Origin of the sequence: Streptomyces sp. Wb2n-11 (assembly GCF_001049855.1) — a bacterium.
GTDB lineage: Bacteria > Actinomycetota > Actinomycetes > Streptomycetales > Streptomycetaceae > Streptomyces > Streptomyces altiplanensis.
On the sequence record NZ_CVPB01000004.1, the window covers coordinates 115,343 to 170,930 of the forward strand.

General features: G+C 67.5%; 53 protein-coding genes and 15 pseudogenes. 42 read left to right on the top strand and 26 right to left on the bottom strand.

The genetic code is table 11. The features are described 5' to 3' along the window. Positions 1 to 693 precede the first annotated feature (693 nt). The 4 genes and pseudogenes from BN1555_RS36020 to ltrA form a co-directional block, all read right to left on the bottom strand. The gene (locus BN1555_RS36020; RefSeq protein ID WP_093804155.1) at positions 694 to 1,035 is read right to left on the bottom strand and encodes a hypothetical protein; all 342 of its coding nucleotides are present in this window, start codon (positions 1,033 to 1,035) and stop codon (positions 694 to 696) included. A gap of 407 nt (positions 1,036 to 1,442) precedes the next feature. Next, positions 1,443 to 2,075: an SMI1/KNR4 family protein gene (locus BN1555_RS36025; protein ID WP_176710358.1), complete on the bottom strand. Its 633-nt coding sequence runs from the start codon at positions 2,073 to 2,075 to the stop codon at positions 1,443 to 1,445. Between the two features lie 65 nt (positions 2,076 to 2,140). After that, positions 2,141 to 2,389, bottom strand: a pseudogene (locus BN1555_RS36030) (ATP-binding protein); the annotation flags it as partial. A gap of 115 nt (positions 2,390 to 2,504) precedes the next feature. Further along, positions 2,505 to 4,031 (bottom strand): group II intron reverse transcriptase/maturase, encoded by a 1,527-nt coding sequence (ltrA, locus tag BN1555_RS36035; protein WP_255306538.1) that lies wholly within the window; start codon positions 4,029 to 4,031, stop codon positions 2,505 to 2,507. A gap of 486 nt (positions 4,032 to 4,517) precedes the next feature. On the opposite strand from ltrA, the gene BN1555_RS36040 reads away from it, so the two are divergent. Further along, entirely contained in the window at positions 4,518 to 4,808 is a 291-nt protein-coding gene (locus BN1555_RS36040; protein WP_176710359.1) for a transposase, read from the top strand. On the opposite strand, the gene BN1555_RS36045 is transcribed toward BN1555_RS36040, so the two are convergent. Further along, on the bottom strand, positions 4,797 to 5,957 hold the full coding sequence (locus BN1555_RS36045) for an IS30 family transposase (protein WP_093804159.1): 1,161 nt from the start codon (positions 5,955 to 5,957) through the stop codon (positions 4,797 to 4,799). The two genes, BN1555_RS36040 and BN1555_RS36045, sit on opposite strands and share 12 nt — an antisense overlap. Positions 5,958 to 6,049: 92 nt before the next feature. On the opposite strand from BN1555_RS36045, the gene BN1555_RS36050 reads away from it, so the two are divergent. After that, the gene (locus BN1555_RS36050) at positions 6,050 to 6,916 is read left to right on the top strand and encodes an IS3 family transposase (protein WP_218058269.1); all 867 of its coding nucleotides are present in this window, start codon (positions 6,050 to 6,052) and stop codon (positions 6,914 to 6,916) included. Positions 6,917 to 6,937: 21 nt separating this feature from the next. On the opposite strand, the gene BN1555_RS36055 is transcribed toward BN1555_RS36050, so the two are convergent. Both BN1555_RS36055 and BN1555_RS36060 read right to left on the bottom strand, forming a co-directional pair. Then, positions 6,938 to 7,132 carry a cold shock domain-containing protein gene (locus tag BN1555_RS36055; protein ID WP_093804161.1) on the bottom strand — a complete coding sequence of 65 codons (195 nt, stop codon included), beginning with the start codon at positions 7,130 to 7,132 and terminating at the stop codon, positions 6,938 to 6,940. Positions 7,133 to 7,401: 269 nt separating this feature from the next. Beyond that, positions 7,402 to 8,256: pseudogene (locus tag BN1555_RS36060) on the bottom strand (helicase associated domain-containing protein); the annotation flags it as partial. 5 nt (positions 8,257 to 8,261) lie between these two features. Between BN1555_RS36060 and BN1555_RS41150 the strand changes: the two are divergent. The 18 genes and pseudogenes from BN1555_RS41150 (at position 8,262) to BN1555_RS36140 (ending at position 21,641) form a co-directional block, all read left to right on the top strand. Then, a pseudogene (locus BN1555_RS41150) lies at positions 8,262 to 8,485 on the top strand (hypothetical protein). A gap of 914 nt (positions 8,486 to 9,399) precedes the next feature. Beyond that, positions 9,400 to 10,932 carry an alpha/beta fold hydrolase gene (locus BN1555_RS36070; protein ID WP_218058270.1) on the top strand — a complete coding sequence of 511 codons (1,533 nt, stop codon included), beginning with the start codon at positions 9,400 to 9,402 and terminating at the stop codon, positions 10,930 to 10,932. A gap of 181 nt (positions 10,933 to 11,113) precedes the next feature. Beyond that, positions 11,114 to 11,698 carry an isochorismatase family protein gene (locus BN1555_RS36075; RefSeq protein WP_093804199.1) on the top strand — a complete coding sequence of 195 codons (585 nt, stop codon included), beginning with the start codon at positions 11,114 to 11,116 and terminating at the stop codon, positions 11,696 to 11,698. 455 nt (positions 11,699 to 12,153) lie between these two features. Next, entirely contained in the window at positions 12,154 to 12,330 is a 177-nt protein-coding gene (locus BN1555_RS39460; protein WP_176710360.1) for a hypothetical protein, read from the top strand. A 194-nt stretch (positions 12,331 to 12,524) separates the two neighbouring features. Beyond that, a pseudogene (locus BN1555_RS36085) lies at positions 12,525 to 13,190 on the top strand (hypothetical protein); the annotation flags it as partial. 481 nt (positions 13,191 to 13,671) lie between these two features. After that, entirely contained in the window at positions 13,672 to 14,541 is an 870-nt protein-coding gene (locus BN1555_RS36095; protein WP_141662974.1) for a prenyltransferase/squalene oxidase repeat-containing protein, read from the top strand. Between the two features lie 83 nt (positions 14,542 to 14,624). Then, positions 14,625 to 14,780 carry a hypothetical protein gene (locus BN1555_RS39470; protein ID WP_176710361.1) on the top strand — a complete coding sequence of 52 codons (156 nt, stop codon included), beginning with the start codon at positions 14,625 to 14,627 and terminating at the stop codon, positions 14,778 to 14,780. A gap of 301 nt (positions 14,781 to 15,081) precedes the next feature. Then, on the top strand, positions 15,082 to 15,987 hold the full coding sequence (locus tag BN1555_RS36100) for an SDR family oxidoreductase (RefSeq protein WP_255306539.1): 906 nt from the start codon (positions 15,082 to 15,084) through the stop codon (positions 15,985 to 15,987). After that, positions 15,984 to 16,706, top strand: coding sequence for a 3-oxoacyl-ACP synthase III family protein (locus BN1555_RS36105; protein WP_093804166.1), 723 nt, complete (start codon positions 15,984 to 15,986; stop codon positions 16,704 to 16,706). The genes BN1555_RS36100 and BN1555_RS36105 overlap by 4 nt, the downstream gene beginning before the upstream one ends. A gap of 198 nt (positions 16,707 to 16,904) precedes the next feature. Next, a pseudogene (locus BN1555_RS41155) lies at positions 16,905 to 17,015 on the top strand (transposase); the annotation flags it as partial. A gap of 45 nt (positions 17,016 to 17,060) precedes the next feature. Continuing rightward, positions 17,061 to 17,749: pseudogene (locus BN1555_RS36115) on the top strand (IS3 family transposase); the annotation flags it as partial. Between the two features lie 49 nt (positions 17,750 to 17,798). Continuing rightward, positions 17,799 to 19,004, top strand: a pseudogene (locus BN1555_RS36120) (IS30 family transposase); the annotation flags it as partial. Positions 19,005 to 19,254: 250 nt separating this feature from the next. Further along, the gene (locus tag BN1555_RS39750; protein WP_218058272.1) at positions 19,255 to 19,464 is read left to right on the top strand and encodes an IS110 family transposase; all 210 of its coding nucleotides are present in this window, start codon (positions 19,255 to 19,257) and stop codon (positions 19,462 to 19,464) included. Beyond that, positions 19,439 to 19,888: an IS110 family transposase gene (locus BN1555_RS39755; RefSeq protein ID WP_218058273.1), complete on the top strand. Its 450-nt coding sequence runs from the start codon at positions 19,439 to 19,441 to the stop codon at positions 19,886 to 19,888. Before BN1555_RS39750 ends, BN1555_RS39755 begins: the two co-directional genes overlap by 26 nt. A 42-nt stretch (positions 19,889 to 19,930) precedes the next feature. Next, complete coding sequence (locus BN1555_RS39760; protein ID WP_218058274.1) at positions 19,931 to 20,314, top strand: transposase; 384 nt, start codon at positions 19,931 to 19,933, stop codon at positions 20,312 to 20,314. A gap of 12 nt (positions 20,315 to 20,326) precedes the next feature. Beyond that, positions 20,327 to 20,515: pseudogene (locus BN1555_RS36130) on the top strand (transposase); the annotation flags it as partial. 10 nt (positions 20,516 to 20,525) lie between these two features. Beyond that, positions 20,526 to 20,816, top strand: a pseudogene (locus BN1555_RS36135) (integrase core domain-containing protein); the annotation flags it as partial. A gap of 36 nt (positions 20,817 to 20,852) precedes the next feature. Next, positions 20,853 to 21,641: a MerR family transcriptional regulator gene (locus tag BN1555_RS36140; RefSeq protein WP_255306540.1), complete on the top strand. Its 789-nt coding sequence runs from the start codon at positions 20,853 to 20,855 to the stop codon at positions 21,639 to 21,641. 244 nt (positions 21,642 to 21,885) lie between these two features. Here BN1555_RS36140 and BN1555_RS38660 read toward each other — a convergent pair whose 3' ends face one another. After that, positions 21,886 to 22,098: a hypothetical protein gene (locus tag BN1555_RS38660; RefSeq protein WP_141662975.1), complete on the bottom strand. Its 213-nt coding sequence runs from the start codon at positions 22,096 to 22,098 to the stop codon at positions 21,886 to 21,888. A gap of 745 nt (positions 22,099 to 22,843) precedes the next feature. Here BN1555_RS38660 and BN1555_RS41160 point away from each other — a divergent pair. The 3 genes from BN1555_RS41160 (at position 22,844) to BN1555_RS38305 (ending at position 24,312) form a co-directional block, all read left to right on the top strand. Continuing rightward, a complete protein-coding gene (locus tag BN1555_RS41160; RefSeq protein WP_255306541.1) occupies positions 22,844 to 22,984 on the top strand; it encodes a hypothetical protein in 141 nt (46 codons plus the stop codon). Between the two features lie 200 nt (positions 22,985 to 23,184). Then, positions 23,185 to 23,898: a hypothetical protein gene (locus BN1555_RS36150; RefSeq protein ID WP_093804170.1), complete on the top strand. Its 714-nt coding sequence runs from the start codon at positions 23,185 to 23,187 to the stop codon at positions 23,896 to 23,898. 210 nt (positions 23,899 to 24,108) lie between these two features. Beyond that, complete coding sequence (locus BN1555_RS38305) at positions 24,109 to 24,312, top strand: hypothetical protein (protein ID WP_218058275.1); 204 nt, start codon at positions 24,109 to 24,111, stop codon at positions 24,310 to 24,312. A 36-nt stretch (positions 24,313 to 24,348) separates the two neighbouring features. Here the strand turns inward: BN1555_RS38305 and BN1555_RS41165 are convergent. The 5 genes and pseudogenes from BN1555_RS41165 to BN1555_RS36170 all read right to left on the bottom strand — a co-directional run. After that, a pseudogene (locus tag BN1555_RS41165) lies at positions 24,349 to 24,558 on the bottom strand (IS5/IS1182 family transposase); the annotation flags it as partial. A gap of 123 nt (positions 24,559 to 24,681) precedes the next feature. Then, positions 24,682 to 24,978, bottom strand: a complete 297-nt coding sequence (locus BN1555_RS36155; protein ID WP_141662976.1) for an IS3 family transposase — start codon at positions 24,976 to 24,978, stop codon at positions 24,682 to 24,684. A 15-nt stretch (positions 24,979 to 24,993) separates the two neighbouring features. Continuing rightward, positions 24,994 to 25,557 (bottom strand): annotated as a pseudogene (locus BN1555_RS39475) (IS3 family transposase); the annotation flags it as partial. Continuing rightward, positions 25,458 to 25,796: a hypothetical protein gene (locus tag BN1555_RS41170; protein WP_141662978.1), complete on the bottom strand. Its 339-nt coding sequence runs from the start codon at positions 25,794 to 25,796 to the stop codon at positions 25,458 to 25,460. The gene BN1555_RS41170 and the pseudogene BN1555_RS39475, both read right to left, overlap by 100 nt. A gap of 28 nt (positions 25,797 to 25,824) precedes the next feature. Then, positions 25,825 to 27,117 (bottom strand): IS256 family transposase, encoded by a 1,293-nt coding sequence (locus tag BN1555_RS36170; protein ID WP_093804123.1) that lies wholly within the window; start codon positions 27,115 to 27,117, stop codon positions 25,825 to 25,827. Between the two features lie 97 nt (positions 27,118 to 27,214). Here BN1555_RS36170 and BN1555_RS36175 point away from each other — a divergent pair, with 97 nt between their 5' ends. From BN1555_RS36175 to BN1555_RS36185, 3 genes are all read left to right on the top strand, one after another. Continuing rightward, positions 27,215 to 28,657 (top strand): NF041680 family putative transposase, encoded by a 1,443-nt coding sequence (locus BN1555_RS36175; protein WP_304364563.1) that lies wholly within the window; start codon positions 27,215 to 27,217, stop codon positions 28,655 to 28,657. A 308-nt stretch (positions 28,658 to 28,965) separates the two neighbouring features. After that, complete coding sequence (locus BN1555_RS36180; protein WP_255306542.1) at positions 28,966 to 29,394, top strand: YceI family protein; 429 nt, start codon at positions 28,966 to 28,968, stop codon at positions 29,392 to 29,394. Positions 29,395 to 29,739: 345 nt separating this feature from the next. Beyond that, positions 29,740 to 30,536 (top strand): IS5 family transposase gene (locus tag BN1555_RS36185; protein ID WP_176710368.1). Its coding sequence is split into 2 segments (ribosomal slippage): positions 29,740 to 30,073 and positions 30,073 to 30,536, totalling 798 coding nucleotides; the frame shifts between segments, so codons are not numbered across the junction. Here the strand turns inward: BN1555_RS36185 and BN1555_RS36190 are convergent. Then, positions 30,515 to 31,764 (bottom strand): IS3 family transposase gene (locus tag BN1555_RS36190; protein WP_255306543.1). Its coding sequence is split into 2 segments (ribosomal slippage): positions 30,515 to 31,446 and positions 31,446 to 31,764, totalling 1,251 coding nucleotides; the frame shifts between segments, so codons are not numbered across the junction. The two genes, BN1555_RS36185 and BN1555_RS36190, sit on opposite strands and share 22 nt — an antisense overlap. Positions 31,765 to 31,836: 72 nt before the next feature. Between BN1555_RS36190 and BN1555_RS36195 the strand changes: the two are divergent. Together BN1555_RS36195 and BN1555_RS36200 are read left to right on the top strand one after the other, a co-directional pair. Next, positions 31,837 to 32,106: pseudogene (locus BN1555_RS36195) on the top strand (IS5/IS1182 family transposase); the annotation flags it as partial. Positions 32,107 to 32,119: 13 nt separating this feature from the next. Further along, entirely contained in the window at positions 32,120 to 32,518 is a 399-nt protein-coding gene (locus BN1555_RS36200) for a hypothetical protein (protein WP_141662979.1), read from the top strand. A 79-nt stretch (positions 32,519 to 32,597) separates the two neighbouring features. Here the strand turns inward: BN1555_RS36200 and BN1555_RS36205 are convergent, their stop codons facing one another. The 4 genes and pseudogenes from BN1555_RS36205 to BN1555_RS36220 all read right to left on the bottom strand — a co-directional run. Next, positions 32,598 to 33,617, bottom strand: a complete 1,020-nt coding sequence (locus BN1555_RS36205) for a protein kinase family protein (protein ID WP_093804179.1) — start codon at positions 33,615 to 33,617, stop codon at positions 32,598 to 32,600. Between the two features lie 392 nt (positions 33,618 to 34,009). Next, positions 34,010 to 34,441 (bottom strand): Imm21 family immunity protein, encoded by a 432-nt coding sequence (locus BN1555_RS36210; RefSeq protein WP_369689050.1) that lies wholly within the window; start codon positions 34,439 to 34,441, stop codon positions 34,010 to 34,012. Between the two features lie 103 nt (positions 34,442 to 34,544). Next, complete coding sequence (locus BN1555_RS36215) at positions 34,545 to 35,777, bottom strand: hypothetical protein (protein WP_093804180.1); 1,233 nt, start codon at positions 35,775 to 35,777, stop codon at positions 34,545 to 34,547. A gap of 173 nt (positions 35,778 to 35,950) precedes the next feature. Next, positions 35,951 to 36,217 (bottom strand): annotated as a pseudogene (locus BN1555_RS36220) (transposase family protein); the annotation flags it as partial. Positions 36,218 to 36,245: 28 nt separating this feature from the next. Here BN1555_RS36220 and BN1555_RS36225 point away from each other — a divergent pair. The 3 genes from BN1555_RS36225 to BN1555_RS36235 all read left to right on the top strand — a co-directional run bounded on the left by BN1555_RS36225 (position 36,246) and on the right by BN1555_RS36235 (position 38,282). Beyond that, on the top strand, positions 36,246 to 37,013 hold the full coding sequence (locus tag BN1555_RS36225) for a transposase (RefSeq protein ID WP_093796984.1): 768 nt from the start codon (positions 36,246 to 36,248) through the stop codon (positions 37,011 to 37,013). Between the two features lie 144 nt (positions 37,014 to 37,157). Next, positions 37,158 to 37,514 (top strand): helix-turn-helix domain-containing protein, encoded by a 357-nt coding sequence (locus tag BN1555_RS41175; RefSeq protein ID WP_255306544.1) that lies wholly within the window; start codon positions 37,158 to 37,160, stop codon positions 37,512 to 37,514. Positions 37,515 to 37,754: 240 nt separating this feature from the next. Then, the gene (locus BN1555_RS36235; RefSeq protein ID WP_093804202.1) at positions 37,755 to 38,282 is read left to right on the top strand and encodes a transposase; all 528 of its coding nucleotides are present in this window, start codon (positions 37,755 to 37,757) and stop codon (positions 38,280 to 38,282) included. Positions 38,283 to 38,428: 146 nt separating this feature from the next. Here the strand turns inward: BN1555_RS36235 and BN1555_RS36240 are convergent, their stop codons facing one another. Continuing rightward, positions 38,429 to 39,052 carry a hypothetical protein gene (locus BN1555_RS36240; protein ID WP_141662980.1) on the bottom strand — a complete coding sequence of 208 codons (624 nt, stop codon included), beginning with the start codon at positions 39,050 to 39,052 and terminating at the stop codon, positions 38,429 to 38,431. 187 nt (positions 39,053 to 39,239) lie between these two features. Between BN1555_RS36240 and BN1555_RS39480 the strand changes: the two genes are divergently transcribed. Then, positions 39,240 to 40,436 carry a hypothetical protein gene (locus BN1555_RS39480; protein ID WP_176710350.1) on the top strand — a complete coding sequence of 399 codons (1,197 nt, stop codon included), beginning with the start codon at positions 39,240 to 39,242 and terminating at the stop codon, positions 40,434 to 40,436. Between the two features lie 147 nt (positions 40,437 to 40,583). Here the strand turns inward: BN1555_RS39480 and BN1555_RS36245 are convergent. Further along, positions 40,584 to 41,303, bottom strand: a pseudogene (locus BN1555_RS36245) (IS6 family transposase); the annotation flags it as partial. Positions 41,304 to 41,450: 147 nt separating this feature from the next. Here BN1555_RS36245 and BN1555_RS36250 point away from each other — a divergent pair. Genes BN1555_RS36250 through BN1555_RS36260 form a run of 3 tightly spaced genes read left to right on the top strand, consistent with a single transcriptional unit; the run spans position 41,451 to position 42,374 of the window. Beyond that, positions 41,451 to 41,648: a type II toxin-antitoxin system prevent-host-death family antitoxin gene (locus tag BN1555_RS36250; protein WP_093804182.1), complete on the top strand. Its 198-nt coding sequence runs from the start codon at positions 41,451 to 41,453 to the stop codon at positions 41,646 to 41,648. Positions 41,649 to 41,685: 37 nt separating this feature from the next. Beyond that, complete coding sequence (locus BN1555_RS36255; protein ID WP_093804183.1) at positions 41,686 to 42,054, top strand: DUF6247 family protein; 369 nt, start codon at positions 41,686 to 41,688, stop codon at positions 42,052 to 42,054. Continuing rightward, complete coding sequence (locus BN1555_RS36260; protein ID WP_255306545.1) at positions 42,051 to 42,374, top strand: hypothetical protein; 324 nt, start codon at positions 42,051 to 42,053, stop codon at positions 42,372 to 42,374. Before BN1555_RS36255 ends, BN1555_RS36260 begins: the two co-directional genes overlap by 4 nt. 137 nt (positions 42,375 to 42,511) lie before the next feature. Here the strand turns inward: BN1555_RS36260 and BN1555_RS36265 are convergent, their stop codons facing one another. Beyond that, positions 42,512 to 44,206 carry an ISAzo13 family transposase gene (locus BN1555_RS36265; RefSeq protein ID WP_093804185.1) on the bottom strand — a complete coding sequence of 565 codons (1,695 nt, stop codon included), beginning with the start codon at positions 44,204 to 44,206 and terminating at the stop codon, positions 42,512 to 42,514. A 220-nt stretch (positions 44,207 to 44,426) separates the two neighbouring features. On the opposite strand from BN1555_RS36265, the gene BN1555_RS36270 reads away from it, so the two are divergent. Together BN1555_RS36270 and BN1555_RS36275 are read left to right on the top strand one after the other, a co-directional pair. After that, positions 44,427 to 44,960 carry a transposase domain-containing protein gene (locus tag BN1555_RS36270; protein WP_176710363.1) on the top strand — a complete coding sequence of 178 codons (534 nt, stop codon included), beginning with the start codon at positions 44,427 to 44,429 and terminating at the stop codon, positions 44,958 to 44,960. Continuing rightward, entirely contained in the window at positions 44,935 to 45,255 is a 321-nt protein-coding gene (locus BN1555_RS36275) for a hypothetical protein (protein ID WP_093804187.1), read from the top strand. Before BN1555_RS36270 ends, BN1555_RS36275 begins: the two co-directional genes overlap by 26 nt. A gap of 32 nt (positions 45,256 to 45,287) precedes the next feature. Here BN1555_RS36275 and BN1555_RS41180 read toward each other — a convergent pair whose 3' ends face one another. Next, positions 45,288 to 45,644 (bottom strand): arylamine N-acetyltransferase family protein, encoded by a 357-nt coding sequence (locus BN1555_RS41180; protein WP_255306552.1) that lies wholly within the window; start codon positions 45,642 to 45,644, stop codon positions 45,288 to 45,290. A 98-nt stretch (positions 45,645 to 45,742) separates the two neighbouring features. Next, positions 45,743 to 46,117: pseudogene (locus BN1555_RS41185) on the bottom strand (arylamine N-acetyltransferase); the annotation flags it as partial. Between the two features lie 195 nt (positions 46,118 to 46,312). Here BN1555_RS41185 and BN1555_RS36285 point away from each other — a divergent pair. Together BN1555_RS36285 and BN1555_RS36290 are read left to right on the top strand one after the other, a co-directional pair. Beyond that, positions 46,313 to 46,717: an SgcJ/EcaC family oxidoreductase gene (locus tag BN1555_RS36285; RefSeq protein WP_093804203.1), complete on the top strand. Its 405-nt coding sequence runs from the start codon at positions 46,313 to 46,315 to the stop codon at positions 46,715 to 46,717. A 54-nt stretch (positions 46,718 to 46,771) separates the two neighbouring features. Then, positions 46,772 to 47,686, top strand: a complete 915-nt coding sequence (locus BN1555_RS36290; protein WP_093804188.1) for an IS982 family transposase — start codon at positions 46,772 to 46,774, stop codon at positions 47,684 to 47,686. 336 nt (positions 47,687 to 48,022) lie between these two features. Here the strand turns inward: BN1555_RS36290 and BN1555_RS39485 are convergent, their stop codons facing one another. From BN1555_RS39485 to BN1555_RS36305, 3 genes are all read right to left on the bottom strand, one after another. Beyond that, the gene (locus tag BN1555_RS39485; protein WP_176710364.1) at positions 48,023 to 48,421 is read right to left on the bottom strand and encodes a hypothetical protein; all 399 of its coding nucleotides are present in this window, start codon (positions 48,419 to 48,421) and stop codon (positions 48,023 to 48,025) included. Positions 48,422 to 48,691: 270 nt separating this feature from the next. Next, on the bottom strand, positions 48,692 to 50,155 hold the full coding sequence (locus BN1555_RS36300; RefSeq protein ID WP_141662981.1) for a hypothetical protein: 1,464 nt from the start codon (positions 50,153 to 50,155) through the stop codon (positions 48,692 to 48,694). A gap of 5 nt (positions 50,156 to 50,160) precedes the next feature. Further along, the gene (locus BN1555_RS36305) at positions 50,161 to 50,598 is read right to left on the bottom strand and encodes a hypothetical protein (RefSeq protein WP_093804190.1); all 438 of its coding nucleotides are present in this window, start codon (positions 50,596 to 50,598) and stop codon (positions 50,161 to 50,163) included. Positions 50,599 to 50,682: 84 nt separating this feature from the next. Between BN1555_RS36305 and BN1555_RS41845 the strand changes: the two genes are divergently transcribed. From BN1555_RS41845 to BN1555_RS36320, 3 genes are all read left to right on the top strand, one after another. Beyond that, positions 50,683 to 50,895, top strand: a complete 213-nt coding sequence (locus tag BN1555_RS41845; protein ID WP_176710365.1) for a hypothetical protein — start codon at positions 50,683 to 50,685, stop codon at positions 50,893 to 50,895. A gap of 790 nt (positions 50,896 to 51,685) precedes the next feature. Then, positions 51,686 to 53,740 carry a cellulase family glycosylhydrolase gene (locus BN1555_RS41195; RefSeq protein WP_255306546.1) on the top strand — a complete coding sequence of 685 codons (2,055 nt, stop codon included), beginning with the start codon at positions 51,686 to 51,688 and terminating at the stop codon, positions 53,738 to 53,740. Between the two features lie 90 nt (positions 53,741 to 53,830). Next, the gene (locus BN1555_RS36320; protein ID WP_255306547.1) at positions 53,831 to 55,219 is read left to right on the top strand and encodes a cellulase family glycosylhydrolase; all 1,389 of its coding nucleotides are present in this window, start codon (positions 53,831 to 53,833) and stop codon (positions 55,217 to 55,219) included. The last annotated feature ends 369 nt before the right edge of the window (positions 55,220 to 55,588 follow it).

The window sequence follows — 55,588 nt, forward strand, 5'->3', positions numbered from 1 at the left end:
CCAGCAGGGTACTCCTCCGCCTGGACGGCTCTTTAAGGAGGAACTCGGTACTCAGGTCGGAGGCCGGATTGTCCTTTCCCTTGGCACCGGGTTTTCCGTTCTTGCCCCGGCCAGCAGGCCCGCCCGGACCCCCGGCCCCGCCGCTCGCCTTCTGGATACCGGCAACGGCCGCCTCACCGATGTTGATGTAGAAGACGTCGTCGTCGTACACCCCCACCTCGCAGGCGATGTAGGCGCCGCCGCCGCCGCCTCCGCCACTACCGCCGCCGGCGGCGCCGCCGCCTCCGGCGCCGTAGCCGCCCACCCTGTCGAACCAGCCACTCCCGCCCCCGCCGCCGGCGCCGCCGGCGCCGCCGGTCCCGCCCGGGCCCCACAGGTGCACGGTGACGAAATCAACCCCCTGCGGGGGGTACCACTCCCCGCTTTGATCGATGATCTCGGTTACCTGCCTGGGCGCCGCCAAGGCCCCGGGCGCCTGTGGAAGCGCCGCCAGCGGTGTCAGCACGGCCGCCGCCACGATCCAGGCCCCCCGCTCCCACAGGGGTTTGCGGATGTTTTGCACTGCGTTTTCTGCCTTTCGTCTGCTTTTCCGGCCCCGGCCGGTGCCCCCTGCAGGGGTGACGAACAGGGAGCACCGGCCCGACTGCCACCGGCCGCCCCTAGCTCCCGCGCTGCGGCGACGAGCTGGCGGGGCTACTTCAGCGCCGCGTCCGCCACGCTGGACGCCCCGGCGGTGGCCGACTGGACGGTGGAGTTCGCGGTGTCCTTCAGCGCGGTCACCGGGCCGGGCTCTGGCGGCTGGGGAGTCGGCGGCGTGCTGCTGCTCTGCTGAGACGAGGACCCGTCCTGGCTGTAGGTGTACGTGTCGGTGATCTTCCGTTCCTTGGTGATCGTCCCCGGGGCCGGGGACACGATCAGCGCCGGGTTGCCCTGCCCCGGCCCGTCCTCTGCCTGTCCCACGGCCGCGCCGGGCCCCCCAAGCATCGCGGCCGCAACAGCCGCGACCAGGACCATCCTGCGCATCATGGTGCCCATAGCTCTCCTTCTAACTGAGCGTCTCGATCAATCAGGCGACCTAACGCCGTACACCACGCGCAGGACACGGAAGATCGAAAGGAAGATCGTCCGACGAACAACCGCACCACCCGGCTCCACCCGTCCTGAACTGCGCAGTCAAGCGGCCGCCCGACCTCGTACGAAGCCCGTCCGCAGGCGTTCCATCACCCGGTCGGACGACAGCACCGCCCTCACGCCCTGACGGCGCGGTGCGCCCGGTGCAGTGGTCACACGAGCGGCCGGCTGGCTGCGTAGGCCACGAGCAAGAACGTTTGTCGACGCGTTGTGAGAACGACCGTGGGTCAGAGACCTCGGAAATGTTGGTGAGAAGTAGGAGCGGTCGGGTGGTTCGCGTCGACTCGGCGGCGGTCTGCGTTGGCTGGTGGTTAGGGCAGACCGATCGGTGCGGACCTCAGCGGGTGACCGTTCAGCTCGCCGCAGCCCTCTTCGTCCCACCACATCCCACCTTGCACGGTGAGGTAGGGGTGTAGTCCGAGGACGTCTCCACCTTCATGAAGTGCTTGCGCGACCGCGTGGAGAAGGCTCGCCAGATCAGGCCAGGAATCGGTGAAGTCACCGCCACCGCTGTGGCCCGCCCAGCCGAGACGCCCCGTGTCAGGACCAGGACGTTGGTCGATGACCTGCGCCGCGCCATCGGCGCTCTCAGCCCAGGGAACCCAGAGGCGGTGCCACCAAGGCTCCTCTTCCCAGGCCCGAGGGGTCAGGCCCCCGTTCTCCGCCGCGACGTCCATGCAGGTCTGCCAATGGTCCACGATGCCGCTCACTGTGAGCGGGGACTGCTCCGGCAGGATGGTTGTCCAGGCGCTCACGCCGTTGTGGCATTGCAGAGATTCAGCGAGATCATCGGGCAGTCGGGCGCCGAGGATCCGTTCCGCGTTTCGGATCTCGTCCGGTGTCGCCGGCGGATTGAGGAGTGCGAAATCGGAGGCCACGTGAGTGGCCAGCCAGGCGTCGATCAGGCGCCAGGACTCCGACGGGGGCAAGATCTGCTGTGGCATGGCGTCATCCTGCCTCACACGTCTGACAAGGCGAATCGAGGGCCCTGCCGACCGATGAAGCGAGGTCAGCCAGCGGCTTGCTGTCCGGCTCGGGCACGAGTGGTGGCGAGACGGTAGGAGTCGGTTCCGGTCTCGATGATGTTGCCGCCGAAGGTGAGGCGGTCGACGATGGCCGCGCAAAGGCGCGGGTCGGTGAACGTCTTTGTCCATCCAGAGAAGGATTCGTTCGAGGCGATCGCCACGCTGTTTTTCTCCTCCCGCTCGGTCAAAACCTGGAAGAGGAGTTCGGCGCCGTGGCGGTCGAGTTCCATGTGTTGGGTCGGGGACGAGACGCCGTACACTGTTTCCGGTGTCGGTTTTCCCGTCCCCGCCCGCCGAACCGGACGTGCCCGTTGGCCGAGCATCCGGCTCTCCACGTGATCCGCTGGATCAGGCGAGGTATTCGCTGACCTGGCCGACGAAGGCCACATCGTCATGGTTTGTCCGCCGGAAACGTGCTCCGTCGGGATCGGCCTCGTCGATGTTGTAAGGCGTGCTGATCTGCGCTCCACGAAACGTGTAGCGCTGGACCCGCATCTTCGCCGGGTTGTAGAGGACGACTCCGCCCTCCGCGATGCGGTCTGCCCCGTAATAGCGGCGCCGCAACTGTTTCCAGGTCAGGTGGGGGTGCTTGTAGCGAATCCAGAGAAGCAGTCTCCACCACGCGTACCAACCGAGGTAGGAGAACGTTCTCTTCGACGCGCCGTAGCGGAAATAGGCAGCCCAGCCCCGAAGGACCGGGTTGACTGACCGCAGCACCTCCTCCAACGAGAGCGACGTCGTACTTCGCCCCGTCAGTTTCTTGACCTTGTGCATCACCGACGCCAACGCCTGCTTGGACGGAATGGTGAGCACGACGCGACGGCCGTCGCACCAGGGCCTCCGCTGGATGTGAAAGCCCAGGAAGACGAAGCCGTCGTCGATATGGGTGATGTGGGTCTTCTCGTCCAAGAGGATCATCTTCAGTATGCGAGCCAGCAGTTCACCGATCTCCGCCTTGAGCGTTTCAGCCTCGGACTCGGTGCCGTGCACCAGCACGACAAAGTCATCGGCGTATCGCACCAGACGATAGTTCGGCAGCCCCTTGCGGCGTCGGGCCTGCCGACGCGCTCCGGGGTTCATCTCGGTGTTCCAGATCCGCGAGAAATGCCGGTCCAGAACAGAGAGATAGACGTTGGCCGGCAGAGGAGAAGCGACTCCTCCTTGCGGAGTTCCCGTGAGGGTCTCCGCGAACCCACCGTGCAACTCGACAACTCCGGCCCGCAGAAACGCGCTGACCAGCCGCAGGGCCTTGCGGTCCTTGACGCGCTCGGCCACCAGGTCCATCAGGACATGGTGGCCGACGTTGTCGAAGCAAGCCTTGATGTCGCCCTCGATGACCCAGTCGTAGGTCGACGGCTTGCGGGTGAAGCGGTGGATTTCGGCGATGGCATCCTGAGCCCGACGTCCCGGCCGATACCCGTAACTGGACGGGTAGAAATCGGCCTCGAAAATCGGCTCCAGGACCAGCTTGAGCGCCATCTGCGCGACGCGATCCCGCAGGGTGGGAATGCCCAAGTAACGGACCTTGCCGTTCTTCTTGGGAATCACCGCCTGCTTGACCGGCAGCGCAGTGAAGGACCCGTCCTTGAGCGAGGAGCGAAGCTCCTCAAGGAACGGAATCACTCCATGACGTTCTTCGATGTGAAAACGCGTGACCGCATCCACCCCTGCTGTCCTGGCACCCCGGTTGCCAGACACCCGCTCCCAAGCCACTACCAGAGTGGCCCGGTCGCAGATCAAGTTGAATACATCATCGAACCGGCGATCCGGTTCGCTCCTTGCCCATCGGTGCAGCTTGATCTGATGATCGAGTACCCGTCGCCCAGCCGTCATACTGCCCGGCCAGGTTGTTTCCGACGGCGCGTCGTTATTCAACAACGTTCCTCCCCGACAGCAGCCTTGCTGCTATCACGCTGTCGCCCTTCCCCATGTGCCCGGCTTTCCCGGCCTCCGAGTACTACGGCGACTCCGCCACGATCTGGCTTCATCAGCGGGCATTGCGCCTGCCCGCCCGGCCGGCTGCCGGACGGGAAGGGCGATGCCAGATCGCTTCCCACGTTCACTGAGGATCTCTGTGACGGCTTCGGTGCCCAGCTATACCCCGGCAGCATCGCCACGGACCGCACATCGCAGTCTTGGTCCGGGCCTCCCGACATCCATAGGCTAAAGACGCCGGAAGAGGAGAGGCCATCGGATAGAGCACTCTCCAGCACTGCAAAGCGGCCCATCCACCAGATTCGGCAGGCCGCTGACGACTCACGGGACGTCAACCACTGGTTCAGTTTCCTTTGGGCTTGATCCGCTGTGACGGACATCCGAGATCAGGGGTTCAGCCCCGGGAGGATGTCCATCATGGGGAGCATGGGGAAGAAGAAGCCTCGCCCTCGTCGCTCGTTCAGGCCGGAGTTCAAGGCGGAGACCGTCGAGCTGTGCCGACGTGGTGACCGCTCGGTCGGTCAGATCGCCAAGGACTTCGATCTGACCGAGACCGCGGTGCGTGACCGGGTGAAGCAAGCCGAGGTCGATGCGGGCGAGCGGGACGGCCTGACCAGCAGCGAACGCGAGGAAGTGGCCGCACTGCGGCGGGAGAACCGCCGTCTGCGTGAGGACGTCGGCATCCTCAAGCGGGCCACGGCGGAGTCAACCGGTTGATGCAACAGCTGCCGCGAGCCTATCAGCGGGAGTTTCGAACCCGAGGGTCTGCCGGGGGCGGGTGTTCAGCTTGAGGGCGACGGCATCCAATTCGACCTGGGTATATCCGGACAGGTCGGTTCCCTTGGGAAAGTACTGGCGGAGGAGTCCGTTGGTGTTCTCATTCGATCCCCGCTGCCAGGGGCTTTTCGGATCGGCGAAGTAGACCTTGACGTCGGTGGCCATTGTGAACCGCTTGTGGTCGGCCAGCTCAGTACCCCGGTCCCAGGTCAGTGAAGTCATCAACCCGTCGGGCAGGTAGCGGACTTGATGACTCAGTGCGGAGATCACACTGGTGGTGTCCTTGCCTGCGACCCGGACGAGCATGACGTAGCGGGAGTGCCGTTCGACCAGTGTCGCAATATGACTGTTCTTCGCACCGGTGATCAGGTCGCCTTCCCAGTGGCCGGGAACAGCCCGGTCCTCGGCCTCGGCCGGACGCTCGCGGATGGAGACCGCGTCACGGATGCAGCCTCGCTGCTGACCTGCGGTGGAGGCGTTCTTCGAGCGGCGCATCGTGCGCCGGCGGCGCAGATGGGAGACGAGCTCCTTCTTCAGTACGCCTCGGGCCTGGATGAACAAGCTCTTGTAGATCGTCTCGTGAGACACGTACATACCGTCCTCGGGCGCGAAGGCGCGGGCGGGCCAGCCTGCGATCTGACGCGGCGACCAGTCTTCCTTCAGCTTGCCCGCGACCGTGTCCCGCAGGGCCGGACTCTGTTGCAGCAAACAGGACTTCGGGCGCCGGGCATTGCCCCAGGCCCCCTCGTCCGCGTGAGCGGCCCGGTACTTCTCACGCCCGCCGTGACGCCCCACCTCGCGGCTGACCGTGGACGGTGCCCGCCCCATCCGGCCCGCGATCGCCCGGAAGGAGTCGCCAGCGGCCAGACCCCGGGAGATCTCCTCCCGCTCCGCCAGCGACAGCACTCCGGCCGATCGGGCCCTGGCCGCCGGGACGAATCCGCCGTTCGCCGCGACCACTCCGTGGATTGACCCGGGCACCTTGCCCAGCGCACGCCCGATCTCGCTCAGCGACTGCCCGTCCCGCCATCGTCGCCACACTTCACGCTTTTGCTCGTCCGACAGCCCCGGACGCCCGATTCTCGCCACCCAGCAACACCTCCAGCAGCCGTTCTACCCGGGATGTTGCACCGACCCATTGACCTCACCACGGCTTTCTTCGCAAAGGAGACCCGGTGACGGTGCACCCGTTCATCGAGGCGGAGAAGCGCGCAGGTCACAGCCTCAAACGAGCGTGTGAGCTGCTGAAGGTCTCCCGGACCGCCTTCTACGCCCGCCGCGCTGCCAAGCCTGGTCCCCGCGCGGTCCGTGACGCCGAGCTGGCGGAACAGATCGCCGACGTCCACACAAGATTGCGGGGAACCTACGGCGCCCCGCGCGTCCATGCCGTGCTCAAGCGAGCAGGCGCCGGATGTGGCCGCCGACGTGTCGCGCGGCTGATGCGGGCTGCCGGCCTGCAGGGCCGACACCGCAGACGACGGCACCTGACGACGATCCCCGATCCACGAGCTGCCCTGCGGCCCGATCTCGTCGTCCGGGACTTCCAGCCCGACCCCGCCGGCCTGGATGCCCGCTGGTGCGGCGACATCACCTACATCGCCACGGAGGAGGGCTGGCTCTATCTGGCCACCGTCATCGACATCGCCTCCCGTCGCGTGGTCGGCTGGGCCACCGCCGACCACCTGCGGACCGATCTGGTCGCCGATGCCCTCACCGCCGCCTGTCGGAAGCGCCGTCCCACTCGGCCGGTGATCTTTCACTCGGATCGTGGCTGTCAGTACACCAGCCAGCAATTTGCCGCACTGGCAGACCAGTTGGAGGTGCGCCTGTCGGTCGGCCGCACCGGACAGTGCTGGGACAACACACTCGCCGAGTCGTTCTTCGCCACCATCAAGAGGGAGTTGCTCGACGCCATTTCCTGGCCCAGCCGGGCTGCCGCCCGCACCGCGATCTTCGATTTCATCGAGGGCTGGTACAACTTGCACCGTCTGCACAGCAGCCTCGGCTATCGCAGTCCCGCCGAATACGAGACCGCACTCGCAGCCTGACCACCACACCGATGGTGTCCGTCAAAGCGGAACAAGCTCACCTTGGCCTTGCACCGCGACGAAGGTCACCTTCTGGCCTTCCTTGAGCGTCTTGAAACCGTTCCCTTGGATGGCCCTGAAGTGCACGAAGAGGTCCGGACCGCTTTCGGGGGTAATGAAGCCGAACCCCTTCTCGTCGTTGAACCACTTCACGACGCCGGACTGCCGCTCCGCCATATCCACTCCCTCTGGTCACGTGCTACGGCTGGACGTGCAGGACGCTCAACGAGGCCGATCATTCCTGATGACGGGGACGATCCTGAGCATCCTCGGCCTTGTCGCAAAAAATCACCGGCCAAAAGGGCAAGCTCACCTGATGAACGGAAGAGGCCGCTGTCAGACGTCACCTTCTGTACGCTCTGGTCCCGACGCGCGGGCGCCCGGGACGATGGAGTCGTGGGCGAGTGGGACGAGGACCAGGAGCGCGTTGCGACACAGGAAGGCGATCAGAGGCTGTCCGGGGTGGCCTGGGGGATCGGCACCGGCTTCGCCAAGTCCATGCCCAGCTCCGCGAGCGCGGCGAGCTGGGCGGCACCCAGCCGACCCCTCCTCGCTTCGTGTTCGAGATCCATACGCCCAGTTTCACGGTCACCGGCTCGGTCTCGCCGTCGCCCGCGATCTGTTCGCTGTGGATGCGCGGTACCGGACGGTCCGCGCCTTCCCGTTCGACCCACTGGGTGAGGGCCGTCAGGCCCCGCTGAAACGCCGCCTGCGCCTTGTTCGGGTCCTTTGTCGCCCGCGTGGCTGCCGGGCGGGGGCCGACGCCTGGGCGGGTTGTACGCCCAGTTTCGACAGCCGTTCCCGCTGCTCGGGGAGAAGCTGCGCCCAGGTGCCCGGCTTGCGCTGCTGCTGGAGCCACCGCCCGATGTCATCGCCCTCGAACAGCACCCCAGGCTGGATCTCGGGCAGGTGGCCGTCGGCGTCGACCAGGTCCGCGAGGACGCGGTAGTGCCTCTGCCAGCCCAGCGGCCACGGGCAGTCCCAGTCCTCATCGACCGCAGCCAGCTGCGCCGCGCGCTCCGCCGCCCGTTCCGCGTCCTTACCCAGACCGTCCTTGCGGCGCAGGTTCGCCATGTGCTGCCCGACCGGCACCATCGCCTTGCCCTCGCCCCACACCGCGTCCTGACACGGAGCGAGGTGCCCCATGCCCGCCGGTAGGACCGCAGCGCGGCGAGTTTGTTCTCCCAGGCTTCCTCGCCCGGCTCCCAGACCATCCCGGCCTCCGGGGCGTCCAGCAGCGTCTTGCGCCGCTCCTCCAGCTCACCCGCCCGCAGCGCCTTCCGCTGCTGATGCACCCATCGCCGCAGTGACCAGCGCACCGATCGTCGTGCACCGGCCCTCCCTCTCAGGCGGCCGGAGAGTCACCGTGCACAGCAACGGCAGGAACGAGGTCCTCGGCACCGCCTACAGCGACCACGACCTGGTCGTGCTCCTCGAGGGCGTCGGCGTCACCGAACCCGAGGCCATCCTGGACGGCCCGCAGTGGGTGGAATGGCGCAGCGGCCCGCCCACCAGTTCAGCGCCGCCTGACGACCGAGCGGCGGCAGCGGCCGGGCAGCATTCCCCGGGTAGGTTTGGGGTGAGGCTGCGTTGCTCTTTCGTTCCCTGCCAGGAACTGCCCGCTGCCGGCACGACCGGATCACAGAGCCGGTCGTGGCCTGACCGAGTTCATCGTGGGAAGTCGTGGTTGTCTTCGCTGAGCGGCGGGATGTGCTGGATGTCGATGTCCGTGTGAACACGGTGAGCGCTGGGCAGGGGCGGGGCCCCTGTCCAGCGTGGTCACGAGCGACGGCAACTTTCCAGGACGGCACTCAACGACGTACGGCGCGTTCCGTTGCCCTCCTGAAATCTCATGAGGGCTGTCGCAACGCTCTCCCGCTGCCTTCGCTCGCGCGGTCGCACCTGCGGTCACGGGGTCGGCGAGGACGTTGTGGGCGGTAGCCGCGCTTCCTGCGGGGCGCGCGTGGCGTTCAGGGGGAGCTCGGGTCGCAATGAGTGGCGGCCGTGTTTCTGCACACCTTGCGCCTTTTGCCTTCGGTGAAGGAGCGGACCGACAGGATCTGGGAAGGGCCGGGCCTCCGGCAGACGGCATGTGCCGGCGGTGCCTGACGGTCCGGTCGGCGACAGTGAGGAGACGGGCATCGTGAGCCACCCGCACAACAACGACGGCGTGAGTATCGCAGCACAGTTGGACCGGATCGCCCGGCACGGCATCTACACCTCGCCCACGTCACTGGACCCGGCCGCTGCCCCACGTCGCAGAGGCGCTGATCGCCACCCTGGACGGCACGGCTGAGCAGCCGGTACTGCCCCCCGATCTCCAGAGGCTGACGGAGCAGGTACAGCAGCAGGCGACCATCGGCTTTCCCCGCATCACTGCCGAGGACGGCGTACGGCTGTCGGCACACACGATCAAGCTCAGGACCGACGAATCCGCTCCCGTGGTGATCGTGCCGGCTGGGTGGACGCCTTTCGGCTGGGCGCTGTTCGAGTACACGTACCTCCAGCTGGCGCTGCGCGGCTACCACGTGCTGGCCTACACCCCGCGTGGGATCGGTCTCACGATGCCCGTGCCCGGTAAGGGCTACGTCGATGGGCCGTTCACCTCCGGGGGCACCATCGACGTGGCCGGACCTCTCGACTGGGCCGATGGCTTGACCGTCATCGACTACGCGGAGAAGCACTTCAAGCCCAGCCGGATTGCCTTTTTGGGCGAGTCCTACGGTTCGGGTATCAGCCAGCTGGTTGCGGCGCACGACCCGAAAGAGCGCGTGGCCGCGGTCGTGGCCCTGAGTACCTGGGGCGACCTGGCCGCCAGTCTTCTCCAGAACGACACCCGGCACCTGGCGGCGGTGACCGCCCTGATCAACTTCACCGGCGGTCCGGCCGATCGGAAGTTCGACGCGGCCACCCGGCAGATCCTGGCGGACTTCCAAGCCGGCCAGAACCTCGACACCGTAGAGAAGTGGAGCAAGAAACGATCTCCCTCCTCGTACGCCGACAAGACCAACGCCCGCGCCATCCCCACCTTCTTCTCCAACACCTGGCGCGAGACGTTTTTCCCAGCCAACCAGGTCCTCGAGCACTTCAACGGCCTGACCGTGCCCAAGCACCTGAACCTGTGGATCGGCGACCACGCCGCACCCGAGGGCGCCGGTCTGACCATCCCGTTCAGCGGACCCAACGAGCCGGTCGAGGAGGCATTCGCCTGGCTGGACCACCACGTGCGCGGGATCGGCAACGCCGTACCCACCTGGCCCGCAGTTACCAGCCAGATCATGTTCACCTACAAGACCCGGACCGACCCGCAGACCGGAAGCACCGAGATCGTCACACCGGCTACCCGTGAGTCCAGTCCGTCCTGGGAGGACGTCACCACCTCCACCGAGCGGTGGTACCTGACGGCCAGCGCGTCGGACGACCGTGACGGCGGCCTGGCAACCGAACCGGAAACGGGCTGGGAGCGGGAGTCCACCGCCGGGCAGACGACCGAGGCCATCGCGGCGGACACCGTCATCACGAGCGGCCAGGCCGAGTGGAACGGCAACTCGAAGAGCTACGTCACGGAGAAGTTCGACCGGCAGAACCTCGCGGTCTGGACAAGCGATCCGATCGCGGCGGACGGCCACGAGGGCGCGGCACGCAAGATCCGGGGTATCTGCGAACTCACACTGACCGTGCGCAGCACGGTCCCTTCCACGACCCTGGTGGCCTGCCTCTTCGCCCTCGGCCCCGACAGTATGGCCCGCATCATCACCCACGAACCCCTCACCCTCACCGCCCTGACCCCCGACCGGGACCACAGCGCCACCTGGAAACTGCAGGCCGCCGGCTACGACCTGCCCCAGCACCACCGGCTGATGCTGGTCGTCACCAGCAAGGACCCGCTCTACTCGGATGCCAGCTCCGACGGCAGCACCACAACGATCAGCTCCCCCGACGGCAAGGCCGCATGCCTGACACTGCCCCTGGGCTGATCCGGCACCGCGGGGGTGGGGCACTCCTGGCACGCTGACCGTTGCCCGGAGCCGTCCTGCCGGGCGCGGGCTGCCAGATGACCGAGGCCGGCCGCAAAGAGGAAGGGACTGCTGGGGAAGCGCTCCCGCATGCGGGAGCGGAAAGATCGTGTACTTGAGAACGGAAATGGAGAGCAGCAGCATGAAGCGTGCGCTGATCGTGGTGGATGTACAGAACGATTTCTGTGAGGGCGGCAGTGTCGCCGTGGCCGGCGGAGCCGAGATCGCCACAAAGGTGTGCGATCTGGTCTCACAGGCAGCCGAGGCCGGGTACGCGCATGTGGTGGCGACGCGGGACCATCACATCGACCCTGGTGACCACTTCTCCGACACCCCTGATTTCAGGACCTCCTGGCCGGTGCACTGCGTAGCCGGTACGCCCGGCTCCGGCTTCCACCCGAACTTCGCTCCCGCAGCGGAAGCCGGAGCGGTCGACGCCGTCTTCTACAAGGGTGCCTACAGCGGCTTCGAAGGGGCCGACGAGGACGGGCGGGGCATGACGGCGTGGCTGCGGGATCACGGTGTCACCGCGGTGGACGTGGTCGGCATCGCCACCGATCACTGCGTGAAGGCCACCGCCCTGGACGCGGCCGAGGCCGGCTTCGCCACCCGAGTACTGCTGGACCTGACCGCCGGCGTCAGCCACAGCACCATCACTCAGGCCTGCGAAGAACTCCGGCAGGCCGGCGTGGACCTGTCGGGCGCCCCGGTGGTCGCCAGCGCGTAGAAACCCGCCCCTCGGTTGCCCCCGGAGCAGTAACCGCTCAAAGGCCATTCGCTGCCGGCCTGGCCGCCGCCAGGGGCCCGCACCGCACGTGATCGGCGTCGAGCGGTCGGGTCGTTTCTCAGCCGATCGATCGCTTCGGCGACGGCGCCCTGTTGGTCGGCTTGCGCCATGGCGGCCGTGAACGACGCGGGATCGGCAGGCAGGCGGCACCGGCCCCCGGGACTGCGGCCTGTACGGCAGCGCAGCAGGCTGGGTCCGTGGCGCCGAGGGCGACGCGGTACCGGCCGGCCGCGAGATGGGCCACCCGAACGAGATTCGGCTTGGTGGCAAGGAGGCAGGTCTGGCCACCACTTCGGTGGGCCAGGCGCCACCACGGGCAGGCAGGGCTCATCCGTACGGGTTAATCCGGGTTGTGGCCCTGCCTCTGGGGGATGGGTGGAGTCACCGTAAGGGGCATGGAAGATGCGCAGTCGCTTTCGGTGTCGGTCGGTCCCGGGGCGGTGCTGCGGTGGGCGCAGGCGATGGGGCTGGTGGCAGACGAGGGCGAGGAGCGGCGACTTGCCGCAATGAAGCTCGACATGCCCCCGAAGGGTCCCTGCCTCGAAGGTCCGGCCGGCGGAACGTGGCGCTGACGGCCCAGTGGGCGGTGTTCATCTGCTGTGTGGACGACCTGGTCGATCGTGGTGGCCTGGGACTGGTTCCGGGCGAGGTGGAGGAGTTCACTGCTCCGCTGCGTGAGGTTCTTGCCGGCGGCGGCGGGCCGCCGCCGGCAAGGCGGCCCGCATATGCACGGGTGTTGAAGCAGTTGTAGGAGCACACGTCCGCAGGGATGCTCGCGCAGTGGAAGGAGCGTTTCACCGCGGACTACACCGACTTCCTGGATGCGACCGAGGAAGAAGTGGCCCTGCGCCGTGACGCCGTCCGGTTGACCGTCGCCCAGTACGTGCAGTTGCGACGCCGCACGATCACGCTGCTTCCCCTGCTTGATGTGCTGGAACGCACCGGTGACGCCCCGATGGTGGAGTGTGAGCAGGTCGGTGACCGGTTGGGTGAACTGCGTCGGGCGGTTGCCGATGTCGCGGGATGGGTGAACGACCTGGCCTCGGCGGCCGATGACACGACCGCCGGCCAGGACAACCTGGTGACCGCCCTGGCCCGGCAGGAGAACTGTTGCCTGGCAGAGGCCCGCCAGCGGGCGGCTGCCATGATCGCCGAACGCCGCAGTACCTTCCACACCATCGCAACCACCCTGCGTACCGGCCGGGAAGTGCCACCGCCGTTGCGCCAGGACATGCGTCGCTACGTAGACCTAACCCAGACGTTCCTGACGGCCACGCTGCGCTGGCTGCCCGCCACCGGGCGCTTCGCCCCCAACTCCGGGCCGGCCCCTGTCGACGCCTCGGGGCCACGACCCCGCCCCCTCGGATGCTGCCCCAGGGACGCAGCCAGCCGCAACGCGCATACCACCACGCACGCCAAGAGGCCCCGGTGAGAGTTGCTGCCTCGGCCGCGAGCCTGCCCCCTTGGCCCCGAGCCGCACTGCCCGCCGGCCTGGAACCGGCCATCGCGCTGCTGCGCTCCCGTCTGCTGCACCGGATGCAACCGGATGGAACCGTACCCAGCCCGTGCCACAGCCGCGTCCTGAAATCCGCACTGCTGCTGGCCCTCCTGGACCGCACTGGTCTCCACCCCGGCTCCCGCAGTCGTCTGGCCGCCTACCTGTCCTTGCACTGCGACGCTCCCGACCCCCTGGACCGGCTCCTCGCCCGGGCCGCCCTGCATCACCCGACGGACCCGGCCCACCCGGTGAATGTGGAGGACTTCCTCGCCCGATCCCCCCATTTCACCGGCCCCCGCAAACGCGCCCTTTTGTCCGCGGTCCTGCTGCTCCTGAACGCCTCGCCAGCCGAAGAGCTCTCCGAAGAGATCCCGCCGAGGCGTTCAGCCTGCACGGCCTGCACGCCTGGGCGCGCGTGCAGGTCACCGCGGGCAAAACGATTTTCGCCCACGCCCGCGGGCATCATCCGCCTGACGGCGACCTGGAACTGCTGGCCTCGACACAGCGCCCCGGGGTCGTCTGGGAGGCCAACCTCCTTATCCACCTGTCGGTCCTGCATGCTCTGCTCCCCGTGCCCGGGCATTCCGCCCTGCTCACCCAGGGAGTACGGACCGCATTGCAGCACCAGCGGCCCGACGGCGGGATCCCCTTCATCCGTGACGAGGACACCTGGGTCACTGCCACCGCCGGAACCGCTCTGCACGCAGCCGGAGCCACCGCCCCCGTCGTGGACCTCATCGCCCGGCGCCTGGTAACCCTCCAGCATCCCGGGGGCGGCTGGTCCTACACCGACGGAGTCCAACTCACCGACGTGGACTGCACTTCAGTAGCCATCGAAGTCCTGCACCTCGCCGGCCCTCGCACCTACCGCGCACCGATCCGCCGCGCCCTGGGCTCGCTGCGCGCCCTGCAGGACAAGGAGGGCGGCTTCCCGGCCTATCTGGCTGGCGCCCCATCGGAAGCGTGCATGACCGCCGCAGCCGCCAACGCTTACAGCACGCAGAACCCGTCCCTCCACCACGAGGTCGACAGAGCTTTTGGCTACCTTGACTCCCAGCAGCGCCTCGACGGCTCTTTCCCACCGGACTGGAGCAGCAGCCGCCTGCACACCGTCTGCCGCGCCGTCCTCGCAACCGCCCGCCACCCCCGCACTCCCCACAGCCCCGCACAGCGCATCATCAGCCGAGCCCTGAACCTGCTGGCCAATTCCCAGAGCACCGACGGCGGGTGGGGCCAGCAGGGCGGCAACCCGAGCGACGCGCTGAGCACCGCCTACGCTCTCTGACAGCCCTCAGCACCCAGCCCACCCCCGGCCCCGCTACCCGCGGCGCCGCCTACCTACTGACCCAGCAACGCCCCGACGGATCGATGGCAAGCATCCTGGACTCGATCGGCCCCCGCCCATTCCGTTTCACCGTCCCCGCTCTCGCTGATGTCTTCACTCTGCTCGCCCTCGGCCACCTCACCCGCCGCATGGCCCCCGCCCCGGACCGGACATCCGCGACGACCAGTGGCAACCGGTGACCGATCCGCCGGCCTGCGGGCCGACTCGCCTCGTGGGGCAGTCCAGGCAGGCTCTGCGATCCCACGGTCTTCACCCCACTGAGTAGCGGCAGCCTCGCAGACGTCCCGGCCCTGGTCGTACGCGCGACGGCCGACCAGAAGCGGTTGGTGCTCACCAAGGTGTGACCCCGGCCTGCGGGGGAAGGGCTCGCAGGGATTCCGAGGGGAGGCCACAACTGCGTTTCTTCCTGATCGTTGCTCACTGCGCGGTGGCGCACCAGGTGGCGCGGGCCATCTGTGGATCCTCGGGAGTGACGTAAGAATGGCTATGTATGCCTCGCCCGGCCTGCGGGTTCAACGCAGTGTGATGGTTACGGGGGCAACTGGGGGGATCGGCGCGTCGACGGCGCTGCGGTTGGCCGGCTGCGGTTTCGATGTGATCGGTACAGCGCGCAGCCAGGAGAAAGCGGACGGCCTGCTCGCTGCCGCCGCGGCGCGCGGGCGGCCACTGAGGACGGTGGTACTGGATGTCGCCGAGCCGTCGTCCTGTGAGGAGGCGATGGGGCGTATCGCGGAGATGACGGGCGGTGGCTTGTGGGCGGTGGTGAACAACGCCGGGGTGCCGCAGGCCGGGGCGATCGAGGACGTGAGCGATGAGCAGGCGCGGTACCTGCTGGAGGTGAACCTTCTGGGGGCGATGCGGATCTGCCGCCTCGCCCTGCCGCAGATGCGTCGACGTGGTGAGGGCCGGATCGTGAACGTGTCGTCGGGTTTGGGACGAGTGCCCTGGCCGCTGGGCGGTTGGTACAGCGCGAGCAAGCACGCGTTGAACGCGCTCACCCACTGCCTGCGCGTGGAGATGGCGCATGCCGGTGTCCGCGTGTCTTTGGTGGAGCCTGGAACATTCGCCACCACGATGCTGGACCGGGCGGTCGACGATCTCGCCCAGGCCGATCGAGGCGAGTCGGCGGGCTACGACCGGTCGAAATCTCTGTTAGGGGCTGTCAACGCGCGTGTTCCCGGTCCGGAGCCGGTCGCCCGGACCATCGAGAAGGCGCTGACCTCCTCCCGGCCCAGGGCCCGTTACACCGTCGGCTTCGACGCCCGTCTCCTGGTGCCGCTTCACACCATGTCACCGCTGTGGCTGTCGGACTGGGTGAAGCACACGGTCAGCGGCCTGCCTCACAAAGCCCCGGCGCGTGCCGGCGCGGTGAAGGAGTCGGCATGAGTCTCTACAGCCGCATCACCCAGGTCACGGTCCACCTGCCTGACGGCCGCCGGAGCGCGCAAGCTATCGAGGACCGGCTGCGCGAGCACAGCCCTGGTGTGCGGGTCCCGGCCGGCTTGCTGTCCAGGCTCTACGGACTGCAAGAACGCGTCGTCGCCGCGGACGGCGACGTGCCCTCCGACCTCGCCTCCCACGCCGTCGGCCGTGTCCTGACCCAGGCAGGCCTCGCACCGGGCGAAGTCGACCTGCTGCTGTTCGCCGCCGTCAGCGCCGATGTCCAGGAACCCGCCAACGCCCACATCGTCGCCGCCCAGACCGGGCTGTCCTGCCCGGTCTTCGACGTCTCCAACGCCTGCAACAGCGTCCTGAACGCCCTGGAGGTCGCGGACGCTTTCATCCGCGCCGGCCGTTACCGGCGGATCCTGATCGCGTGCGGGGAAACCCTCAGCCGCCTCAGCCGATGGAACCTGACTCCCACCACCCTGCGGACCGGCCTGGCTTCCCTGACCGGCGGGGACATGGGCGCCGCCCTGCTCGTCGAAGCCTCCCCCGGCCGGGCATCATCGCTCACACGTTCATGGCGAACTCCGCAGGCTGGCCGGCTGCCACCCTCTTCAACCCCCACCACGCCCCCAGCAGCCCGCCAGGACTGTACATCGACTCCGAAAAGCTCCTCGCCTCCTTCCTCGGCATCGACACCCGCGCCGCACAGTGGCTGAAGGAGCAGCACACCGATCCGAGCGAACTCGGCCTGGTCTGTTTCCACCAGCCGTCCGTTCCCTTCGTCCGCACCTTCTGCGAATGCCTCAGGGGCCCTCCACCTTGATCGTGGACACCCCGACACTGGATCTTGAGTCCAGGGAGAGGAGTCCCGAGTGGGGACCTACAAGTACTCGGCGAAGTTTTGGGCGGACGCGGTGGCGCTGGCCCGTTCGTCGGGCCGGCCCGTTTCACGCATCGCCGCCGGGCTCGGCGTGAACCACGAGACGCTGCGGCAGTGGATCAAGACCACGGGGAACGCCGAGCGGCCCGAGGCGCTCGCGCAGTCCACGAAGGACGCGGAGATCGCGGCCTTGCGCAAGCAGGTCCGCGAGCTGGAGACGGAACGTGACATCCTGCGCCGGGCGGCCAAGTATTTTGCGGGCGAGACGAACTGGTGAGCCGCTTCGAGTTCGTTGCCGACCATCGCGACGCCTTCGGCGTGAAGCGGCTGTGCACCGTGCTGAACCTGTCGAGGTCCGGGTTCTACCGGTGGCTGAAGACCGCCCCGGCGCGGGCCGCGAAGAAGGCCGCCGACGCCGCACTCACCCGGCGGATACGCACGGTCCACACAGAGTCCGGGAAGACGTACGGCGCCAAGCGGATCACCGCCGAGCTCCGCGAGGGCGGTGCGATGGTGAACCGCAAGCGCGTGGAGCGGCTCATGCGCCAACATGGTATCCAGGGACGGAGGCTGAAGCGGCGGCACCGCACCACGGTCCCGAACCCCGCCGCCCAGGCGGTGCCCGATCTGCTGCGGCGCAACTTCACCGCATCCGCCCCCGACCGGGCCTGGGACGGCGACATCACCTATCTGCCGATCGCCGGCGGGAAGTTCCTGTACCTGGCCACCGTCATCGACGTGTTCTCCCGCCGCCTGCTGGGCTGGTCGATGGCCGATCACATGCGGGCCGAGCTTGTCACCGACGCGCTCAACGCGGCCGTCCGCACGCGCGGCGGCAGGGTGGACGGCGTCATCTTCCACAGCGATCACGGGGCTCAGAGCAGATTCAATCGGTCGTCGCAACACCTCATGATCAGCGAGGTGTGTGATGGTTCGTCGTCAGCAGGCAGCCGATCGGGCGATACGGCTAAAGTTGAGGTCTCCTGGGCATCCGAAATTCCAGCGCCATATCGAAGCAGCGTTCTGGGATGAAATCGCCAAAGGTCTCCTCGCGAAGGAAGCGGCCGCGGTTATCGGCGTGGCGTCGGCGGTGGCCACGCGCTGGTTTCGGCAGTGTGGCGGCATGCGACCGTTCGATCCGAAGCCGAATTCGGGCAGGTACCTGTCGTTCTCTGAGCGGGAGGAGATCGCGCTCCTCAATGCCCAGGGTATGGGCGTTCGTGAAATCGCTCGGCAAGCCCGTCGTGATCCGGGGACGATTTCCCGCGAGTTGCGGCGCAACGCGGCCACCAGGGGCGGGAAGCGCGATTACCGGGCCTCAGTCGCGCAATGGAAATCAGACATGGCCGCACGCCGCCCGAAGACTGCGAAGCTGGTCGCCAATCCGCAGTTGCACGCATACGTCCAGGAGCGGCTGTCCGGCGAGATCAGCACGCCGGGCGGCAGGGTGATCGCAGGACCTGCGACAGGCGTGTGGACGGGGCGGAACAAACCGCACCGTAAGGACCGCGCGTGGGTGCAGGCGTGGAGTCCGGAACAGATCGCGAACCGGATCAAGGTTGATTTCCCGGATGATGAGTCCATGCGCATCAGCCACGAGGCGATCTACCAGGCTCTCTACGTTCAGGGCCGCGGGGCGCTGAAGCGGGAACTGATCTTGTGCCTTCGCACGGGCCGCGCACTGCGTGCTCCGCGCGCTCGTTCGCGCCGTAGGACCTGGGCGCATGTGACGCCCGAAGCGCTGATCAGTGAACGGCCTGCCGAAGTCGAGGACCGTGCCGTTCCCGGCCACTGGGAAGGCGACCTGATCATCGGGCTGGAGCGGTCCGCGATCGGCACTGTCGTTGAGCGGTCAACTCGATTCACGATGCTGGTTCACCTGCCGCGCGAGGAAGGCTACCGGCACAAGCAATCGGTCAAGAACGGTCCTGCGCTCGCCGGTTATGGGGCGATCACAATGAAGACCGCCCTCGCCAATACCATGTCGACGCTGCCCGAACAGCTGGCACGGTCGCTGACCTGGGATCGCGGCAAGGAGATATCAGCCCATGCGCACTTCAGAATCCAGACCGGCATTCCCGTGTTCTTCGCCGATCCGCATAGTCCGTGGCAGCGCGGCACGAACGAGAACACCTATTGGTGCAGTTTTGGCGGTGCCGGACTTCTTCGACGGGAGATGGCTGGCGGGGCCGCTGGGTGACTCGGAGAACACGTGCCGCAAGGCTTTCCGTTGAGGTGTCCACGGCGGCCCACAGGGCGAGAGCCCTGGCCGGGAGTGACTTGATAGAAGCCTGCTGAGCCGTCAACTCGCAATAGGTCTGTCCCCTGGCCAGGGCCCTCGCGTCTGTCCCGTCATCCGCGACAGCAGACAAGAGGACATCTCGATGGTGACAGTGGGAATCGACCCGTACAAGCACGTCCACGTCGCAGTGGCCGTTGATGCCGACGGCAGGCGGATCAGCCGGCCGCTGACCGTCAAGAACGACGCGGCCCTGATCGGCGTCCTGCTCAAGTGGATCCGCTCAATCGCCGACGGCACACCTGTCACCTGGGCAATCGAGGACGGCCGTGGCTTCCGCCCACCACCTGGCTGACGGCCTGCTGCTGGCTGGCCACGAAGTGGTCTGGGTCCCCACCAAGCTGTTGGCCGCCCACCGCAAACTGCACGCCGCCACCGGCGCCAAGTCCGACCTCGTCGACGCCGCAGCGGTCGCCCACGCTGCCATCGTCACCCCCGGCCTGGACCGCCACCGCATCGATGAGCGCGTGCGCGAACTGCGTGTTCTGGTCGACTTACGTGCCGACCTCGTCCGGCGCCGCACCATGGTGATCAACCAGGTCAAGGCATACACACACCTCTGGCTCGACCACACACCGGGCGATCTCACCCGCAGGCCGGGCATGACCTCGTTGACGACGCTGCTGGAGAACACCGAGACGAGCACGCACGTTCGCCGGGTGCTGGCCGAGATGGTCACGGAGATAGCCGAGCTGAACAAGCGCGTCCGCGGACTTTAGGCCACGATCCGGGAACTGGTCACCCCGCTGACACCCGCGCTGATGGAGATCACCGGGATCAGCCACGTCTCGGCGGCGGTCCTGCTCGCCGAGATCGGCGACATCACCCGTTTCACCAGCTCAGCCAAGCTCGCCCGCTACACAGGATGCGCCCCGATCCCGGTCTACTCCTCCGACAAAGAGTGCCACCGCCTGCACCGAGGCGGCAACCGGCGGCTGAACAGCGTGCTCTACACCGCAGCCATCGTCCAACAGCGATTTCACCCAGGCGCACGGGAACTGCTGGCGCGGCACGAGCCCACCAAGGGGGCCCGCGGCGCTCGACGCGTACTCAAGCGCCACCTGATCGAAGTCATCCACCGCGCGATGATCCGAGACCGTGCCTCTTGGCAGCACCACATCACCCAACACGAGTTCGTCGCTTGACATAGAAGCGTCAACGGGCTCCTGCGCCAGTACTTCCCGAAAGGCACCGATCTCTCGAGATGGTCCGCCGAGGAAGTCGAGGCTGTCGCTCACACCCTCAACAGCAGACCCCGTAAGACGCTCGGTTGGAAGACACCCGCCGAGGCATTCAACGAGCAGCTACAGTTGCTTCAACAAGCTGGTGTTGCAACGACCGGTTAAATTCGGTCAATACGGCTCCCGGGCCTTCGCCGGCCTCTGCGACCAGCTCGGGGTGACCCGGTCGATGGGCGCGGTCGGCACCAGTGCCGACAACGCGGCCTGCGAAAGCTTCCACGCGTCCCTGAAGCGCGAGACGCTCCAGGGCGCCCGCGACTACGGTGACGCCAGCACCTGCAGAAGAGCGGTATTTGCCTGGCTGACCCGCTACAACACCCGCCGTCGGCACTCCGCCAATGGCCACCTCAGCCCCAACGAATACGAACGCCGACACCATACCGCTAAACTCACACTCGCCGCGTGATCAATAGCCGCGTGCCCACCTTCACGGGGAAGGCCCGTGCGCGCAGTGCGGCACTATCACGCCAAGGGGTTGCTGCCGGAGCCGGAGCGGGACCACTCCGGCTATCGGAGATACGACGCCAGCACCGTGATCGAGCTGACCAAGATCCGGACCCTCGCCGAGGCCGGGGTCCCACTGGCGCGCGTGCGGGAGCTGCTGCAGGCCGACGAGGAAGAGTTCGCCATAGCGGTCGCAGACATCGACAAGCGGCTGCGGGCGGAGATCCGGGAGCGGCAACGACACCGGGAGCGGATCGCCCGCCTCGCAGCCGGGGACAACCTGGCGCTGCCCTCGGAGGTGGTCGAATATCTCGAACGACTGCGGGTGCTTGGTGTCGACGAGCGGATCGTCCAGGTCGAACGCGACGGCTGGATCCCGTTGGCCGCACACTCACCTGAGCGAGTCGCGGAGTGGATGACACGCAAGCAGGAGCAGCTCGCCGATCCGCAGCTCATCGGCTTCTATCTCACCCTGGGCCAGGCGCTCGACCGCACCGACGATCACCCACAGCTGGTCGAGCTGGCCGACAGACTGTCCGCCTACATAACGCAAATGGCTGACGAACAGGGCGAGGACTACGTCGACGACACCGACATCGAGCCACCGCTCGTCAAGCTGATGGACACACTGGCGTTCGACACTCTGCCGCCAGCCCGTCGGCTGATGGAGCTTCTGAAGAAACGAGGCTGGACCGGCTGGACCAAGCTCGAACGCGTCAACCCTAAACGGGGTGCCGGAACACGGCAGCAAGACACCGCAGTGCAGCGTTCCCGGCGGAGGCCGTGACGGGTGCAGGATTCTGCTGGGCGACGACGTCGGCGACAGCTTGGGCGCTGATGTCGACGTAGGCGGCGCAGGCTGCGGATGCTCTCTTCGCCGCTAATGCTCCGCCACGACAGCATCCACAACGGTCACGACACCGGCCCTCGCCAGAGCTGTTCGGGAAAGGGGCTCCGGCCGTGGCTCACTTCCGGACCCCGGACGCAGCCCGGCACACCGTACACGCCCATGGCGAAGCTTCACCCCAGCGTTATTCACGCCCGCGTCTGCGGCGTGCGCCCCAGGTCAGGTCTTCGTTCAACCGGGTGCGCAGCAACAGGAGCGCTTCGGTATCGGCCTGCTGGGCGAGTTGCTCGAGCAGCGCCCGGATCCGCAGGTCATCGCAGTTTCGGACCGCTTGCACGATCTCGCCGATCAACGTCGGCACGTCGGTCGGAGGTAATCCTTCTTCTTCGGCGTCCATCAGCACCGGGTACCCGGTGCTGCCGGGCCAGTGCGGGGGAGCACCAGCCCGACAGCGCGCGGGCCGAGACGGGGGAAATAACCCGGACCACGCCCGCTCAACCTACCCGCCAGGACAATGCCTGGCTTCGCCTTGCTCCCCATCTGGCCCAGCGGTGGAAACCGCAGTCACTGTACCGCCTGGTCTGCCATGGGCTGCCGGTTCAGCCCAGTGCCACAGCCGCCACCGCCCACACGGCCGTGAGCACCGCCGCGCAGAGCCTCACCAGGCCCGTAACACGAAGCCGGCTGGCCCGGTTGAGCCGGGCGATGCGTGCGACCCCACGAATGTCGGATGGCGCGCCCGGGATCCCGATGACCGCGCCTGGCTCGGGGCCCACACCCACACCCCGCCCCGGTTCGTGAGTACGGCGTCCTGGGGCAGCACCGCAGTGAGGTATGCGGCGCCGGTGGGCATACGGGTGAGGCGTGCGGTGCGCCCCGTCACCCGGGATTCGAACCTTCGTATCATTTCGGCGTGCCCGTGAAACCAGCCCCGAACTTTGATTTCCCGCCAGATCTGCGCGATGCGCAGCTGGCGCTGCACCAAACCCGCACCCCGTACGAGGAGTTCGCGAGGGCATTGCCGTGGTCGGCGGAGCCGATGCCCGGGTGGGAGAGCGAATAAGCAGCTGCACAGCGATTACCGCTCCTCCAGGCCCGACAGCCCCGGCTACACCGAAGAACAGCGCGCCGAAGTCGACCGGTTGCACGCGCTGCTGCTGGAGCTGAGCGCCGCTGTCGCCACGCACCCGTTCTGGGAGACGGTGGAGAGGGACAAGGTGGTGGAGGCGCGGATGGCGCTCAAGCACGCCCACGAAACCTCCGACGACACCGAGGCCGCGTAGCCGCCGGCACCAGGCGCGCACGCGGGCGGGCCGTTCCTGGAGACGGCTTGCCCGAGGCGGTGTGTGCGCAGGACCGGAAAGAGCTCTGCTGCTTCCTGGCACCACCCACAAGCCACCCGCGCAGCTGGACCGGTTCCCCGGGGGCCGCATCATGGGTTCTTGACCGGCACACGCGGTGCCGGCCGAGTGTGGGGCGGGACATGGAGCCGAGTTCGACCGGGGCCGGGGCGAAGGTGGAGGCGCACGCGGAAGCAGTCGTGCTGGCCGCCTGCCGGCTCGCCGATACCGCGGGCCCCGGACAGTGGAGTCCAGGCGCCATTGAGGATGCCTCGTCCGCGCTGGAGGTCCTGGCGGGCGCCCTGGCCCAGCTCGACTCCGGGAGCGCGGAGATCCTCGCGGTCATCCCGGCCGCCGTCGCCGCACTGCGCGAACACACCGAACAGGCCCGGGCTGGCGCACCGGCCGGTGAGGGTACGGCCGGGCGTGGCGCAGCTGCGGTGAGCGGGCCGTTGCGTCAGGCGCTGGCCGTACACGGCATCGGCCGCGGCCGGGTGCACCAGCTCGGTGCCGCGCTGGTGACCGTCACACTGGAAGCAGCCGACGCCCAGGCCCTGGCCGCGCTCCTCACTCCCCGCGGTGAACACCAGGAGCACCGGGTCACGGAGGACACAGAGGCGCTGTGGGGCGTCGGGCCCGCCGGCACGGCGGCCGCCGCTCTCGGGCAGGCGCTGGCCGCGTACGGGACTGGCAGCTACGCGCGCGTCATCGACTCCGAACAGGTCACCGCAGGGCTCACCCCGCACGCCGCCCGGCAACTCACCACGGCCCTTACCACCAGATCCTCACCAGCCGCTCGCACCCGCCGACGCGGACTGGGACACGGCTGGAAGGGCCTGGACACCACCAGCTGGTGAAACGTGGGCTCCTGGTTGTCCACGTGCCGCAGTTCCTCCGGGGCGCCGGCCCGCGGGGGTCAGCGGTTGAACCACCGCTGGAGGATCACGGGGAGGGTGGTGGCGGTGAGAGGCATGGCGATCTGGATGCGTTGAGTACCTGTTTTCGAAGGTTGGCCGGATCGGGACGGTGACAGACCCGCTTCTCATGGCGTTCGGCACAATGAGCGTGTGACAAACGATGACGAAGGCGAAACGCCGTTTCCTGCTAAAGGGTTTGTTGTAGGCATGCTGGTAGGCGTCCCGATTGGGGTCCTGCTCGGGCTGTCCGTCTTCGACAACGTGGCCATCGGCCTGGTGCTCGGCAGCGGCGTAGGCGGAGTCCTCGGTATCACTTTCGCGATGGCACGGCGTTCGCGGCGACAGTCCCTTTGAACTCTCCGCAAGGCGGTTCGCTGGGGAGCGGGGTGATCAGGTTGCCTGTGCCGATGAGGGTGGCGCCGTCGGCTTCACCTGACGTTGCCGCGTGAGGCGCCTGGCCATGAGGGTGATGGCGGCCCAGGTGATCAGGCTCTCGGAGTGCTGAACGAGCCGTTCGTAGTCTCGGGCATGCCGACGGGCGTGCATGATTCAGGCCAATGACCTCTCAACGACCCACCTGCGGGGCAGGACAACGAATCCGGAGGTGTCCTTCGAACGGCTGACAGTCTTGATCCTGAGGTTGAGGTGTCGTTTGGCCCAGGTGACGAGCTTGCCCGCGTAGGCGCGGTCGGTGAGGTTCCCCCGCTGCGCGGGAGGTGTTGATCAGCTGGTCGGGTGGGGTTTGCGGGGTTTCAGGTTCCCTCGTTCGGCCGTTGCCTGGTCGGTGTAGTGCTTCTCCTCGAACTCGATCGGGCTGAGATAGCCGAGCCGTTTCTGGACGCGCCGGGAGTTATGGAAGCCGTCGATGTACTCGAAGAGTGCGAGGTTCGCCTCGGCCCGGGTGGCAAAGACGCGCCCGCGGATGCACTCCGTCTTGATGATCATCCATAGGTTCTCCGCGAGGGCGTTGTCGAACGAGTCCCCGACCGAGCCCATCGACGCCTGGACACCGGCCCGCACCAAGCGCGTTGTCGGCTACACAGACGTGTATGGACAGCCGTGATCAGCGTGATGAATCAGCTCGCCGGGCTGGACCTCGCGGGAGGCGAGGGCGTACTCGAGTGTGGTCAGCACCAGGTCGGTGTCCGCGCGGGCCGAGGTTTCCCAGGCCACCACCCGGCGTGAGAACGCGTCCCGGATCGCCGAGAGCCACAGCGGCCCCTCACCAGTCGAGATCATGGTCAGATCGGTGACCCACAATCGGTTCGGCACGGGCGCGGTGAAGTCCCGCTCGACCAGGTCCGGGGCCAGGGTGGCCTTCGGGTCGCGGCGGGTGAAGCCCTTGCCGCGTGGGCTGATGCCCGCGATGTCGGCCTCACGCATCAGGCGCTCGATCCTTTTGCGGCCCACGTGTACGTCCTCGCGTCTGAGTGCGGCGTGGACGCGTGGCGAGCCGTAGGTCCCGCCCGAGTCAGCGTGGATCTGCTTGATCTGTCCGGTCAGCTCGGCGTCCCTGCGCACGCGTTCGCACGGCTCACGTTCCGCGCGGCGCCAGCGGTAGTAGGTGGAGGAAGCGATGTGCAGTTCCCGAAGTACGCACTCGACTCCCGGGCGTGGATGCTCATCGAGGAGCGCGGTCGCCTGGGCCGGGCCGGGTCGAGTTGCGCCGCGAAAAACGCCGAGGCCGTCCGCAGGACGTCGTTCGCCCGCTTGAGCTGGGCGTTCTCCTTGCGCGACGCTGCCAGCTCGGCGCGTTCGTCGGTCGTCAGCCGGTCATCCCGCCCGCCGGCATCCGCCTCGGCCTGCCGGATCCAGCCGCGCAGAGCCGGGTCTGTCAATCGAACGGTGTAATGAGGGTGGTTGGGGTTACTGACGAGCTGCGGAGAGCCGGCCGTCGAAGGTGATGTCGAAGGCGTTCAAAGCGGTCTTCCAGCGCAGGGTCCAGCGGGCCTGCCCCTTGCCGGTCGGGTCGAGCGACATGATCGCCATGTAGACGCACTTCAACGCGGCCTGCTCGTTCGGGAAATACCCGCGGGCCTTGACCGCCCGCCGGATCCTGGCGTTCACCGACTCGATCGCGTTGGTCGTGCAGACGATGCGGCGGATCTCGGTGTCGAACCGCAGGAACGGGGTGAACTCCTCCCACGCGTTCTCCCAGAGCCGGATGATCGCCGGGTATTTCCGGCCCCACGTGTCGGCGAACTCGGCGAACTGTTCGAGTGCGGCCTCCTCGGTCGCGGCGGTATAGACCGGCCTGAGGACTTTGGCGATCTTGTCCCAGTCCTGGCGGGCGGCATAGCGGAAGGAATTCCGCAGCAGGTGAACCACGCAGGTCTGCACGATCGTCTTCGGCCAGACGGTCTCGACCGCGTCGGGCAGGCCCTTCAGCCCGTCGCAGACCAGCATCAGAACGTCGTTCACGCCGCGGTTCTTGATCTCGGTGAGGATGTGCATCCAGTGCTTGGCGCCCTCGCCGCCGTCACCGGCCCACAGCCCGAGGATCTCGCGCCGGCCCTCGACAGTGACGGCCAGCGCCACGTAGATCGGCCTGTTGGCGACGGCGCCGTCGCGGATCTTGACGTGGATGGCGTCGATGAACACGACCGGATAGACGGGGTCGAGGGGGCGGTTCTGCCATTCGGTCATGCCCTCGAGGACCTTGTCGGTGATCGTGGAGATCGTCTGGCGGGAGACGTCGGCGCCGTAGACCTCGGCCAGGTGGGCCTGGACCTCGCCGGTGGTCAGGCCTTTCGCGGACAGCGAGATGACCATCTCGTCCACCCCGGTCAGGCGCTTCTGCCGCTTCTTGACGATCTTCGGCTCAAAGGATCCGTCGCGGTCGCGGGGCACGGTTATCTCCACCGGGCCGACGTCCGTCAGCACGGTCTTCGCGCGGGTGCCGTTGCGGGAGTTACCGCCGTTCTTCCCGGCCGGGTCGTGCTTGTCATAGCCGAGATGGTCGGTGATCTCGCCCTCCAGTGCGGACTCCAGCAGCCGCTTCGTCAGCTGCTGGAGCAGTCCGCCCTCGCCTGTCAGCTGCAGGCCCTCGGCCTGGACCCGGGAGACCAGCTCGTCGATCAGCCGGTCGTCCACCGCCCTCGCCGGCTGGGGCTCTATCGCCTCGCTGATCTCGGCTTTGGACACGTTCTCACTGGTCATCGGTGCATCCTCCATGATCGGGAGTTACACCGAACGATTTACAGTCCCGATCATGTGCTCCGACCAAGGTGCACTGACCAGGACGAAGGCCGTGGGGGTGAGTCTGCTGCCTGATGCCGTACGGAGGGAAGCGTTCGCGGAAGCGTCACGCTTCCGGGGAGAGTTCTACGAGTGTCTGACCGCCCGGCGGGATGAGTTGTTCGAGCTGGCGGACGCGGTGCTGTGTGCCGACGGTGCGGTGAAGTCCCCGGTGGACCTGACACTGTTGCCCGAACATCGTCGTGGACACGGAGCGATGTACGGCGGCCTGAACCACGGCCGCATCGACACCGATCGGCTGCGGACGGTGCTGGCCGGGCTGTCGCTGCCGCGTTTCGACGGCGGGCGCCTGGTCCTGGCGGTCGACGTGTCGCCGTGGCTCCGCTCGGACGCGCCGTGCTCGGCGGAACGTCTCTTCTGCCACGTCTACGGCCGGGCGAAGACGGCCTCGCAGTTCATCCCGGGCTGGCCCTACTCCTTCGTCGCCGTGCTGGAGCCGGGCGTCACCTCCTGGACCGCGATCCTGGACGCGGTCCGCCTCGGACCTGTCGACGACGCGACCGCGGTCACCGCCGCCCAGCTGCGGGGAGTCGCCGAGCGGCTCATCACCGCGGGACAGTGGCAGAACGGGGATCCGCATATCGTGATCGTCAGCGACGCCGGCTGCGACGTCACCCGCCTGGCCTGGGTCCTGCGCGATCTGCCGGTCGAGCTGGTCGGCCGGGTCCGCTCCGACCGCGTCATGCGCCTGCCGAATCCGTCCCGCCGACCGGGGACGAACGGCCGGCCACCCAAGCACGGACCGGAGTTCCGCTTCACCAAGCCGGAGACCTGGCCCGAGCCCGCGATCACCACCGTCACCGGCACCACCAACTACGGCAAGGCCGAAACACAGGCATGGGACCGGGTCCATCCCCGGCTCGCCCACCGTTCCTCATGGCTCGACCACGACGGCGAACTGACCTTGGTCGAAGGCACGTTGATCCGGTTGAAGGTCGAGCGTCTATCGAAGGACCGGGATGCTCCGCCGGTGTGGTTGCGGTCCTCGAAGACCGGTGCCACCCCGGACGATGTGGACCGCTTCTGGCAGGCGTTCCTCCGCCGCTTCGATCTGGAGCACACCTTCCGCTTCGCGAAGCAGACCCTCGGCTGGACCACCCCGAAACTCCGTACTCCCGAGGCGGCGGACCGCTGGACCTGGATCCTGATCGTCGCTCACCCCCAGCTCCGGCTCGCCCGCCCTCTCGCCGAAGACCTCCGCCGGCCCTGGGAGAAGCCCACCGCCTCCAGCCGGCTCACCCCCGCCCGGGTCCGCCGGGGGTTCAGGAACATCCGCGCTCACCTCGTCTGCCCGGCCCGCGTTCCCAAACCCCGCGGCGCCGGCCCAGGACGGCCACCCGGCGCCAAGAACAGGCACCGGGCACCCCGCTATGACATCGGCAAGACCGTCAAACGCCCCGAAACCCTCAAGGCCATCGGCAAGCCCGGAAGATCTTGGTAGAGAAAGAACAAGCTCAGTACCTGTTTCTGATCCCCGGCCAGGTTGTGATCAGGCTGGACGGACGTGGGCATGCCGGATGGTGCCGCGCCTCAGTCGATGCCGTTTTTCAGTACCTCAGTCGGTTGCCACTCCGTCACTTGAAGGGGTGGCACACCAGCTGGAGTTGCGAGAGGCTGATTCATCACGGTGGATCTTCAGCAGGCGGAGGCTACGAGTTCATGGCAATACCGGGGAACCAGTCCCTACCCGCAGTAGGTACGTACCACATCGATCCAGCGGCATCAATGGTCCGTTTCGACACACGTGCCATGTTCGGGCTGCTCCCAGTCCGTGGCACTTTCACTATCGGCCAAGGCCGGATCACTGTTGCCGAGCTTGTAGAAGAGCTTTCGATACAGGTCGTGATGGAGGCAGCCAGCTTCGGGTCCGGCAATCAGCAGCGTGACGAACATGTGAGGTCTCCCGACTACCTGGACGTGGCTCGACATCCTGAGATCGATTTCCGGAGCCAACGCCTGGAGCGATCCGCTTCAGATGCCACTTTGCAGGGGGAACTGACTGTCTGCGGGGTAACTCGGCCGGTAGCCGTCACGCTCGACACCGTTCTCCACGAAGGTAAGCGGATCACAGCCAGCGGCACTGCCAGGGTCGACAGGTACGCCTTCGGTGTTACCAAGGCCAAAGGAATGACGGGGCGGCACCTAAGGATCACTTTGGAGGTTGTCGCCAACCGCTGAACCGGGTCCAGCCCGCAAGCGGCGAAGGCCCCTCGGCTACTTGTAACCTGCCGCTTTCACCGTGCTCACGCGGGATGGCGTCCACACAGCGAGGCGCTCGGTCAGGCCCTGCGCTGTCGTCATGCCGTCGGTGCGCGCTCGGCCCGGCGGGCCGACTGGCTGGTGATGCGGCGGGCCATAAGGGTAATCGCCGCCCAAGTGATCAAGGTTTCGGAGTGCTGGACGAGCCGTTCGTAGTCCCGGGGCCTTCCCCGTGAAGGTGGGCACGCGGCTATTGATCACGCGGCGAGTGTGAGTTTAGAGGATGTCTCATTTGGATTGATTCGGTAATCTGGTGCCGTGGGGATTGTGGAGCGGTTGGTTCCGGATGAGTTGTGGGTGTTGTTCGAGCGGGTGGTGCCGCCTTCTCCGTCGCGGCCGCAGGGTGGTGGCCGTCGGCGGTACGGGGACCGTGAGGTGCTGGCGGCGATCGTCTTCGTGGCCACGTCGGGGTGTACGTGGCGGCAGCTGCCGCCGTCGTTCGGGCCCTCGGGGCCGACCGCTCACCGGCGGTTCACCGAGTGGAGCAAGGCCCGGGTGTGGGCCAAGCTCCACCGTCTGGTGCTGGATGAACTCGGCGCACGCGGGGAGTTGGACTGGTCGAGGTGCGCGATCGACTCGGTGAGCATGCGGGCCCTGAAAGGGGGGATCTGACGGGTCCGAATCCTGTGGACCGAGGCAAGTCTGGGTCGAAGATCCACTTGATCACCGAACGTTCCGGTCTGCCCATCTCCATCGGCATCTCGGGCGCGAACCTGCACGACAGCCAGGCCCTGGAGCCCATGGTGCGGGGTATCCCGCCCATCCGCTCCCGTCGCGGACCCCGCCGCAGGCGGCCGGCCAAGCTCCACGCCGACAAGGCCTACGACAACCGTCACCTGCGCGGATGGCTCCGATCCCGCGGCATCACCCACCGCATCGCCCGCAAAGGCATCGAGCCCTCGAAGCGTCTTGGCCGCCACCGCTGGACCATCGAGCGCACCATGGCCTGGCTCGGAGGGTGCCGCCGCCTCCACCGCCGCTACGAACGCAAAGCCGACCACTTCCTGGCCTTCACCAGCATCGCCTGCACCCCCATCTGCTACCGCAGACTCGCCAAATGAGACGACCTCTTAGCGGTGTGGTGTCGGCGTTCGTATTCGTTGGGGCTGAGGTGGCCATTGGCGGAGTGCCGACGGCGGGTGTTGTAGCGGGTCAGCCAGGCAAATACCGCCCTTTTGCAGGTGCTGGCGTCACCGTAGTCGCGGGCGCCCTGGAGCGTCTCGCGCTTCAGGGACGCGTGGAAGCTTTCGCAGGCCGCGTTGTCGGCACTGGTGCCGACCGCGCCCATCGACCGGGTCACCCCGAGCTGGTCGCAGAGGCCGGCGAAGGCCCGGGAGCCGTATTGGGCCCCGTGGTCGGAGTGGAACACGGCGCCATCCAGGCCGCGGCGGGTCGAGGCTGCCATCCGCAGTGCGTCGGTGACCAGGTCGGTGCGCATGTGGTCGGCGATGGACCAGCCGACGACCTTGCGGCTGAAGCAGTCCAGAACGGTCGCGAGACAGAGGAACTCCCCGCCTGCGAGCGGGAGACACGTGATGTCACCCATGTACTTCCGGCCCGGCTCGGTGGCGGTGAAGTCCCGCTGGAACAGGTCCGGGACCGGTGAGGTGGCCGGGTCCGGGACGGTGGTGCACACGCGTCTGCGCAGGCGGATGCCGGTGATGGAAAACGTCCGCATGATCCGGGCGACCCTCTTCTCGTTGACCCGCCGCCCTTTCTCGCGGAGCTCGGCGGTCACGCGCGGGGAGCCGTAGGCACCGCCGGACTCACCATGGACCTCGCGGATCTCCTCGGCCAGGACCTGGTCATTGTGCCGGCGGGCAGCCCGGGCCTCGGCGCCGGCAAGCCACTTGTAGTAGCTGGACCGGTTCACCTCCAGGACCTGGCAGAGCCGCTTCACCTCGTAGGTGTCCCGGTGGTCGCAGGCGAACTGGAAGCGGCTCCTCACCAGTTCGTCTCCCCGGCGAAACACTTGGCCGCCTTGTGGAGGATGTCCCACTCGGTGGCGAGCTTGCGCTCACTCGCCTCCAGTTCTGCCACCCGGGCCTGCAGCTGCCGGACCTGCTCGTCCGGATCAGCGGACGGCATCGCCTCCCGAGGTCGGGCGGCCGGGCTTGCAGCCGCGGCGGTGACGCCACGGCGTTCGCGGTCCCGCAGCACCCACTCACGCAGGGTCGCCCGGTTGATGCCCAGGTCAGCGGCGATGTTCTTGTAGGTCGTCCCGGGTGTGGACTCGTACAGGGCCACAGCATCGGCCTTGAATTCGTCCGAATAGTCCTTCATCGCCATCGGCGGTCTTCTCGCTTCCTCCGGATCAAGCAGATCCAGTATCAGCGTGTCCACCACTCAGGGGGAGGCCCTGGGTTCAAGAACACCGTGGTCGAACATGGCCGGGAGATCGGTATCGACGTCGAGATCGTCGAGCGCAACTCAGTCGATACCGGCTTCGTGCCGCAGCCGATCCGGTGGAGGGTGGAGCAGACCTTCGGCACGTTGATGCTGCATCGGCGGCTGACCCGTGATTACGAGGGCAACCCGCGCTCGAGCGAGTCCCGGATCTACTGGGTCATAAGCTCGATCATGATCCGTCGGCTGACCGCCACGAGTGCCCCGACCTGGCGCGGACTATAGAAGGACGATGACGGTGACCTCGCTGTTGGACAAACTCGCCGACCGCGAGCAAGCCGTACGCACCCACGCCGACTCCCTACGAGTGCAGCTCGCCCAGCTCACCGCCCAGATCAGCGAACTGGAAGCGGAACTCGCCGACCTGGCCACAACCCGCAAGGTCTTGCTCACCCTCGCGATCGACGAGCACGACCCGCAGCCGCGGTCCCTGCCCGACAATCCCGTCTACCAGCACATCCTCACCGCCCTCGCCGACGCGGACAGGCCCGTGCGCGCGAAAGACCTGTGCCAGGTGCTCGACCTCGGCCTTGAGTCGAAGAACATCGAAGGAATGCGCTGCAAGCTCAAGCGGCTGGTTGCCCGCGGTTTGATCGCCGAGAACGAGCCCGGTCTTTTTGCACTCTGTAGCCGATGATCACGTCCGCTCCACGCCACGTGTCGGGGGTTTGATCCGGGCTCGGTGACACACCAGGCCGAACCCGCTCCCCGCCCCCTCAAAGCTCTATCGGGTACGGCGCCTGCCTGCTCTCGTGCTGGAGGCTGCGGAAGAAGTCCGTCATCACGACGGCGGCTGGCGCGTCGCGGGCGAGGATCGCCGTGGCCGTCGCGGGGGCTCCGGTAGGGACCTCGCCCCGGGCGTACGCGCGCAGCCGGGCCTCGCGATCTTCCCGCCCGGACCCGAAAAGTGCGGTGACCAGCCATTGAGACGTGTACATGGCCGTATAGCAGCGGTCGTAGTTCTGGTGCCGTTCGAAGAAGGCGGATTCGTCCTTCGACAGCTCGAACCGGGAGGAGATGGCCAGCCCGTAGTCCGCGAAATACAGGCGCTCGCCATCGGTGAGAATGTTCTGGAAATGGGCGTCAAAGTGCAGCAGGCCACGGGCGTTCATGAACGAGATCCCTGCCTCTAGGTTCCGCTCCACCATCGCACACGCCCGATCGGCGGCCTCTCCACGAGCGTTTATCTGCTCGCCGAGCCACTGATGCACGTTCTGCGGGATGTACTCCAGGAACAGCGCGATGCTCGCCGAGGAGTCCCGCAGCTCCTCGATGCGCCGGCGTACCTGCGATCCGCCGTCCCAAAAGGCGACCGTGCTCTCGATGTCGGACAGCTCCTCGGGCAGCGGCATCGAATCCGGCACCACCCGCCAGTGGTACATCAGCGGGAAACCCTCGTAGTCGCCCGCGAGCACCCAGCTTGTGGTCATGGCGTGCGCAGCCAGTTCCCGCCACGCTCCAAAGCCCGGCCCGCCGATGCCGTAGTGGCAGAACAACGGCAGCTCGAACAGGTTCGCCGTGGACCGGACGTTCTCCGGCCACCGTTCCAGGTCGGTCAGCGGCACCCGCTTGACGAACACGGGCATCCCGGCGACCTCCAACAGCGCCGACTTCCCGCCGATCCCGGATCCGATCGGCGCGGCCGCATCCAGGACTTTCGCCAGCGCGTGATCGCTGAGCAGAGCCAGGGAAGTGGAGACGGCGCTGTACGCGGTCAGCCGCGTGGCGAAGGACATGGGGCCTTACCCTACGGGGAGTTCGACGACTGCGCCGGGAGCCCGACTCTCGCATCAGGTGGCTGACGACGAGCCTGCCTGCTGGCCGACACCTTGAGTCCGGCAGCCCGCAACCCTCAACAAATGCGCTCTGACCTGCACACCTGCCCCACGCCCAAGGACCAAGCAGACAGAAGCTCGCTTTCCGCCCTCTCAGAGCCGCCTACGCGGCCGAGGTGGCCCGCCGATCAGACGGCTGAGACCGATTACGCAGGAATGAGCTGGACGATCCCCACCCACGGAAAGTCGCCCGTCTTGTGAAATGCGCGAACGCTCCAGCGTCCTGCCGGCACGGAAACTCGGGCCTGCCCCGGCAAGCCTTCCTGATCCGGGTACTCCACGGCCAGGTCAGCTCAGGCTACAGCGGAGTCCAGGAGAACCGCTGCCCCATCGACATCCCAGACGCCACAGTTCTCCCAGGCGGTCGCGGGGTCCTCGATGACGGCCTTGGCAGCAGCTTCAAGCAGCTCGGCGTCAGAGTCGGCCGCCAGCCATCGCAGGAAGATGTTCTGCTCAGGGAGGTAGCAGGTCGTGGCGGGCTCGTCGGCCAACACCAGCCCGGACCCCTCGGCGCCGACCTCGACGGTCCCAGCCCAGCCTTCCACGTCACATGCACGGTCGTAGTCGTCGGGAACATCGGTGCCGCCGACGATGACTCCGTCTTCCGTGCATCCGACCCATTGGTCCAGCGCAGAGACCGGGATAGCGATCAAGGGGCCACCCATCGACTGCACCCAAGCGAGATCGGCATGGAGGTGACGGGAAACGTTGCAAGATGCGGTCATGTGGTCAGTGAGCCTCTTTCATCCTGAGTTTTTGCAGGTGAGGAGGGTGTGGGTGGCGGCGATGAGTTTGCTGATGCGGCGGGGGCTGCAGCGGGCGGTGCGGTCAGCGGACCGGGCGCAGCACCATGTATCTGCGGCCGTAGGCGAAGAACCTCGTTTCACCCACCCGATCACTGTCGGCCACCGCCGCACGGTACTTCACGCCGTCGACGTAGAGGTAGCTTCCGTTCTCGATGCCCGGGGTGTCGAACACCGACTGGGGAATGCCCGTGTCCCGGGTCCATGTGGTGCGTTCCTCGCGGGTGAGCCAGAAGACCGGCTCCGTCGGCGGCCATGCCGGGACGACCTTCACGTTCTCCAGGGTGCCGGCGGCGGCACCGGCACCGGTGTTGCCGGCCTCCCAGGCGATCAGGCCCGGCACGCCGTGGTAGGTCAGGAAGAACGTCTGCTGGATCGGGTCGGTCAGCCCGAGGGGGCCTGCCTGGGCCAGGAGGGCGGGAACGATCCGGTGCCGGTAGAGGTCCAGCACACCGAGCACCGTTGCGCGGCGTGTCGTCCGCGCCTCGTCGATGATGTCAAGCGGGTCGACGCGCTGGAACGTCCTGAAGGCCACCAGCGTGGACAGGTCACCGTCGAAGGCGGGGCGGGCGTGGACCGCCGGCCGGGTCGGCAGTTGCGCCTGGAGAACGGCCTCGGGGCCATGGCTCCGAAGGGCGTCGACCAGGGCCGCCAGCCATTGCGCGCGTTCCACCGAGTTTGCCACCCGGTTCGCCGGGGTGGTCTCGTAGGCCGCGAACTGCTCAAGGGCGTCCGCGCAGGCACCCGTCATCAGGTGGGCGCCCCAGTCCTGCACGGAACTTCCCACCGTGGCCATGCGAATCCGGGCCGCGCTGCGGACGTACTGCTCCTGACGGTCGAGGGCGACGTGCTCGTCGGGGCGGCGCAGGTAGGCGAGGACCAACCCGAGTCGGGCGTCGTCGGACCGCACCTCCTGACTGATCTCCCTGAGCAGGTCACCGGCCGGTGCCACGTGGAGCTCCAGTTCGTGCAGCAGGGTGACCGCCGCCTGGCCCGGGTCTGTTCCCGGGCCCGCCATCACGGTCACCTTGATGAACGACTCGTGCGGCGCGAGTATCATCTGGGGCTTGAGCAGGAGCGCCTCCGCGATCAAGGTGCCCTGCGGGGCCTGGGGCGGACTCACGAACACACCGGTGGACCCGTGCACGTCGACGCCCGAAGCGAGTGCGTCGATGAATAGGTGGCAGGTGAGGTTTCCGTCGACCAGGTCGAAAAGTTCACGTAACTGCGGGCTGAACGATTTCCGATTGTCGATCAAGGACTGCAATGACAATTTGACGGTGGCGGGAACGGCAGGCTGCCCACTTAACTTCATCATTTTCCTGACAATAGCCTCGACCGGAGGCGCTGAACAGGCGGCCGACGCCGATGCGGCGAGAATGCGGAAAAGCGGGGGCCACCCTTTCACTTCCGGCCCTGAGTGAGCCTCTTTCATCCTGAGTTTTCGCAGGTGAGGAGGGTGTGGGTGGCGGCGATGAGTTTGCTGATGCGGCGGGGGCTGCAGCGGGCGGCGCGGAAGAGCTTCCAGGTCTTGAGTTGTGCGAAGGCGCGTTCGCCTGGTGCTCGCAGGTGGACGTGGTCGCGGTTGTACTGCTGGTAGCAGGTGGGCTGTTCGCGGTGACGGTAGTAGGGGGTGCGGAGGGTGGCGCCGGCGCCTTGGTAGGCGCGGTCGGCCAGGACTAAGGCCTGTCCCGTAACTGCTGGTCACGGGTGAGATGATCTTGGTGTGGCTGGTGTGATCACGGCGTCGGAGCCGTCTTGGATAGCCCCGTTCACCGGGCTGAGCCCGCGCTGTTTCGGGAAGCTGGTGACCGTGCTGCGACGCGAGGGTGCGGATGCGGTCCGCAAGGGCCGGCCGTGGAGCCTTCCGCTGGAGGACCGGGCCCTGCTGGTCGCGGCGTACTGGCGCACCAACCTGACCATGCGCCAGCTCGCCCCGCTGTTCGGGGTCTCCAAGTCGGCGGCCGACCGCATCATCGACCACCTCGGGCCGATGCTCGCGCTCCAGCCCCGCAAGCGGTTCGCCAAGGACACCGTGCTGATCGTGGACGGCACCCTGGTCCCGACCCGGGACCACGCCATCGCCGCGCAGTCGAAGAACTACCGGTACTCCACCAACCATCAGGTCGTCATCGACGCCGACACCCGCCTGGTCGTCGCGGTGGGAAGACCGCTTGCCGGAAACCGCAACGACTGCAAAGCCTGGGAGGAATCCGGCGCCAAGGCAGCCGTCGGCAAGACCCTCACGATCGCCGACGGTGGCTACCCCGGCACCGGACTCGTCATGCCACACCGCCGGCGCAAAGGCGAAGAACTACCGGAGTGGAAGCAGGCGCACAACAAGTCCCACAAGCAGGTCCGCGCCCGCGTCGAGCACGTCTTCGCCCGCATGAAGACCTGGAAGATCCTCCGCGACTGCCGCCTCAAAGGCGACGGAGTCCACCACGCCATGCTCGGCATCGCCCGCCTGCACAACCTCGCTCTCGCCGGGTAGGCCAACGGACCGCACAGCGACCAGCCCTACCCAAGACGACTCGAAGATCATTTACGGGACAACCCTTAGTGCTGGATTCCTCTTTCTCTGGGTATATGTCCTGGTGGCGGGGTGATTTAGTGCTCGGGGGGCGGGTGCTGGGCGATGGTGTTACGGGCACGGCTGAGCCGTGACGAGAATGAGGAACGGGTCGTGCGTCGGCTGTCGCGAGCGCGCAAAGCGCCGCGTGATCTGGTGTTGCGGGCACGGATGGTCGACTTGAACTGGTCCGGACAGCGTGTCCCGGTCATCGCGGATGAGTTGAGGCGCAGCGCCAAGACGGTCCGCCGCTGGTTGCACCGCTTCAACCGTGTGGGCCTGGACGGGCTGGAGGACCTGGGTGGACAGGGCCGCAAGCGGCGGATCACCGAGGCGCAACGCTCAAGAATCATCGGCCTGGTCAAAGTCGCCTCCAGGCCGGCTGACTGTGCAGGCCGACGGAGAGCTGGCCGCGACGGATGAGTCGGGGCCGCCGGAGTGGACCCTGGACGCACTGGCCGCCGAGGGCAGGCGGCTGGGTATCGAGATCGGTCGCAGCCAGGTCCGCCGGATCCTGCTGGCCGAGGGAGTGCGCTGGCGCCGCACCCGGTCCTGGACCCGCTCGAAGGACGCGGACTTTGAGGGAAAAAGACGAGGATCATCGAGCTCTGCACCTGCCCGCCCGATGGCGCGACGGTGGTCTGCGCCGACGAGCTCGGACCGGTGATCCCGCGCACGTTCCCGCCGGCGCCGGGCTGGTCGCCGGACGGTCACCGCATCAAGTCCGAGGTCGACTACGGTCGCGGGCCGGAGAAGACCTGGGTCTACGGCGCCTTACGCGTGCGGGACGGACAGCAGGTCACCATGACCGCATCCTCCCGCAACAGCGCCTTCTACCAGCAGTTTCTTCAGAAGATCGAGGCGGCCAATCCCACCGGGGACATCTACGTCGTCACCGACAGCCTGTCCTCGCACAACAGCCTGTCCACCCGCACCTGGCTGGAGGACCACCCCAGGATCCGGCACGTCCTCATCCCCGTCGGCGCCTGCTGGCTCAACCTCCAGGAAGGCTGGTGGCGCATCTTCCACAAGGCCGCCCCCGCAGGACAGTCATTCGCCGGGCCACCCGAGACCGAACAAGCCACCCGCCTGGCAACACCCCAGCTCAACGCCCGGGCCCGGCCCTGGATATGGGGCAGACCTGCACCACCCACCAGGCGCTTACGCCGCCGATATCTGTACATCCTTTGAGGAATCCAGCACTAGGCACCACTCACGACGTCACAGACAGCCAGCAGACCTAACGAAGTATTACCGCCCACCGGCGGACTCCGCCGCCCGCCCCGGCTCCATGCTCGTACGTCCGCATCCCGCCGGGCAACGGCAGGAGGAGGAGATCAGGTCCGGCGCGGCAGTCTCGCCTGCGGCCAGTCCGCCCCGAGAAGCAGGTCGAGCTTCTCGGCGTACGCGAAGAGCAGCCTCGCATCCTCCTTGAGGTCCTCGAGGGTGCAGACGATGTTGGTACCGTCCTGCCTCCGGAAGAAGCGGGAGCGCATGACGCCCACGCCGTCCCAGTTCCACCAGGAAGCGTGAACAGCATCGTCGCGGCGGCGCTTGAGCTCGCTGGCCTCGCCCCACTCAAGGATCTCGGCGAGCACGGCGGCCTGCGGAATGCTCCTACGGGACTGCGCCACCAGCAGTTTGTGAAGGTCGGACCATGTTTTGTCGACGAGCGAGAAGCCGCCCTGCTCGTCTCTCAGCAGCAAAATGAGCCGCTTCATGGCCGCCTCCACATGTCCGCTGGCGACCACGATGGCGCCGATCAGCTCGTAGAGGCGTTCACGGAAGGCGAGGTCGGCTTCATCCGGGCCTCCGTGGCGCCCCACTCTGAAGGTGGAGATGTCCACGCTGGACCGGGCACCGGGGGTGGTGAAGTCCAGGTCGAAAGACGGTCCACGGTCCAGCTGGGTGCTCATCCGGTAGGAGAAGGAGTGCCCGGGCGGGGGCCATTCATCTGACATACCTGAATCTTGTCGGTTCAGGTCCACCGGAGCCACCGCTTTCCGAACCGACGCAAAGTCCGGACGTGCTGGTGGTCTCTGAGCCTGATCCAGGTAACGTCGACAACTCGGAGTTTGGAGGCTGGCGTGGGTCTTCGCCCTTTCAGAACCTGTGTTCCCGGGGCGGGGATTCTGTCACTGTGGGGGTATGGCCTTACAGATTTCGTACAGGGGCCTTCGGCTCGGTTCGGACCTTGACATCACCCTGTACTGGTTCCCCCGGGAACCCGACCGGCCGGCGGACCACGTTGAGCGCCTGCTGGGCGCCGACCGCACATCGCTGCCCAGAGACGTGGACGTGAGCGGCACACCTGAGGAAATCGCCTCTTGGACTGCTGCCGCCGCCTTGTTCGTGGAGCGGATCGCCGACGCGCAGGAGGAGATGAGGGAGGCTCAGCGGCGGATCCGGCGATGGCGCTGGGCGGTGCTGAACCGGCAGGAGCGGGTGCAGTTTGACGATGCCCACACATCCTTCGAGGAACGGGTGCGGTCGGCGGCGGCGGTCTACCAGCCGGTCCGAGACGTCATCGAAGCGCGCCTGGCGGAGCAGGAGGCTCACGCGGGCGAAGCCAGCAGACGAGCTTTCCAAGAGGAAGAGCGCCGGATGACGGAAGCCGTTGCCCGGTTCAGGGAGTGGGAACGTCGGCAGGAGGTGGCTGACCGTCCACTGCCCGGCGGGGTCAGCCCCCGCGAGATGGCAGCGAGAGGGGACAACCCGACAAGCTGGCCGGCCGAAGTACAAGCGGCGGTGGGTGACGTCGCCGGGTGGTGGGGGGGTGTGCGGGCGTCGGTCCGCAACAGGCAGGCGCGCGCGCAAGCCGTACGGAAAGCCGCCGAGGCGATCACCGGAACAGCCGCGGCACTGGAGGATGCGGGAAGACCCGGCATTGGCACGATCAAAGGGAACCCTGATGAGGTGCTCTGTGGTTGGTGGATCCGCTTCGACTGGTCGGGTCTGCCCGACACCACCCGGCTGCGGACGCCTCCGGCACTACCGCCTGGCTGCCTCCCCGGGGCGAGGTGGCTCTACGACCTGTTCCTGCCCTCCGATCAGATCTTCACTGTGAACCAATCCGGCGAGTTCGGCTTCGCGACAGAACACAAGTCCAGGCGGCCTCCTGGGGGGTACGGCTATACGTACAAGTGGTCCGAAGAAAGCATCGAAGAGTTCACAGAAAGTCTGATCCCATCCAAGATCATGGCCTTCCGGGCTCCGCCGCTCGGCAACGATCCTCTGACCTTCGCGATGACCGACCACGCCGATCCTGACGCGTACGTGCCGTACGTCGAAGCCATAGCCGAGTGCGCAGCGGCCCACTTCCACGCCCTGATGCCCGGTCAGTAATAGCGTGAGCCGCCTAGTGAACCGAGTCGCCCTGAGCGGCGCGTAGCGCGGTCGCGGTTCCGTAGAGGGCGTTGTCGTGCTGTTGGGTACGTGGTTGTCTGACGGTGTGTCGGGGTGTGATGGGCCCTGGGTGCGGTCGTGTTTTCGGGCCGTGGTGGGCCGGTCGGCGGCGTCGGTGATCTGATCCCGGACGGCGAAGCGGATGATTATCTCGGCTCGGTAGTGATGTGCGGGCGTCAGGTGGCGGTGGGGCCGCAAGTGCGGCGAGATGCCGCTGAGCGCGGACAGGGACCGCTGTGCCGCGCCCGTGGATCGCAAGGTCCTTCATCGCGTGTTCCCGTTGTCGGGTGGGCTGGTGGCTGTTCTCGGCCCGGTTGTTCGGGCCTTTATGAGCGCGGTGCCCGACGGAAGGCATGACCTCGCCGTTGACACGGCGCTGTGGGAGCGCAGTTTGTCGGTGACGGCCACCCGCGGCACTGCACGCGTCTTCTTCGTCAGGTGGCAATAGAACCGCCTGGCGGCGGCCTTGTCCCGCCGGTTCTGCACGGGGATGCCGGGGACGTTGCCGCCGGCGTCGGCGGCTCGTCATAGATACTTCAGCTCGCCGTTGACCTTGATGAACACCTCGTCCACATGCCATTTGTCCCCGGGCCGGGGCCGGCGGCTGCGCGGTCCGTCTGCGCAGGCCTGCCCGGACGTGGCGCACCAGCGGCGCACGGTCTCGCGGGAGAGGATGACGCCGCGCTGGAGCATCAGCTCCTTTACCTCGCGAAACGACAGCGGAAAGCGGAAGTACAGCCACACGCAGGGGGAGACGACCTCGACCGGGCAGCGACGCCCCTTGCACGACGGCGACGCACTGCCCACGGACAACCCCCTCCACCATGATCAACCCGAAGATCAATCCCACCCGGTCAACCAACGCGACAGCGCCCGCTGGAGGGGTGTCGATGACCGGGGCTTTTGAAAGCCACCCAACTATCGCAACTATGATAGTTGGGTTAGAGTGAGGGGATGGAACCGAAGACGTACACGACGATCGACCTCCGCAGGCAGATGGGCGAGATCCTCGACCGGACCCGGATCGCAGGCGAGCCGGCTGCGATCACTCGCAAGGGCAAAACCCTGGCCTACCTCGTGCCTGCCGAATGGTTCGAGCAGTACATGGCACAGCGCCCGAGGGACTCCGGCGCCGACCAGGACGCGGCCTGACCAGGCCGGATAACAGGCAGACCAGGAGCCTCTCGTCATGACAGCGCAGCCGATCCACTTCGACGGCCCCGGCGGTGACCGGTCCCGCCCGGTGCCGCCCATGCCCGAACGCACCCCGCAGGCCCTGCGCCTGGCCATCCAGGAACACGCCCCGCATCTGCTGCCCGACTTCGAGGCGCACTGGCGCCGCGCGATCGCTGACGCCTTCAACCTCACCCCGGTACCGGCCTTCATGCGCCTGTGGTGGACCCAGTACGCCATCGCCCGCGATCCCAACCTGGAAGGACACCTGCGCGACCTCGAAGCCCGTGCTGCGAAGTCCGAGGACGCCCATGAGTCCGCCGCCCTTTTGGCCGAGTACAGCCGGCTGCGCCGTCAGGCGGCCGCCGTGGAGCCCGGCCGGTGAGCGATGAGCTCCCATGCCCGCCCTGGAAGATGGACTGGACGGCAGAAGCACTCCATGACTTCGAGAGCATGCCCCAGGACGGGAAGCAGCTGTTCCTGGCGGCCCGGGCCGAGCTGATCACAGCGCCGGATCCGTACTACCGGGGCATCGACGCCGACGTGTCCCTGCCGCACTGGCTCACCGTCCGCCCGCTGGCCTCGACCAGTCCGGGCGGCCCGCACATTGTCGACCTCGCCGGCGGCCGGGGCTGGCTCATCTTCACCTTCATCCGCCGTCACGCCGATCCCCAGATCACCGTCACCGACGCGTTCTGGGCCTGACCGGGAACGCACGGCCGACCCGCGCGAAATGATCTACCGCTGACGCTGGGAGGGCTTGTTGGTGTGTGGGGTGTTGGCTGGCCTGGTGTGTTGCTGGTTGGCCCTTTACCCAAGGCCGGGTAGTTAGGACCTGCCGATCAATAACCCGCCGTCTTGATCTCCGGTTTGGGGATGCCGAGGTGTGCGGTGAGGTCGGCGAGATCGGCGAGGGTGGCCAGTTGCGTCTCGGCGGGTTCGATGGCGTGTCCGATGTCGTGGAGGAGCCGGCGGGTTTGACTGATCGCCCGGTTGAGGGTCACGGGTGTCACGGTGAAGAGCGGGGCGATGACGACCTGGGGGAGCTTGAACCGCTGGTAGAGGATGGTGGCCAGGAGCCGGTCGACGAGGGTGAGGCCGGGGCGTCGACCGGTGTAGAGGCCAGCGGCAGGGGTCTTCTGCCGGTCGCCGCCGCGTCGCTGATGGAGGTCTGCTTCCCGCTGAGCCGCGCGGGCTGCTGCCAACTCGGTGACCAGCGAGTCCCACTGCTCGTGCGGGATGCCGGTGAGGGCAGGATGGGTCAGCCAGTCGCGGCCGGGGCCAGCTTCGTTCTGGGGCGGGATCGGAAGGGCGCCGTCCCGGCTGTGTTCCTGGGGGTGGAGGGTGTAGTTCCAGTCGCCGTGCCAGTCATGGCGGCTCAGTGGCAGGGCGTTCAGCTGCCCGTCACTGATGCGGACGCCGGTCTCGTAGAGGGCGGTGTCGAGTTCGGCGCGGACTGTTAGTCCCGTGCGGGTGGTGGTCGCTGCGATGCTGTTCACGATGACTTCATGGCTGGTCAGCGGCCTGCCTCGCCAGTTCATCGTGATGTGGGAGAACAGTCGGTGCTCGATTCGGTTCCACTTAGATGTGCCCGGAGGAAAGTGACACACGGTGATCTCCAGGCCCGTTTCGACAGCCAGCGCGGCCAGCTCGAACTTCCAGGCCCGGGTGCGGTAGCCGTTGGAACCGCCCGCGTCCGCAGTGATCAGCAGACGGTGCGAGCGCGGGTAGGTGTCGCGCCCAACCGCGTGCCACCAGCGGCGGACGGAGGCGACGGCGAAGGCCGCGGTGTCGTGGTCGGTGCCGACGTTGACCCAGCCCGTGTCCGCGGTCAGGTCGTAGATCCCGTAGGGGACCGCCTTTCCTAGATCGGCATCGGGAAAGTCGTGGGTGCGCACCCGGACCGGATCACCTTCGCGACGCCACTCGTGGCCGGCGTTCTTGTAGTTGCCGACCAACTCCTTCTTCTTGGTGTCCACGCTGATCACCGGGTCTCCGGCGGCCTGGAAGCTTTTGGCCTGGTCGTTGATATAGCGGAACTGCGCATCGCGGTCCGGGTGTTGGGCACCCTCGATGGTCTTGGCGTTGCCTTGGAGACTGAAACCCTCCTCGCGCAGCACGGCCGCCACGGTGTCCGCCGAGACCCGGTGCCCCTGCCGGGTCAGCTCGGCAGCCAGTTGCCGGGTCGACTTCGTCGTCCAGCGCAGCGGCGACATCGGGTCCCCGCGTACATCCGGTTCCACCAAGGCCAGCAACGCCGGCCGAAGGCCCGGATCCAGGTCCACCGCACGCTTGCGGCTCCCACCGGACCGGCGCACTCGTCCCAACGGCGCCTCGCCGGACTCCAGTTCTGTCACCCCGCACGACACGGTTCCCTCCCGGACTCCGGCCGCACGAGCGACGAGCCTGATGCCTCCATGGCCCAGTGACCGTGCTTCTGCTCCTATGGCCAGCCGCCGCTGCCGCTCGTCGAGATGCGGGAACAGCGTCGCAAACTTCGCGGCCAGGGCCGCCTCGATCCCCTCCGGACTCCCCATATCATGGCAACGAGCCTCGGAGCCGGAAGCGACGGCTTGTTTCCCGGCAAGTCCTTAGCGTTTTTGCAGGTCACGCAAGCCCGTTGGGGGATTCCCGGCGTAGAGCAATGGAGTTCGTTGGTACAGGCAGTCGTCCAGGACAGCTTGTTCCCGAGAAGCTCCGTTGCCGTTTCATCATGTCCTGTCGGCACCGGTGGTGGCCCTCACTCGTACGGTCACCGTGGCGGCGGGCCGGTTCGCGCCGGGGCATCCGGGCGAGCTGACAGCCGTCGTGCCGTTTGGGCTGGTCGACGCGGTCTTGGAGGAGATGCGGTCGGTGCAGTGGCGACTGCGTGATTTCCCGTCGTGGGTCGGGGTGTACTTCCTGTTGGCGGTGTGCCTGTTCCCCGAGGTCGGATACCGGCTGGTCTGGGACAAACTGACGGCGGTCCTGAAGGGGATTTCGGTGGCCGGTCCGACGCCGAAGGCCCTGCGTGATCTGCGCCGTCGGCTTGGAGTCGCACCGGTGCGGGCACTGTTCGAGGTGCTGGCCGGGCCGACGGCCCGGCCGACGACTCCAGGGGTGCGTTTCGGTCTCTTCCGGACGGTGTCGTTCGACGGGTGCAGTTCGCAGAAGGTCGTCGGCTCCGAGCGGAACCGGGTCTGGCTGGGGCGGACGTCTCACCACGGTTGTCCGACCATGGAGTTGATGGCTGGGCGAGACCGGGGCCAGGGCACTCATCGGCGCGGTGTTCGGGCCGCCGGCCAGCGGTGAGACCGGTTACGCCTCACGGCTGCTGCATCTGCTGCGGCCGGACATGCTGGTCCTGTGGGACAAGGGCTTCGACGGCAACAGTTTCCTCGCCGCCGTGAACGCGACCGGCGCCCAGGTCCTGGCTCGGCTCTGGGCCAACCGCCGCATCCCGGTCCTGTCGCGTCTCGGCGACGGCTCGTATCTGTCGGTGATCGGTACGGAGAAGGTCCGTGTCATCGACGCGACCGTCATGGTGACCTGCGCGGACGGGACCGTCTTCACCGGCTGGTCACTACCCTCCTGCACAGGATCGTAGAGGACCGGCCGTTCGCAGAGCGCGGGAACCGGTCAGCCGATCGTCCCGTCAGAGCGTTGCTGCACGCTGCCCCGCAGCCTCCCACTCCTGGTGTGCGGTGTGGACGCGGTGCCACAGCGCTGCCCGCGCGGGGCGGCGACGTCGGTCAGGTTCAGGTGGAACACGTCGGCCAGTACGCCGTACCAGTTGTCGGCCGAGTCGATGGTCCGCTCGTACGTGCCTTCGGCGTCGATCCGGCGCAGCACACAGCCGCGCAGCATGTCCACGCCCTTGGCGTCGCGGAGCTGGGCTTGGAGGACCCGGACGAATCCGGACTCGGGGGAAGTGGACAGCCGCTCGTGCTCCGCGGCGAAGGAGGACAGCTCCACTGGATCCGGCGCGAAGACCATCGCCGTGAACGCGCCGCGGGGTCGTGGGTGAACCGCCAGCCGCCGGGCACCACCACCGACGGCGCCATCGCGTAGGTGAACGGCCCCTGGGTATAGGTGCCCTCGCGCAGTGGCAGTGGCTCGTACATTCCGCCGGCGAGCCCGGTGTCGGCCAGCCACCGTTCGCCGTCGATCCCCACGGTGAGCGCGAGATGGTCCCCGCCCGGGCCCTCGGGGTCCTCGACCTCGCCCTGTACCCCGGCCCGGTGCAGAGTCACGTCGTAACCGAGGGCCGTCAGCAGCGCGGCGAAGGCCCCGTTGAGGTGGAAGCAGTAGCCGCCGCGCCCGCGCAGGATCCGGGCCACGGATTCCGCGGCGCCGATGCCCGCCGGCCGTCCCAGTTGGTTGTCGAGGGTCTCGTAGGCGACTCGCTCCACCTGCGCCCGGTGCAGCGCCCACAGTGCCTCGGTGCTCGGGCCCGCCGGCCGCTCCACCCCAGCACGGCCAGATACCCGTCGACGTCGATCATGCTCCCCCTAACCGTTCGAAGGTGCGATCAGCCTAGATGATCGATTCCAAGGGGTCAGTGGACGTCCTCAGCGGACGCCCTCACCGAATTCGTGCAGCCGATCCCTTGGACCGGTCACTCTCTTGATCTCAACTGTGCTTGAGGTTGCACCATGGTCCACATGACCACGGAATCCACGGCGTACGCCGCAGACATCGAAGCCGTCAAGCAGGTCGTCGCCACCGTCGAGCACTCCCAGCAGCACAAGGACCCCGACGAATTCCTCGCCCTCTTCCACCCCGACGCGATCTGGACTACGGCCCACGGCAAGGTTCTCATCGGCCTCGATGCGATCTCGGAGTTCACCCGCAAGGTGCTCCCCGCGGCCAACTGGGACGGCAAGGTCAGCTATGAGGTGGTCCATGTGCTCTTCATCCGCCCCGATGTCGCGGCGGTCAAGGTTCGTCAGCGCTACCTGAGCCCGGACGACGAGAGCGAGGGCGCCCCGCTGTATGTGATGACCAAGCAGGACGACGGCCGCTGGCTGCTGACCGCCTGCCAGAACACGGGGGTCGTCGCCGACTGATCAATTCGGACGGATTGGCTGCGCGCACGCGGCGAGGGTGTCCAACGTCAGTGTGTGAAGACAGAGTTGGACACCCTCGCGACCGCACTCTACGTGAAGACCGACGACCTGCTGAAGGCGTCTCCGTATCTCGCGCCATGGCGGCCGGCCGTGGGGATCGCCCCGCAGCTCACCGACGCCGAGCTGGTCACACTGGCGATGATGCAGGCCATGCTCGGCTTCGTCTCCGAGGCCAGATGGCTCCGCTATGCCCGCTCCCACCTGCGGCATCTCTTCCCGTACCTGCCCAAGCAGCCCGGCTACAACAAGCGGCTGCGCAAGGGTGCCGGACTGCTGCGGCGGGTCACCCGGCTGCTGGCCGCCGACACCTCGGTGTGGAGCGACGACGTGTGGATCGTGGACTCCACGCCGGTGGAATGCGGCCGTTCACGCGAGACCGTCAAGCGTTCCGACCTGGCCGGATGGGCCGAGTACGGGTACTGCGCCAGTCACAGCCGCTTCTTCTGGGGCCTGCGGCTGCACCTGGTGTGCACCCTCCAGGGCCTGCCCGTCGCCTTCGCCCTGACCGGGGCCAAGGCCGACGAGCGCGAGACCCTGCTGGACCTCCTGGCCGCCGAACCGGGCCTCGTCGCCGCGCGTCCTGCCCAGACGCTGATCGGCGACAAGAACTACTTCGGCCGGGGCTTCGAAGACGAGCTCGCCAAACAGGACATCCGGCTGATGCGGCCGGCCCGCAAGGGGGAGCCGGAACGGCCCGGAGCTCCCCTGTTCAAACCGTTGCGGCAGGTCATCGAGTCGGTCAACGAGACCTTCAAAGGCCAGCTCGACCTCGAACAGCACCGAGGGCGCACGCCCGGCGGCGTGATTGCCCGCGTCATGCAGCGCATCCTCGCGCTGACCGCCGCGATCTGGCACAACGACCACACCGGACAACCCGTCCTACGCTCACTGACCGCCTACGACCACTGACCCCTTGGAATCGATCATCTAGTCGCCGGTACTGCCCGTCCCAGGCCCCGGGTACTACGCCCTCCCCGGCCACTCCACTCCAGCCACCCAGCCAAACCCGCGGGCCATCCAGCGAAATCCAGCTGGAGCACCAGGCCGTGTTCCCTCGATCAGCTCGTACCGCTCCAGACGATCTACTCCGCAGACTGTCGCCCACGACCAGCGTGAGCATCCCGAAAGCCGGTCACACCAGCCCTTTGACCTGCGACCACAAGTTGGCGGAGGCTCAGTGGTGCGCACCGCGATGGTGCGCCACCGCACCCGGTGCGCCGCACTACCCGACAATGCCGGGCACTCTCACACGCGCCCGGTGGGCCGCACCTGATGTTCCACACCGCACCGGTGCGCCCGCCGCCACCCCCTTGTCCAGGTGCGGCCGGGGGCGCGCGATCCCTGCTCCGACTTCGCTGCACCTCCTTGTCCAGGTCTGCTACCGAGGACGTTTCCTTTGACACAGCCGGCGATCGCCAACCAGATCGCGTCCTCCTCCCACACGTCCATGTACAGGCAGGTGCCGTCCTCGTGCAGATAAGCCTCACCCGGGCCGTTCGCCGTATCGAGCTCCCAGATGAGACTGCGCACTGCGCTATGGGCCGACGAAACGATCTCGACCTCAGCCCACCGAGAACGGATCACCTTGGTCAGCGCACCCCGTTCGACGCTCCATCCGCCCGCATCACCCTTGACCACCGCCACGAACGTTATAGCCAGGGTCTATCAGATGCTCATGACACCGTGCTGACCAGTAGCTGCACGAGGTTGGAATGGGCTCAGTTCGCTCAGGTCGAGGAACCGCTGCTGTCACCTTCGGATGAGGCGTCCAGAGATCGCGTGTGGGACAAGGCGAAGTGGCGAACCCGGCGCTCTTCGACGGGCCTGTGGTGGCCCGTAGCGGGCTGGGGTGGACTGGCCCGTGCACTGTGCAGGTCCTGTGCGGCGCGGCTTGGGTCATCGGACGGAAAGGTCCTAGCCCTCGCCGCGTCGCTGCCGCCGCCAGTCCAGCCTGCGTGGGGCGTCCGGGTCCCCGGCTTCGGCGGCCGGGCGGGCCAGGCGCTCGGCGCCGTGCCGGTCCCCGGTGCGCTCCCACAGCTCGGCCAGTTCTCGCAGGGCGTGCCGGTCCTCCGCGTCGGCTGCCAGCCGCGCCAGGCGCTCGGCGGCCTGCCGGTCCCCGGCCCGCTCCCGTATCCACGCCAGCGTGGTGTAACAACGCGGGTTTCCGGCGTCGGCGGCCATTCGGGCCGTCTCCTCCGCGCCACGGCCGTTCCCTGACCGCTCCAGCCTTCTGACCAGGGCGTTGTAAGGACGCTTGTCCCCCGCGCCGGCCGCGAGTCCGTAAAGGCGCTCGGCGCTCTCGGTGTCCCCGGTCCGCTCACGCGCCCGCGCCAGCCTGCGCAGGGCACCTGGGTCCCGCGCTTCGGCGGCCAGGCGGGCCAGACGTTCAGCGCCCAGCCGGTCCCCGGCCTGCTCCCGCTTCTCCATGAGGCTGCGCAGAGCGTCCGTGTCTCCGGCGCCGGCTGCCAGCCGCGCCATCCGCTCGGCGCCCTCGTGATCCCCGGCCCGTTCCCGCAGCCACGCCAACACGGCGCAGCCGCGCGGGTCTCCGCCATCGCTGGCCAACCGGGCCATCCGCTCAGCACCCTGCCAGTCCCCGGCCCGCTCCCGCATTTCGGCCAGCATGGTGTGGGCACCGTGGTCACCGGCGGCTGTGGCCAGCCCGGCCAGACGCTCGGCGTCGTCGCCCAGATGTCTTGCCTCGGCCTCCCGGCTGAGCCGCGCCAAGAGGCCCGCACCCTCTGCATGAGCGGCCGCAGCGGCCCAGAACGGCTGGGGAGGGACGGCGTGTTCCCGGACGGCGCGGCCATGTGCGTCGAGGTAGTCGGCCAGACGCGAGACGTCGGGTCGCGCCCCCATCCCGTCGCGCCGGGGTACGGGCTCCAGCGCTGCGGCAACGCGCTGCACCTGGGCACGGGCATCGGCAAGAGCGGACGTGAACCAGCCGGGGCCTGCCTCGGTCCGCTGCTCGTCCGTGAGGTAACCGGAGGCTGCATCTCGTAGGAAACCGTCCGGCAGGGGTGCGTCCCATCCAAGCCGGCAGGCGTCCATGGCGGCGCTGATCAGGGCGCGCGCGTAGCAGGCGGGCGGCTTCTGGGCGGATTCGAAGCGGTCCGCGAGCTGAAGGCCGGCGGCGAGAGTCTGTGTGATCTTGCTGTCCCGAGACGCGTGCAGGGCGGCCGTTAGTGTGGGGTCCTTACCAAGACTGTCCAGCGCCCGCAGGTCCCGGGCATGGAAGGCGGGCGGGACGCGCACCACCTCGGTGGCACGAACCAGCAGTGTACGGGCGTGAAAGTGCGGGTCGGCGCCGTCGGCGGGGTGGCCTTGCGGGCGCGGCGTAGTCAGGTCGGTGAAGGCGGCATCCCACAGGGTGGCCACGACGATCACAGGACCGGGCTGATCCAGCCGGGAGAGCAGGCTGGCCGCGAGTCTTTCTCCGTCACGCCCGGCCAGCAGCTGGTGTACATCGTCGAGCCACAAGACGGTACGTGGCGCGAGCGCGCGGGCCGCCAGTACCTCCAGAGCGCTTGATGCCGTACGGGAAACACCCGGTCCCACTCCGCCAGGCCGCCGACGTGCTGGACGGCTTCGTACGCGGCACGGGTCTTGCCCGTGCACGAGCTCCCGCGCACCACCACGAGGACCGCCTCGGTGCCCTTGGCCGCCGTACGCAGCGCCGCGCGCAGCGGCTGGTCGTGGGAGCGCTCGAGGTAAGCCGGCAGCACGAACCCGTGGGTGTGCGAGCCCACACCGAAGATGGACGGATGAACGCCCAGCCGGGCCGCCGTCCATCGGCCGAGGCGCTGGGGCAGGTCGGTCAAAGACGCACGCCTGGCCTGGGCTTCGGCGGCGGCCAGGTCCGCGGCGGCCTGCTGGCCCGACCGCGCGCTACGCAGCGTCCCTGGATGACGGTCGATCCGAAGGGCTCGCAGATCGTGGTGTCGGCCTGGGCGGGCGTGGTGGCGACGAGAAGCGTCGTCAGGGTGGCCAGAGCGGTCAGGAGCGCGCTGAACAGAGCGTGGACGGTGCGGAGGCGGCGCGGTGAGGATCGTATACGGGGGCTTCTCTCCGAGGGGGACCGGATTCGACAGAAGAGCTTTTGTGTCGAATTCGACTGAAGAGGTGCGATTTTGGGAGCGCTCCCATCGCCCCGCAGATGGAGGCGCCCCCACTCCACCGGTTTCGTGCGACTGTAGAAGTCCTTCATGGCCCTGACAACCTGATGCGCTGGAATTCGTCGAATGGATTTCGACGCCGCAGGTCAGCGCCTACAGCGGGAACTGCCAAGTGACCGTCGTGCCGTCAGCGGCGGAACCGGAGTCCCTCGCTCCGTCGTCGAAGACCGTCAGGCGAACGCCCGCACGCCCGTCCGGCGGCGCAGGGCCGTCAGGAGCTGGGTGCCCGTGCGTTCGCCGAGTGCGGCGTCTGCAAGTGCGTCGAGGGTGTGACGCCCGTCGCGGCCGCGGTGCCGGCCGCCTCGCGCAGGACCTTGCCACGGAACGTGGTGGGGGCGTCCGCGGGCGGCTGCGCTCGGGCTGTGCGGAACCGTACTACGCGAGCCATGGGCTCGCTGAGTTACGGCTGCCCACGTGATGGGGCGAACTCTTCACTTTTCAGGACACGTTCCTCCGCAGCCGTCACCAGCCGCCGCTTCCGCGCGTTGCACAGCGGCAGCCACACCGCACACTCCAAAGCGACTTGGCCGCTTTGGTTCAAAAGGTTGACAGCTCCTAAGGCGCCTGGCTTCATGAACAGCGCGCAATTCTGGGAGCGCTCCCATCGCTGTTCCGTACTTCATGTTCCGGCCATGCGACAGAAAGGGACATCGTGGGACTGTCATCAAGACGTGGCCGCACCCGGCCATTTCGCCGTATCCGGGTGGTGCTCGCTGCGGCGCTGGCCACAGGATTGTTATTCGGGGCCGGCCCAGCGCTCGGGGCAGAGAACCGCCCGGCCCCCGCGCGCAGCGAGGCGGCCGTCGCTGCACCTGGCGACGACTGGCTGCACACCAAGGGCAACAAGATCGTTGACGCTGACGGGGACGAGGTCTGGCTCACGGGCGCCAACTGGTTCGGCTTCAACGCCGGCGAGCGGGTCTTCCACGGACTGTGGTCCGGCAACATCACCGACATCACCGAGTCGATGGCCTCCAGAGGCATCAACATCGTCCGAGTGCCCATCTCCACCCAGCTCCTTCTGGAGTGGAAGAACGGCCAAGCCGCCGTCCCGAGCGGCGTCAACGCCTACGCCAACCCCGAGATCGCGGGCAAGAGCTCCCTGGAGGTCTTCGACCACTGGCTCGTCCTGTGCAAGCAGTACGGCATCAAGGTCATGCTGGACGTCCACAGCGCCGAGGCCGACAACTCCGGCCACGTCTACCCGGTGTGGTGGAAGGGCGCCATCACCTCCGAGGACTTCTACACCGCCTGGGAGTGGGTGACCGCCCGCTACAGGAACGACGACACCGTCGTTGCCATGGACGTCAAGAACGAGCCGCACGGCACGGCCGGTACAAGCCCACGCGCCAAGTGGGACGGTTCGACGGACCAGGACAACTTCAAGCACGTGTGCGAGACGGCCGGCAAGCGGATGCTCGCCATCAACCCCAACCTGCTGGTGCTCTGCGAGGGCATCGAGATCTATCCCAAGGCCGGCGTGAGCTGGACCTCCACCACCGCCACCGACTACCACTCGACCTGGTGGGGCGGCAACCTGCGCGGCGTTCGCGACCACCCCGTGGACCTCGGCGCGCACCATGACCAGCTCGTGTACTCCCCGCACGACTACGGGCCGCTGGTCCACCAGCAGCCCTGGTTCACCGGCGACTGGAACCGCACCACGCTCGAGCGCGACGTCTGGGACCCCAACTGGCTCTACCTGCACAAGGAGAACAAAGCCCCGCTGGTGATCGGCGAGTGGGGAGGCTTCCTCGACGGCGGGCCGAACCAGAAGTGGATGACCGCACTGCGGGACCTCGTCGTCGAGCACCGGATTCACCAGACCTTCTGGTGCCTCAACCCCAACTCCGGTGACACCGGGGGCCTGTTGCTGGGCGACTGGAAGTCCTGGGACGAGGAGAAATACGCTCTGCTCAAGCCGGCGCTCTGGCAGCACGGCGGCAAGTTCGTCAGCCTCGACCACGAGGTACCGCTGGGCGGCGCGGGCAGCACCACCGGCATCAGCCTGAGCGAGGTGTACGACGAGCCGACGGACCCCGACGACACCCAGGCGCCCACCGCCCCCACCGGCCTGACCAGCACCGCCAAGACCGCCACCAGCCTTGCGCTGTCCTGGACGGCGTCCACCGACAACACCCGGGTGACCGGTTACGACGTCTACCGGGGAACGACCAAGGTGAACGCGGCGCCGGTGACCGGCACCACCTACACCGACACCGGGCTCTCGCCCTCCACCGCGTACAGCTACACCGTGCGGGCGCGGGACGCGGCAGGTAACGTCTCCGCTCCCTCGGCGGCGCTGAGCGTGACCACGCAGTCGTCGGACACCCCGTCCGGAGCCGTGAAGGTGCGGTACAAGAACAACGACAGCTCCGCGACGGACAACGCCATCCGGCCCTCGCTCCAGGCCGTGAACACCGGCAGCTCAGCCGTGAAACTCGACGCCCTTGCGGTCCGCTACTACTTCACCCGCGACGGATCGGCCTCCGTGAACGCCTGGTGCGACTACGCGGCCGTGGGCTGCGCACAGGTCAAACTGCGGGTCGTGCCGCTGGCGACAGCCGTCTCGGGCGCGGACGCCTACCTGGAGGTGAGCTTCACCGGCGGCTCCCTGGCCGCCGGCGGCAACACCGGTGACATCCAGTTGAGGATGAGCAAGGCGGACTGGTCGAACTTCAACGAGGCGAACGACTACAGCCGTACGACCTCAACGACGTACACCGATGCACCTGCCGTTCCCGCATACACCGGCACGACCCTGGCCTGGGGTACGCCCCCGGCCTGACCTGCCACATACCGAACAGGGCGGAACGGATCCCCGCCTTTTTTGGGAGCGCTCCAATTTCAAGCTCCATCGGCAGACGAGGAGAGAGTTGTGAAACGTCTACTGGCCTTACTGGCGACCTGCACGATGGTCCTGGGCCTCAGTGTTCTCGTCAGCCCACCGGCGGTGGCCGCCACGGGCTGCAAGGTCGACTACACGATCACGAGCCAGTGGTCGGGCGGGTTCCAGGCAGGGGTGAAGGTCACCAACCTGGGTGATCCCGTCAGCGGCTGGACCCTGAAGTGGACCTGGGCCGACGGCGGGCAGAAGGTGAACCAGGGCTGGAACAGCACTTGGTCGCAGTCCGGCTCCGCGGTCAGCGTCACCAACGCCGACTGGAACCGCACCCTGGCCACCGGCGGCTCCGCAGACCTGGGCTTCACCGGAACGTTTACGGGCGCCAACCCGAAGCCCGCCGCCTTCACGCTCAACGGCGTGACCTGCACCGGCACCATCGGCGGCGAAGAGCCCCCGCCGGACCCGGATCCCGAGCCGCCCACCGATACCCCGGTAGGCATCAACGGGCAGCTCAAGGTGTGCGGCGTGCACCTGTGCAACCAGTACAACCGCCCCATCCAGCTGCGCGGCATGAGCACTCACGGCATTCAGTGGTTCAGCAAGTGCTACAACAACGCCTCCCTGGACGCACTGGCCAAGGACTGGAAGTCGGACCTGTTCCGCATCGCCATGTACGTGCAGGAGGGCGGCTATGAGACCGACCCGGCGGGCTTCACCAGCCGCGTGAACAGCCTCGTCGACATGGCCGAGGCGCGCGGCATGTACGCCATGATCGACTTCCACACCCTGACGCCGGGCGACCCGAACTTCAACCTCGAGCGGGCCAAGACGTTCTTCGCGTCCGTCGCCGCCCGTAACGCCGACAAGAAGAACGTGATCTACGAGATCGCCAACGAGCCCAACGGCGTGAGCTGGGCGGCCATCAAGAGCTACGCGGAGCAGGTCATCCCGGTTATCCGGGCTGCAGACCCGGACGCCGTCATCATCGTCGGCACGCGCGGCTGGTCCTCGCTGGGCGTCTCGGACGGCTCCAACGAGTCGGAGGTCATCAACAACCCGGTCAACGCAACGAACATCATGTATGCGTTTCACTTCTACGCTGCCAGCCACCAGGACAACTACCGTGCCGCGGTGAGCCGTGCGGCTTCGAAGCTGCCTCTGTTCGTCACGGAGTTCGGGACAGTGACCTACACCGGCGGGGGAGCGGTCGACCGCGTCAGCTCCACGGCTTGGCTGGACCTGCTGGACCAGTTGAAGATCGGCTACGCCAATTGGACGTACTCCGACGCCAATGAGGGCAGCGCTGCGCTCAAACCCGGCATCTGCAACGGCACCGACTACAGCAGCAGCGGTGTGCTGACGGAATCGGGGGCGCTGCTCAAGAGCCGCATCAGCACCCCCGACGCTTTCCCCACCAGCTGACCTGTCGGGGCTCCAGCCTTGGGCTGGAGCCCCCTACCTTGCCCTGCGAGGTGAGCTCTGCTGTGTGGAGCCAGGTGTGCGGCGGCTTGCTTGGTTCCCCATCGGTGGCGCGTGAGTGCCGTTGCGCTGCCGACCTGGACCAGGTCCCTGCCGAGCTACCGGCGGTTGGGCATCAACCCGCCACCTGGCAGCCATGGCGCGGGGCACCAACTCCGCGACTTTCGCTTGGGACGGCGCGGCCACCTGCGGCGTCCGCCCACACGTCCTGCGGCAGTCCGCCGTCGGTACGCCGCACGCGAAGGGCGGCCTGACGAGTGGGGCTACACACAGGACGCCACCGTCGGCTACGGCTTCCGCCCTGTGTGGAAG

Excerpts from the sequence above, each read along its gene's own strand:
- BN1555_RS36105 (WP_093804166.1), top strand. The coding sequence starts at position 15,984 with ATGAGTCTCTACAGCCGCATCACCCAGGTCACGGTCCACCTGCCTGAC.
- BN1555_RS36025 (WP_176710358.1), bottom strand. The coding sequence starts at position 2,075 with ATGCCACAGCAGATCTTGCCCCCGTCGGAGTCCTGGCGCCTGATCGAC.
- BN1555_RS41180 (WP_255306552.1), bottom strand. The coding sequence starts at position 45,644 with ATGGTCTTCGCGCCGGATCCAGTGGAGCTGTCCTCCTTCGCCGCGGAG.
- BN1555_RS41175 (WP_255306544.1), top strand. The coding sequence starts at position 37,158 with ATGGTGTTACGGGCACGGCTGAGCCGTGACGAGAATGAGGAACGGGTC.
- BN1555_RS41845 (WP_176710365.1), top strand. The coding sequence starts at position 50,683 with ATGACGGTCGATCCGAAGGGCTCGCAGATCGTGGTGTCGGCCTGGGCG.
- BN1555_RS36075 (WP_093804199.1), top strand. The coding sequence starts at position 11,114 with ATGAAGCGTGCGCTGATCGTGGTGGATGTACAGAACGATTTCTGTGAG.
- BN1555_RS36170 (WP_093804123.1), bottom strand. The coding sequence starts at position 27,117 with ATGACCAGTGAGAACGTGTCCAAAGCCGAGATCAGCGAGGCGATAGAG.
- BN1555_RS36150 (WP_093804170.1), top strand. The coding sequence starts at position 23,185 with ATGGAGCCGAGTTCGACCGGGGCCGGGGCGAAGGTGGAGGCGCACGCG.
- BN1555_RS36265 (WP_093804185.1), bottom strand. The coding sequence starts at position 44,206 with ATGGGGAGTCCGGAGGGGATCGAGGCGGCCCTGGCCGCGAAGTTTGCG.
- BN1555_RS36180 (WP_255306542.1), top strand. The coding sequence starts at position 28,966 with ATGTTCGGGCTGCTCCCAGTCCGTGGCACTTTCACTATCGGCCAAGGC.
- BN1555_RS36210 (WP_369689050.1), bottom strand. The coding sequence starts at position 34,441 with ATGACCGCATCTTGCAACGTTTCCCGTCACCTCCATGCCGATCTCGCT.
- BN1555_RS36285 (WP_093804203.1), top strand. The coding sequence starts at position 46,313 with ATGACCACGGAATCCACGGCGTACGCCGCAGACATCGAAGCCGTCAAG.
- BN1555_RS36240 (WP_141662980.1), bottom strand. The coding sequence starts at position 39,052 with ATGTCAGATGAATGGCCCCCGCCCGGGCACTCCTTCTCCTACCGGATG.
- BN1555_RS38660 (WP_141662975.1), bottom strand. The coding sequence starts at position 22,098 with ATGGACGCCGAAGAAGAAGGATTACCTCCGACCGACGTGCCGACGTTG.
- BN1555_RS36250 (WP_093804182.1), top strand. The coding sequence starts at position 41,451 with ATGGAACCGAAGACGTACACGACGATCGACCTCCGCAGGCAGATGGGC.
- BN1555_RS36100 (WP_255306539.1), top strand. The coding sequence starts at position 15,082 with ATGGCTATGTATGCCTCGCCCGGCCTGCGGGTTCAACGCAGTGTGATG.
- BN1555_RS36040 (WP_176710359.1), top strand. The coding sequence starts at position 4,518 with ATGGGGAAGAAGAAGCCTCGCCCTCGTCGCTCGTTCAGGCCGGAGTTC.
- BN1555_RS39750 (WP_218058272.1), top strand. The coding sequence starts at position 19,255 with ATGGTGACAGTGGGAATCGACCCGTACAAGCACGTCCACGTCGCAGTG.
- BN1555_RS39480 (WP_176710350.1), top strand. The coding sequence starts at position 39,240 with ATGGCCTTACAGATTTCGTACAGGGGCCTTCGGCTCGGTTCGGACCTT.
- BN1555_RS36205 (WP_093804179.1), bottom strand. The coding sequence starts at position 33,617 with ATGTCCTTCGCCACGCGGCTGACCGCGTACAGCGCCGTCTCCACTTCC.
- BN1555_RS36255 (WP_093804183.1), top strand. The coding sequence starts at position 41,686 with ATGACAGCGCAGCCGATCCACTTCGACGGCCCCGGCGGTGACCGGTCC.
- BN1555_RS39470 (WP_176710361.1), top strand. The coding sequence starts at position 14,625 with ATGGCAAGCATCCTGGACTCGATCGGCCCCCGCCCATTCCGTTTCACC.
- BN1555_RS39460 (WP_176710360.1), top strand. The coding sequence starts at position 12,154 with ATGGAAGATGCGCAGTCGCTTTCGGTGTCGGTCGGTCCCGGGGCGGTG.
- BN1555_RS36055 (WP_093804161.1), bottom strand. The coding sequence starts at position 7,132 with ATGGCGGAGCGGCAGTCCGGCGTCGTGAAGTGGTTCAACGACGAGAAG.
- BN1555_RS36020 (WP_093804155.1), bottom strand. The coding sequence starts at position 1,035 with ATGGGCACCATGATGCGCAGGATGGTCCTGGTCGCGGCTGTTGCGGCC.
- BN1555_RS39760 (WP_218058274.1), top strand. The coding sequence starts at position 19,931 with ATGGAGATCACCGGGATCAGCCACGTCTCGGCGGCGGTCCTGCTCGCC.